Source organism: Congzhengia sp. (genome assembly GCF_037235575.1).
Lineage (GTDB): Bacteria > Bacillota > Clostridia > UBA1381 > UBA9506 > Congzhengia > Congzhengia minquanensis.
Genome location: NZ_JAXUNN010000019.1, coordinates 1 through 53,428 on the forward strand (window position 1 = coordinate 1; position 53,428 = coordinate 53,428).

57 protein-coding genes and 1 pseudogene are annotated in these 53,428 nt (G+C 45.5%); 15 read left to right on the forward strand and 43 right to left on the reverse strand.

The features are described from left to right. From WIG73_RS03385 to WIG73_RS03405, 5 genes are all read left to right on the forward strand, one after another. Positions 1–1,320: hypothetical protein (locus tag WIG73_RS03385; RefSeq protein WP_337399311.1), on the forward strand; the 1,320-nt coding region annotated here is incomplete at its 5' end. A 160-nt stretch (positions 1,321–1,480) separates the two neighbouring features. Continuing rightward, a complete protein-coding gene (locus WIG73_RS03390; protein WP_337399312.1) occupies positions 1,481–2,815 on the forward strand; it encodes a Na+/H+ antiporter NhaC family protein in 1,335 nt (444 codons plus the stop codon). Then, on the forward strand, positions 2,815–3,411 hold the full coding sequence (locus WIG73_RS03395) for a GNAT family N-acetyltransferase (RefSeq protein WP_249312888.1): 597 nt from the start codon (positions 2,815–2,817) through the stop codon (positions 3,409–3,411). The genes WIG73_RS03390 and WIG73_RS03395 overlap by 1 nt, the downstream gene beginning before the upstream one ends. Positions 3,412–3,544: 133 nt before the next feature. Further along, positions 3,545–3,910 (forward strand): BlaI/MecI/CopY family transcriptional regulator, encoded by a 366-nt coding sequence (locus WIG73_RS03400; RefSeq protein ID WP_337399313.1) that lies wholly within the window; start codon positions 3,545–3,547, stop codon positions 3,908–3,910. A gap of 17 nt (positions 3,911–3,927) precedes the next feature. Continuing rightward, a complete protein-coding gene (locus WIG73_RS03405) occupies positions 3,928–5,787 on the forward strand; it encodes a M56 family metallopeptidase (protein ID WP_337399314.1) in 1,860 nt (619 codons plus the stop codon). 39 nt (positions 5,788–5,826) lie between these two features. Here the strand turns inward: WIG73_RS03405 and WIG73_RS03410 are convergent, their stop codons facing one another. The 6 genes from WIG73_RS03410 to WIG73_RS03435 form a co-directional block, all read right to left on the reverse strand. Beyond that, positions 5,827–8,466: a cation-translocating P-type ATPase gene (locus tag WIG73_RS03410; protein ID WP_337399315.1), complete on the reverse strand. Its 2,640-nt coding sequence runs from the start codon at positions 8,464–8,466 to the stop codon at positions 5,827–5,829. A gap of 187 nt (positions 8,467–8,653) precedes the next feature. Continuing rightward, entirely contained in the window at positions 8,654–9,172 is a 519-nt protein-coding gene (locus WIG73_RS03415; RefSeq protein ID WP_337399333.1) for a manganese efflux pump MntP family protein, read from the reverse strand. Positions 9,173–9,306: 134 nt separating this feature from the next. Further along, positions 9,307–9,534 (reverse strand): helix-turn-helix transcriptional regulator, encoded by a 228-nt coding sequence (locus WIG73_RS03420; RefSeq protein WP_249312877.1) that lies wholly within the window; start codon positions 9,532–9,534, stop codon positions 9,307–9,309. A gap of 18 nt (positions 9,535–9,552) precedes the next feature. After that, positions 9,553–9,768: a helix-turn-helix transcriptional regulator gene (locus WIG73_RS03425; protein ID WP_249312874.1), complete on the reverse strand. Its 216-nt coding sequence runs from the start codon at positions 9,766–9,768 to the stop codon at positions 9,553–9,555. Between the two features lie 14 nt (positions 9,769–9,782). After that, complete coding sequence (locus tag WIG73_RS03430; protein ID WP_177678731.1) at positions 9,783–10,013, reverse strand: helix-turn-helix domain-containing protein; 231 nt, start codon at positions 10,011–10,013, stop codon at positions 9,783–9,785. An 11-nt stretch (positions 10,014–10,024) separates the two neighbouring features. Beyond that, positions 10,025–10,255 (reverse strand): helix-turn-helix domain-containing protein, encoded by a 231-nt coding sequence (locus WIG73_RS03435; protein ID WP_177678733.1) that lies wholly within the window; start codon positions 10,253–10,255, stop codon positions 10,025–10,027. Positions 10,256–10,518: 263 nt separating this feature from the next. Between WIG73_RS03435 and WIG73_RS03440 the strand changes: the two genes are divergently transcribed. Continuing rightward, the gene (locus tag WIG73_RS03440) at positions 10,519–10,758 is read left to right on the forward strand and encodes a hypothetical protein (RefSeq protein WP_177678735.1); all 240 of its coding nucleotides are present in this window, start codon (positions 10,519–10,521) and stop codon (positions 10,756–10,758) included. Positions 10,759–10,786: 28 nt separating this feature from the next. On the opposite strand, the gene WIG73_RS03445 is transcribed toward WIG73_RS03440, so the two are convergent. From WIG73_RS03445 to WIG73_RS03465, 5 genes are all read right to left on the reverse strand, one after another. Then, positions 10,787–12,994, reverse strand: a complete 2,208-nt coding sequence (locus WIG73_RS03445; RefSeq protein WP_337399316.1) for a carbohydrate binding domain-containing protein — start codon at positions 12,992–12,994, stop codon at positions 10,787–10,789. A 206-nt stretch (positions 12,995–13,200) separates the two neighbouring features. Further along, on the reverse strand, positions 13,201–15,198 hold the full coding sequence (locus tag WIG73_RS03450; RefSeq protein ID WP_249312867.1) for a hypothetical protein: 1,998 nt from the start codon (positions 15,196–15,198) through the stop codon (positions 13,201–13,203). After that, entirely contained in the window at positions 15,199–16,260 is a 1,062-nt protein-coding gene (locus WIG73_RS03455; protein WP_249312864.1) for a glycoside hydrolase family 88 protein, read from the reverse strand. Positions 16,261–16,275: 15 nt separating this feature from the next. After that, positions 16,276–16,974 carry an SDR family oxidoreductase gene (locus tag WIG73_RS03460; RefSeq protein ID WP_249312861.1) on the reverse strand — a complete coding sequence of 233 codons (699 nt, stop codon included), beginning with the start codon at positions 16,972–16,974 and terminating at the stop codon, positions 16,276–16,278. A gap of 24 nt (positions 16,975–16,998) precedes the next feature. Beyond that, positions 16,999–17,676 (reverse strand): RraA family protein, encoded by a 678-nt coding sequence (locus WIG73_RS03465; RefSeq protein ID WP_249312859.1) that lies wholly within the window; start codon positions 17,674–17,676, stop codon positions 16,999–17,001. A gap of 153 nt (positions 17,677–17,829) precedes the next feature. On the opposite strand from WIG73_RS03465, the gene WIG73_RS03470 reads away from it, so the two are divergent. The 7 genes from WIG73_RS03470 to WIG73_RS03500 all read left to right on the forward strand — a co-directional run bounded on the left by WIG73_RS03470 (position 17,830) and on the right by WIG73_RS03500 (position 25,492). Next, positions 17,830–18,633, forward strand: a complete 804-nt coding sequence (locus WIG73_RS03470; RefSeq protein WP_249312857.1) for an AraC family transcriptional regulator — start codon at positions 17,830–17,832, stop codon at positions 18,631–18,633. An 80-nt stretch (positions 18,634–18,713) separates the two neighbouring features. Beyond that, positions 18,714–20,492, forward strand: coding sequence for a DNA primase (gene dnaG / locus WIG73_RS03475; RefSeq protein ID WP_249312856.1), 1,779 nt, complete (start codon positions 18,714–18,716; stop codon positions 20,490–20,492). Beyond that, positions 20,485–21,603 carry an RNA polymerase sigma factor RpoD gene (rpoD, locus tag WIG73_RS03480; protein ID WP_249312854.1) on the forward strand — a complete coding sequence of 373 codons (1,119 nt, stop codon included), beginning with the start codon at positions 20,485–20,487 and terminating at the stop codon, positions 21,601–21,603. The genes dnaG and rpoD overlap by 8 nt, the downstream gene beginning before the upstream one ends. A gap of 255 nt (positions 21,604–21,858) precedes the next feature. Beyond that, positions 21,859–22,665: a sporulation transcription factor Spo0A gene (gene spo0A / locus WIG73_RS03485; RefSeq protein WP_249312853.1), complete on the forward strand. Its 807-nt coding sequence runs from the start codon at positions 21,859–21,861 to the stop codon at positions 22,663–22,665. Positions 22,666–22,854: 189 nt separating this feature from the next. Continuing rightward, positions 22,855–23,691 carry a YitT family protein gene (locus WIG73_RS03490; RefSeq protein ID WP_249312851.1) on the forward strand — a complete coding sequence of 279 codons (837 nt, stop codon included), beginning with the start codon at positions 22,855–22,857 and terminating at the stop codon, positions 23,689–23,691. Between the two features lie 32 nt (positions 23,692–23,723). Further along, positions 23,724–24,998, forward strand: a complete 1,275-nt coding sequence (locus WIG73_RS03495) for a family 43 glycosylhydrolase (RefSeq protein ID WP_249312849.1) — start codon at positions 23,724–23,726, stop codon at positions 24,996–24,998. 26 nt (positions 24,999–25,024) lie between these two features. Continuing rightward, positions 25,025–25,492, forward strand: coding sequence for a hypothetical protein (locus tag WIG73_RS03500; RefSeq protein WP_249312847.1), 468 nt, complete (start codon positions 25,025–25,027; stop codon positions 25,490–25,492). 30 nt (positions 25,493–25,522) lie between these two features. Here WIG73_RS03500 and WIG73_RS03505 read toward each other — a convergent pair whose 3' ends face one another. The 12 genes from WIG73_RS03505 to WIG73_RS03560 form a co-directional block, all read right to left on the reverse strand. Next, positions 25,523–26,461, reverse strand: coding sequence for a transketolase family protein (locus WIG73_RS03505; protein WP_337399334.1), 939 nt, complete (start codon positions 26,459–26,461; stop codon positions 25,523–25,525). Further along, a complete protein-coding gene (locus WIG73_RS03510; RefSeq protein ID WP_249312843.1) occupies positions 26,461–27,309 on the reverse strand; it encodes a transketolase in 849 nt (282 codons plus the stop codon). Before WIG73_RS03510 ends, WIG73_RS03505 begins: the two co-directional genes overlap by 1 nt. An 18-nt stretch (positions 27,310–27,327) precedes the next feature. Beyond that, positions 27,328–28,188, reverse strand: coding sequence for a YitT family protein (locus WIG73_RS03515; protein WP_249312841.1), 861 nt, complete (start codon positions 28,186–28,188; stop codon positions 27,328–27,330). A gap of 19 nt (positions 28,189–28,207) precedes the next feature. Beyond that, positions 28,208–28,624, reverse strand: a complete 417-nt coding sequence (locus tag WIG73_RS03520) for a ribonuclease III domain-containing protein (RefSeq protein ID WP_249312840.1) — start codon at positions 28,622–28,624, stop codon at positions 28,208–28,210. An 8-nt stretch (positions 28,625–28,632) separates the two neighbouring features. Beyond that, the gene (cysS, locus tag WIG73_RS03525; protein ID WP_249312839.1) at positions 28,633–30,036 is read right to left on the reverse strand and encodes a cysteine--tRNA ligase; all 1,404 of its coding nucleotides are present in this window, start codon (positions 30,034–30,036) and stop codon (positions 28,633–28,635) included. Then, positions 30,037–30,690: a serine O-acetyltransferase EpsC gene (gene epsC / locus WIG73_RS03530; protein ID WP_249312838.1), complete on the reverse strand. Its 654-nt coding sequence runs from the start codon at positions 30,688–30,690 to the stop codon at positions 30,037–30,039. An 18-nt stretch (positions 30,691–30,708) separates the two neighbouring features. After that, positions 30,709–31,833 carry a tRNA guanosine(34) transglycosylase Tgt gene (gene tgt, locus WIG73_RS03535; RefSeq protein ID WP_249312837.1) on the reverse strand — a complete coding sequence of 375 codons (1,125 nt, stop codon included), beginning with the start codon at positions 31,831–31,833 and terminating at the stop codon, positions 30,709–30,711. A gap of 160 nt (positions 31,834–31,993) precedes the next feature. Next, positions 31,994–32,218 carry a helix-turn-helix transcriptional regulator gene (locus WIG73_RS03540; protein WP_177680109.1) on the reverse strand — a complete coding sequence of 75 codons (225 nt, stop codon included), beginning with the start codon at positions 32,216–32,218 and terminating at the stop codon, positions 31,994–31,996. Between the two features lie 11 nt (positions 32,219–32,229). After that, positions 32,230–32,451 (reverse strand): helix-turn-helix transcriptional regulator, encoded by a 222-nt coding sequence (locus WIG73_RS03545; protein WP_177680110.1) that lies wholly within the window; start codon positions 32,449–32,451, stop codon positions 32,230–32,232. Positions 32,452–32,464: 13 nt separating this feature from the next. After that, positions 32,465–32,686, reverse strand: coding sequence for a helix-turn-helix transcriptional regulator (locus WIG73_RS03550; RefSeq protein ID WP_177680111.1), 222 nt, complete (start codon positions 32,684–32,686; stop codon positions 32,465–32,467). 8 nt (positions 32,687–32,694) lie between these two features. Next, on the reverse strand, positions 32,695–33,015 hold the full coding sequence (locus WIG73_RS03555; RefSeq protein ID WP_177680112.1) for a helix-turn-helix transcriptional regulator: 321 nt from the start codon (positions 33,013–33,015) through the stop codon (positions 32,695–32,697). A 364-nt stretch (positions 33,016–33,379) separates the two neighbouring features. Beyond that, the gene (locus tag WIG73_RS03560; RefSeq protein WP_249312836.1) at positions 33,380–34,012 is read right to left on the reverse strand and encodes a hypothetical protein; all 633 of its coding nucleotides are present in this window, start codon (positions 34,010–34,012) and stop codon (positions 33,380–33,382) included. A 157-nt stretch (positions 34,013–34,169) separates the two neighbouring features. Between WIG73_RS03560 and WIG73_RS03565 the strand changes: the two genes are divergently transcribed. Further along, the gene (locus WIG73_RS03565; RefSeq protein WP_177680114.1) at positions 34,170–34,403 is read left to right on the forward strand and encodes an HPr family phosphocarrier protein; all 234 of its coding nucleotides are present in this window, start codon (positions 34,170–34,172) and stop codon (positions 34,401–34,403) included. A 91-nt stretch (positions 34,404–34,494) separates the two neighbouring features. On the opposite strand, the gene WIG73_RS03570 is transcribed toward WIG73_RS03565, so the two are convergent. Beyond that, positions 34,495–35,262 carry a M23 family metallopeptidase gene (locus tag WIG73_RS03570; RefSeq protein ID WP_249312835.1) on the reverse strand — a complete coding sequence of 256 codons (768 nt, stop codon included), beginning with the start codon at positions 35,260–35,262 and terminating at the stop codon, positions 34,495–34,497. A gap of 77 nt (positions 35,263–35,339) precedes the next feature. Between WIG73_RS03570 and WIG73_RS03575 the strand changes: the two genes are divergently transcribed. Further along, positions 35,340–36,248, forward strand: coding sequence for a M14 family metallocarboxypeptidase (locus WIG73_RS03575; RefSeq protein ID WP_249312834.1), 909 nt, complete (start codon positions 35,340–35,342; stop codon positions 36,246–36,248). Positions 36,249–36,323: 75 nt separating this feature from the next. Here the strand turns inward: WIG73_RS03575 and WIG73_RS03580 are convergent, their stop codons facing one another. The 19 genes and pseudogenes from WIG73_RS03580 to WIG73_RS03670 all read right to left on the reverse strand — a co-directional run bounded on the left by WIG73_RS03580 (position 36,324) and on the right by WIG73_RS03670 (position 53,286). Further along, positions 36,324–37,292 carry a glycoside hydrolase family protein gene (locus WIG73_RS03580; protein WP_249312833.1) on the reverse strand — a complete coding sequence of 323 codons (969 nt, stop codon included), beginning with the start codon at positions 37,290–37,292 and terminating at the stop codon, positions 36,324–36,326. A 73-nt stretch (positions 37,293–37,365) separates the two neighbouring features. After that, entirely contained in the window at positions 37,366–37,788 is a 423-nt protein-coding gene (locus WIG73_RS03585; protein ID WP_249312832.1) for a helix-turn-helix transcriptional regulator, read from the reverse strand. Between the two features lie 686 nt (positions 37,789–38,474). Continuing rightward, the gene (locus WIG73_RS03590; protein WP_249312831.1) at positions 38,475–40,274 is read right to left on the reverse strand and encodes a flavodoxin; all 1,800 of its coding nucleotides are present in this window, start codon (positions 40,272–40,274) and stop codon (positions 38,475–38,477) included. Positions 40,275–40,288: 14 nt separating this feature from the next. Then, entirely contained in the window at positions 40,289–40,993 is a 705-nt protein-coding gene (locus tag WIG73_RS03595) for a DUF4405 domain-containing protein (RefSeq protein WP_249312830.1), read from the reverse strand. Positions 40,994–41,009: 16 nt separating this feature from the next. Further along, on the reverse strand, positions 41,010–41,417 hold the full coding sequence (locus tag WIG73_RS03600) for a cupin domain-containing protein (protein ID WP_337399319.1): 408 nt from the start codon (positions 41,415–41,417) through the stop codon (positions 41,010–41,012). Then, complete coding sequence (locus tag WIG73_RS03605; protein WP_337399320.1) at positions 41,417–42,118, reverse strand: carboxymuconolactone decarboxylase family protein; 702 nt, start codon at positions 42,116–42,118, stop codon at positions 41,417–41,419. Before WIG73_RS03605 ends, WIG73_RS03600 begins: the two co-directional genes overlap by 1 nt. Before the next feature lie 184 nt (positions 42,119–42,302). Then, complete coding sequence (locus WIG73_RS03610) at positions 42,303–43,343, reverse strand: aldo/keto reductase (RefSeq protein WP_337399321.1); 1,041 nt, start codon at positions 43,341–43,343, stop codon at positions 42,303–42,305. A 94-nt stretch (positions 43,344–43,437) separates the two neighbouring features. After that, positions 43,438–44,820, reverse strand: a complete 1,383-nt coding sequence (locus WIG73_RS03615; RefSeq protein ID WP_337399322.1) for a flavodoxin — start codon at positions 44,818–44,820, stop codon at positions 43,438–43,440. Positions 44,821–44,845: 25 nt separating this feature from the next. Next, positions 44,846–46,009, reverse strand: coding sequence for an iron-containing alcohol dehydrogenase (locus tag WIG73_RS03620; protein ID WP_337399323.1), 1,164 nt, complete (start codon positions 46,007–46,009; stop codon positions 44,846–44,848). A 30-nt stretch (positions 46,010–46,039) separates the two neighbouring features. Further along, positions 46,040–46,252 carry a tautomerase family protein gene (locus tag WIG73_RS03625; protein WP_337399324.1) on the reverse strand — a complete coding sequence of 71 codons (213 nt, stop codon included), beginning with the start codon at positions 46,250–46,252 and terminating at the stop codon, positions 46,040–46,042. A gap of 17 nt (positions 46,253–46,269) precedes the next feature. After that, positions 46,270–46,584: a hypothetical protein gene (locus tag WIG73_RS03630; protein ID WP_337399325.1), complete on the reverse strand. Its 315-nt coding sequence runs from the start codon at positions 46,582–46,584 to the stop codon at positions 46,270–46,272. A gap of 11 nt (positions 46,585–46,595) precedes the next feature. After that, positions 46,596–47,255, reverse strand: a complete 660-nt coding sequence (locus tag WIG73_RS03635) for a flavodoxin (RefSeq protein ID WP_337399326.1) — start codon at positions 47,253–47,255, stop codon at positions 46,596–46,598. 23 nt (positions 47,256–47,278) lie between these two features. Further along, entirely contained in the window at positions 47,279–47,416 is a 138-nt protein-coding gene (locus WIG73_RS03640) for a hypothetical protein (RefSeq protein WP_337399327.1), read from the reverse strand. Between the two features lie 26 nt (positions 47,417–47,442). Continuing rightward, positions 47,443–47,796, reverse strand: a complete 354-nt coding sequence (locus WIG73_RS03645) for a MerR family transcriptional regulator (protein WP_337399328.1) — start codon at positions 47,794–47,796, stop codon at positions 47,443–47,445. 95 nt (positions 47,797–47,891) lie between these two features. Next, positions 47,892–48,782, reverse strand: a complete 891-nt coding sequence (locus tag WIG73_RS03650; RefSeq protein WP_337399329.1) for a LysR family transcriptional regulator — start codon at positions 48,780–48,782, stop codon at positions 47,892–47,894. Positions 48,783–48,949: 167 nt separating this feature from the next. Next, positions 48,950–49,300, reverse strand: a pseudogene (locus WIG73_RS03655) (replication initiator protein A); the annotation flags it as partial. A gap of 230 nt (positions 49,301–49,530) precedes the next feature. Then, the gene (locus WIG73_RS03660) at positions 49,531–50,670 is read right to left on the reverse strand and encodes a DUF2264 domain-containing protein (RefSeq protein ID WP_337399330.1); all 1,140 of its coding nucleotides are present in this window, start codon (positions 50,668–50,670) and stop codon (positions 49,531–49,533) included. 43 nt (positions 50,671–50,713) lie between these two features. Further along, a complete protein-coding gene (locus WIG73_RS03665; protein WP_337399331.1) occupies positions 50,714–52,225 on the reverse strand; it encodes a tannase/feruloyl esterase family alpha/beta hydrolase in 1,512 nt (503 codons plus the stop codon). A 44-nt stretch (positions 52,226–52,269) separates the two neighbouring features. Continuing rightward, positions 52,270–53,286 (reverse strand): alpha-L-fucosidase, encoded by a 1,017-nt coding sequence (locus WIG73_RS03670; protein ID WP_337399332.1) that lies wholly within the window; start codon positions 53,284–53,286, stop codon positions 52,270–52,272. Between the last annotated feature and the right edge of the window lie 142 nt (positions 53,287–53,428).

A 53,428-nucleotide genomic window follows, 5' to 3' on the forward strand; every position in this document is an offset into this window, starting at 1 on the left:
TTAACAGAATGCGAGGAAAACTACAAAAGCTTTTTTGCGCTTGGTTATGTTGAAACTCCCGATAAAAAATTAAACGAAATTTACAAAACCTCGCTTTATGACTTAAAGTGCTATACAACAAAACACTCTATCCCCATAGGTCTTAACAACGGGTATTGGCACGGAAGATACTTTGCATTTGATGAGTATTATAGCTTTTATGCACTGCTTGGAGCAAATCGGTTAGAGCTTGCAAAGCGAGTGCCCACATTTCGTGCTGATGTTTGTCTTGAAACTGCTATCCAATACGGAAGCGACTGCCACAAAAGAGAAGAAACGCAAGAAATGGCAAAGTTCTTGTGGGAAACAGGAGAAAAAGCTGACATTGAGCTTTCCCCCATAGGCACATGGCTTGACCATGTATTTCATATGCCTGTAATTGGCCTGGGCGCCTTTGAATTCTACGAGTATACAAGGGATAAGGACTTTTTGAAAAAATGTTACAGAATGATTCGTGCATGTGCAAAGTATTTTACGAATTATATGGTTTACCGCGACGGCGAAAGATTTTACATTGGTAAATGTACCGACCTTGAACGCCTTGGTGCAGCAGTTGAAAATCCATTTATGACATCTTGCGGAGCAATTAAATTGCTCGAATGCTGCGCAGAAGCATCTGAAATTTTAGAGATTGATATAGATTATCGCAAAGAGTGTAGGTTTATTGCGTCTGAGCTGCGTAAAAGCTTGCCTGTTGAAAAAGATATGTATGTTCCTCACACGGGCTGTACCCAAAAAAGCATTGCTGTTTTTGCAGGCAAGTTTCCGTTTCATGTAATTGATGATTATGACAAAAAACTTTTAAACGCGTGGGAAGATTTTGAAGAAAATGGTGAAAAATACGGTAATATGTATCCTATGGGAAGAAGAATTTCGCCTTGGTATGCGTGTTGGAAAGCAATTAGCTACGCGAGAGCCAATATGCCGGAAAAAGCATATCATGCTTTGACTGAAAGCTATGAATCGGCAGGTGTGTTTCATGAAATGTTTGAAATAAACGAACCTGCGGTAAGAATAAAACCTTGGTTTACCACAGCTTGCGGAATGTTTATTTCATCTGTAAATGAAATGCTGCTGCAAAGCGATGGAAAAACAGTGAATATTTTGCCGGCATTTCCGCTTGAAAAGGGAGATATCTCTTTCAAGCTTGCAATTAAGGGCGGTGCAGTTGCAGAGGTGAAGATAAAAGACAAAAACCTTGTGCATTTATGCATCACTTCAAATGGTGAAGATGTAACAAAGAACTTTGATATACTTTTTAAAGGGAAAAAATATCGGTAATATATTGGCAACCGTCATAAAAAAATATCCCTTTTACGCTCCTGAAGCCAGATGATATTCTTTATTAGCCGTCAGTGTTAGCCTGCGCTTTTTGCTTGACAGGAAATTCAAATTTTGCTATACTCGGGTTATACAACTGTGGTAAAAAGGAGCGTAAAAAATGAAAAAAGAGTTAAATAACGCGTCAAACCCCATCGCGCTGCTTCCGATTTTAGTTTTTTTAATTTTATATCTGGGACTTGGAATTTTGTTTGAATATGTCATGAAAATCAATATGGGATTTTACAGCATTCCCATTGTCGTTGCATTCATGGCAGCAATTTTGGTGGCCTGCCTGCAAAACAGAGGGCTAAAGTTTGACGAAAAGCTAAGTGTCATGGCAAAGGGCGTGGGCGACAAAAACATTATGACAATGATTTTAATCTTTTTAACCACAGGCATTTTTGTTGGCGTTTTGGGCCGCAGCAGCGCAGCAAGCGCCGCATATTTTTTGCTCAGCATTGTTCCTGCGCAGTTTTCCGTGGCTATTTTATTTCTTGTGTCGTGCTTCATATCCACCGCCATGGGAACGTCTACCGGCACCATCAGCATAATTGTGCCCATTGCTGTGAATGTTTCCGCAGCTTCGGGCTTTTCCATGCCGCTGTGCATTGCCTCGGTGGTGGGGGGTGCCATGTTCGGCGACAACCTGTCTTTCATTTCCGACACTACCATTGCCGCTTGCAGCACCCAGGGCTGCCCCATGCGGGACAAGTTCCGGGCCAACTTTAAAATTGCCCTGCCCGCAGCAGTTTTGACGCTCATTGTCATCATTGCCCTGTCCTTCGGCACTGAAATTAACAGTGTCGTGAACGAATCTTATAATTTGGTGGAATTGATACCTTATGTTCTGGTGCTGATTGGCGGCATTGCGGGGCTTAACGTTTTTGTGGTTTTGCTTGCAGGAATTGTGTCGGGAGCCGCCATTGTTTTCATCAGCGGCTCAGCCGCCCCAATTGAACTTTTGGCAAATGCCGGCGCAGGGGCGCAGGGCATGTTTGAAACCATTATTGTAACGGTTCTGGTTTCTGCCATGTGTGCGCTCATCAGAGAACACGGCGGTTTTAACGCTCTGCTGGCGTTTATAAAAAAACTGTTCCGGGGCAATAAAGGCGGCCAGCTCGGCATGGGACTGTTGGTAGGCGCTATGGACATTGCCACCGCAAACAACACCGTTGCCATTGTGGTAGCCGGCCCCATTGCAAAGGAAATGGCCGCAGAATATGAAATTGAACCGAAGCGCGCCGCGTCTATTTTAGACACGTTTAGCTGTATTGTGCAGGGCCTCATTCCTTACGGCGCACAGATGCTCATTGCCGTTTCCTGTGCAGCAGAGCTGGGCTTTTCGGTATCTGCCCTGTCCATTATTCCGTGGATGTTTTATCCGTTTTTATTGCTGTTAACTTCATTGGTTTATATTTTTCTTAGCAAAAGAACAAGAAAGGAATTCGCATAATGTTACACGAAAACACGCCGACTCTTGAAACGCAGCGGCTCATTTTACGTAAATTTACAAAAGATGATTTACCAGCCTTTTGGGAAATTATGAAAGATAAAGAGGTTAACACCTTTCTGCCCTGGTTCCCGTTGGAAACAGAGCAGGAAGCAACAGATTTTCTTACAAACAGATTTTTAACCTACTACGAAAAACCGTTTGCCTGCCGCTATGCGGTTTGTTTGAAAGAAAACAACATTCCCATCGGCTATGTCTGGCTCAGTGATTCAGAAAATCACGATTTTGGATATGGTTTAAAAAAAGAATTTTGGCACAAGGGCATTATCACCGAAGCTGCCGAAACGGTTGTGGAGTGGTTAAAAAATTCCGGACTTCCTTACATCACCGCTACCCACGACGTGAATAATCCCAGAAGCGGGGCCGTGATGAAAAAGCTGAGCATGACCTACAAATATTCCTATCTTGAGCAGTGGCAGCCAAAAAATATACCCGTCACATTCCGGATGTATCAGCGAAACTTTGACGAAAACGCTCAAACCTATATGGAATATTGGAACAAATACCAGGAGCATTTTGTCGAAGCAAATGTCATGTAATAAATTGGATTGCTATGACGGCACAGTAAAAACTGTGCCGTCTTTTTTGTAAAAAAAGCTTGACAAATATATCTTACAGGTGTAAGATATATTTGTATTACAGCTGTAAGAATATGCAAGGAGGTTATTGGAAATGGCACAAAATCAAGAAATCAGCGGTGCGGAGCTTACTGTAATGAAAGCACTGTGGCAAGGGAACTGCCCTATGAAAGTGCAGGACGTGTGCGATGCGCTGTCTGGCAGCAAATGGAAATATAAAACCGTGGCTACCCTGCTTCTTAGATTAGAGGAAAAAGGTGCGGTAATTTGCCAAAAGGACGGCAGAACGAATTGTTATACGCCGGTTTTAGATAAAGAGGAATATACAAAAGCGCAGACAAAAAACTTTGTGCAAAAGCTCTACAATGGTTCTGCGAAAGCCCTTGCAGTTTCTCTCTTTCAAAGCGACGACATGACAAAAGACGATATTGAAGAAATTAGAAAACTGTTTGACCTTTAAAAAAGGGGGAATCTTTTATGTTGACGCAAATTGCAAAAAGCGTGCTCCTGCTCTCTGTTTGCGGTGGTGTTTTGGGGTTGGTTTTGCTTTTGATAAAGCCAATTACAAAGCGTTTTTTTTCTCCAAGCTGGCAGTTTTACATCTGGCTTGTGGTTTTGGTGATTCTCGTTTTTCCCGTGTCGTTTTCTCTGCCTGCCAAAACGCCGGATGCGCAAGCCGTCACACAGACAGCGCAAAACACGGTGATTGATGACGCACTGAAAAGAAACACAGAAAATACTGTGCCTGTTTCTGAAGCGCAGGAGACACCCGTTCGCAGGCAAACTAATCCAGCAAAAGCTGCATGGCTTGTGTTTGCCGCTTTATGGCTGCTGGGCGCGATAGGCACCTTTTTGTATAAGATTATCCATTACGCTCTGTTTCTGAGGGTGGTAAATCAAAATTCATTTCCGGACTGCGGCAAAACCGTGCCGGACGTGATTGAAAACTTGCCTCCTGCCTTGTCGGTCCGCTGGACGGAGCTGTTAGACGCGCCGCTTGTTATCGGCGTGTTCTGCCCGGTTTTGTTTCTGCCGAAAAACGTCTGCGGCAAGGAAGACCTGCGCTATATTCTGCTGCATGAGCTGACGCACGTGCGGCGGCGCGACCTGTTATATAAATGGTTTGCAGCGCTCGTTTGCAGCGTTCACTGGTTTAACCCGGTGGTTTATGCCGTATCGAAGCAAATTGAGGAGGAATGCGAGGTCTCCTGCGACTACTGTGTTGCGCAGAATTTATCTGCACAGGAACAGATTGACTATATGCGCATGATTTTAAACATGCTGACAAACGCACAGCTTAAGGCAAGGCCCCTGACTACACAGATGGCAGGGAGCAAAAAAAACTTAAAAAGGAGATTTGAAATGATGAAAAATAGAAAGAAGAAAAGCAGGCTCACCGCAGCTGTTTCGGTTTTTGTTGCGGCGGTAATGCTGTCGGCAACAGCATTTGCAAGCGGCCTTTTGCAGAACACGGTTAACACCGATTATCGGATTGATTTTTTGATGAACGGCGCGAAAATGAACTTAACCAACGAGCCATTTATGAAAAACGGCGAGGTCTACCTGCCCCTGCGGGAAACCTTTGAAAAAGCAGGAGTTTTTCAGCAGGAAGAAAGCTACCTCAGTTGGAACGAAGGAAAAATTGCTCTGTGTGTAGCCATTGATGTGCCGGCGACGATAACAGGCGCAGACGGCGGCCACGAGGAACTGACAACATTTTTATACCGTTACGGGCTGGAAATTGGATTGCCACAACTTTTGTTAAATCCCGAAACAGAAAGTGCCAAGACGGAAAAGAAAATGGAAAATGCGCCGGTTTTAAAAGATTCCGTAGCCTACGTTCCGTTTTCCTATATTGACTATATGTTCAGCCACCAAATGGGAGATTTGGGCTATATCGCATACAATAAAAACGGGGCTGTTGTTGAAAGTATATCTGTTCCTTCAAAAGCGGACGGAGAAACGGTTGTATATAACGGCACTAATTTTAAAAATCCCTCCTCGGTTATGAACAGCTTTTTTGAAGCCTTTGCGGTTTCCGATTTTGAGGCTATGAAGCTCTTTTGCACGCAGAACTGCATTGACAAATATTTTCGTTATTTAGACGGCGGACCATATTTAGCAAACGTCTATGATATGACGAAAGCGTCTGTCATTTCAATGAACATTCCCTTTTCAACTGGTGCGGCAAGCGCCGAAAAACGCATTCAGGTAACGGTGGAATGTGAGCGCCCGGCCCATTCTTCCGTATGGGGCGGAAGACGGTCGTTTCAGGTGGTTTTAGAAAAACAGCAGGATGGAACCTACCGCATTCATGAATTTGAAACTGTAAACTAAAACAAGAAAGCCGCGAAGCTTAATTCGCGGCTTTTTGCTTTATTCTTTTCCTGCTTTTCTCTGAACTAATTTCACAAGCTCAATAATCGGAATAATTACCACAGCCAGCCCCATTGCAATGGCATATTCTAAAAGCGAGATATGCTCAAAGCCGAATGCGTCTGACAAAAACGGCACATAAATGACCGCGGTGGTTAAAATGAAGGACAGTATCATTGCGCCCCACAAAAATTTATTTTGATTTTTTAAGGAAAACACCGATTTGCGCCGTGACCGCATGTTGAACGAATGAAAAATTTCAACCATGGAAAGGGTTAAAAACGCCATTGTCATGCCGTCTGCACTGTTTACAATTTCCCATCTGCCGGCTTCAATGAAATGGCCGATAAAATATGCCGAAAGGGTTAAAATTGTTACAATCACGCCCTGTAAAACTACGTCTATTCCCATTCCGCCGGCGAAAATGCCGTCTTTTGCATTTCTGGGCGAACGGCGCATAATGTCGCCCTCGCTTTTCTCCATGCCCAATGCTAAGGCTGGGAAGCAGTCTGTAATCAGGTTAATCCACAATAGGTGCACCGGCTTTAACACCACAAACCCCAAAATGGTTGCAAAGAATATTGACAGCACCTCGGCAAGGTTTGACGCCAGCAAAAACTGAATGGCTTTGCGGATATTGTCGTAAATCCGGCGGCCTTCCTCCACTGCGGAAACAATGGTGGCAAAGTTGTCGTCTGCTAAGACCATGTCGGCCACGTTTTTCGTCACGTCGGTTCCGGTAATGCCCATGCCCACGCCAATGTCTGCGTTTTTAATCGACGGCGCGTCGTTTACGCCGTCGCCTGTCATGGCTGTCACTTTTCCCTCGGCTTTCCATGCTTTCACAATGCGAACCTTGTGCTCGGGCTGAACCCGGGCATAAACCAAAAAGGTTTCTATGTTTTGTTTTAGTTCCTCATCAGACATATCATTAAGCTGTGCGCCGGTAATGGCTTCGCCCTCCGGCGATAAAATTCCCAGTTCCTTTGCAATTGCGGCGGCGGTGTCTTTGTGGTCACCCGTTATCATCACCGGACGGATTCCCGCCTGCTTGCACTCGTCAATAGCGGCTTTCACCTCGGGGCGGATGGGGTCAATCATACCGGAAAGTCCTAAAAAGCAAAGGTTCTGCTCCAAATTGTCTGCTTCAAAGCTTTCGGGCGGCGCGTCATAGCTTCTCATTGCGCCGCAAAGAACGCGCAGCGCCCTGTCTGCCATATTTTTGTTTTTTTCTAAAATTGCTTTGCGTGTTTCGTCGTCCAGCTCCACCGCTTCTCCGTTTGCCCATACATGGGTACAGCGTTTTAACACCTCGTCCGGCGCGCCCTTGGTGAACTGCACAATGGCCCCGTTTTCTGTTTTATGCACCGTGCTCATCATCTTCCGTCCGGAGTCGAACGGCGCTTCCCCAATTCTGGGGCACTTTTGCTTTAATTCTGTTTTATGAAAGCCAAGCTTAAATGCGTCGTTTACCAAAGCACATTCTGTCGGCTCCCCCACTGCGTCATTATTTTCGTCCAACTCCGCATCGCTTGCTAACGCCATTGCCGTGGCAAGATAGTCTATGTCCGGCCCGGCGTGTTCCACAACCGTCATTTTATTCTGGGTCAGCGTTCCGGTTTTGTCGGAACAAATTACCTGGGTGCAGCCTAACGTTTCAACCGCCGTGAGCTTTCTTATCACCGCATTGCGTTTCGACATGTTGGTAACGCCAATAGACAGCACAATGGTAACCACAGCTGCCAGTCCCTCGGGGATGGCCGCAACCGCCAGACTCACAGCAACCATAAAGGTGTCGAGCATGCCCTGCCCCGTTATGTTGGGATAGGAGCGGAACACGTCCAGCGCAAAGATAAACACGCAAATTCCAATTACTAAAAAGCTTAACACTTTGCTCAGCTGGTTGAGCTTTTTTTGCAGGGGCGTTTCATCATCTTTGGCGGCAGACAGCGCGTCTGCAATCTTGCCCATTTCGGTGTTCATGCCCGTTCCCGTAACAACTGCCTGGCCTCTGCCATAAACAACCGTGCTGCCCATGTAGGCCATATTTTTGCGGTCGCCTAAGGGCACGTCTTTTTCATCGCCCAGCGACAATGCCGAAACAGCTTTGTTCACCGGAACAGACTCGCCTGTAAGGGCCGCTTCCTCAATTTTCATGCTGGCGCTTTCAATAATTCGTGCGTCGGCAGGAACAGCGTCTCCCGCTTCTAACACAATGATGTCGCCCGGCACTAACTCCTCGCTTTTCACTGTGATTTGATGTCCGTCGCGTATCACCTTAGAGGTGGCGGCTGTTATTTCCTGCAAAGCCGCAATGGCCTTTTCCGCCTTGCTCTCCTGCACAACGCCAAGCACTGCGTTAATTAAAACAACTATCATAATGATAATGACGTCGGCAAAAGATTCCCCTGCATAAACTGCTGTAACGCCCGAAATAACGGCGGCGGCAATTAAAATTAAAATCATGGGGTCTGCCAGTTCTTTTAAAAACCGCGCAGCAAGCGACACCTTTTTGCCCTCTTTGAGCTTGTTTGGCCCAAACTTTGCAAACCGTTCGGCAGCGCTGGCAGAGGTTAAACCATTTTGTGACGTCTGATTTTGCTTCAGCACTTCGCTGACTTCTGTTAAATACTCTTTCAAGCCGTTTCCCTCCTAAGTGTACTTCCTTTAGTTTATGAAAAAGAAAGACTCATATACGCCTCCGGCAGGATTTGTATATGAGTCTCATTCTTTATGGATAGACCAGGCGGCTTTGCCGCCATGATGTTGGTGCTATCCCGCGTCAATTTTACGCGGAATTACTCCCTCATAATGATGTCGTCTTGTCTTATGCAAACACGCCCAGGTGTTCCAGCAGAATTTTAACCGCCATTAAAATTAAAACAATTCCACCGGCAAGTTCTGCCCTGGACTTATATTTTAACCCAAACACATTCCCAATTTTCACGCCGGCGGCAGACAAAATGAATGTGATTGAGCCGATAAAGCAAACTGCAGGAACAATGTTCACATTTAAAAATGCAAACGTTACGCCAACTGCCAGCGCGTCGATGCTGGTTGCCAATGCCAGCGGCAGCATAGAGCGGAATGAAAACGAGCTGTTTAGTTCGTCGCCCGAGCCCCTCGACTCCCGAATCATGTTAATGCCAATAATGGTGAGCAGCGCAAACGCAATCCAATGGTCACATTTTTCAATCATAAAACGAAACTGCGTTCCCAAAAAAAAGCCAATCAGCGGCATGAGCGCCTGAAACCCGCCGAAATAAAGGCCTGCTGTAAGCGCGTGCTTTAAGTTTACTTTGCTGACAGACAGCCCCTTACAGACGGAAACCGCGAATGCGTCCATTGATAAGCTGACCGCAATCAGAAAAAGTTCGATTAATCCCAAATTGTTCCACCAACTTAAAATTATTTTTAAAAATACTCGCCGAATATAGACGATTATTATACCATATGATAGAAAAAATGTCAATAGAATAACTACTCATTGATTCTTGGATTGTCTGTTCTGCCCAGCAGGTAATCTACGGAACAATTGAAATAGTCCGCAATTATTTCTAACAATTCGGCTGAGGGTGTATAATGTCGTTTTTCCAAATCATATATTAAACTTTTTCTTATACCGCATGAATCTAACAATTTGGTAATGGAAACATTTTTTTTATAACATAATTCTTTAATAATTTTTGCTGTCTTTTCATGTTTCATAAAATTCCAATCCTTTTATCACTTATTTATGTTTGGATTGTCTGTTCTTCCTAACAAATAGTCTACGGAACAGCCCAAATAATCGGCCAATGGAACAAGGTACTCAGAAAAAGGTTCCCGCTCACCCGAAGACCATTCATACAGTGTGGATTTTGGAATATTTGTTTCTTTTGCAATCTGATATACGGATAAATCGTTTGCTTCTAGTTTTTTATTTAAAATATCTTTAAACATTCGCCGAACCTTCCTTAATGATTTATTTTCGGATTGTCCGTTCTTCCTAACAAATAGTCTACTGAGCAACCTAAATAATCAGCAATCTTTGCAAGATTTATAGACGAAATTTCTTGCCCATGAGCCAATTGAGAAATCAAGTTAATGCCAAATCCCAAATCGGATAGCATTTTTTGTAAAGTTACACTACGTTCCCTAGCACATTTTTTTATTCTGTTTGCAATTTTCTCAGTATAATAACACATTATATCTTCACCTACTTATTTAAAATTCTCGAATTATCCGTTCTACATAAGAGATAATCTACAGAACAATCAAGATAATCTGCAATTTGAGCAAGTTTTATTGATGATATAACCTGACCTTTTGCTAATTGTGAAACTGTGTTTATTCCTAAACCAATTTCTGAAAGCATCGTTTGCATTGTAACACCACGTAATTTTGCTTGTAATTTAATTCTTTCAGCAATTTTTTGTGTATTATACATAAATTTTGCACCTCTTTTTCAGTATTTTGCACAAATTTCATTTTATACAGTGATTCATCTTGACATTCACTGGATAACGTGATATAATCTGTTTGTAATCAAAAAAGGCACGAGTCCCCCATAGGAAAGATATACATAGTTCGTAGCAGATTTATTATATCATTTTGTGGCGGACCTTGTCAACGTATGATTACCACTAATAATCCCCCGGCGCGGAATGGCATGCCGTTCCGCGCCCCCATTTCGGGAGAGGTGAGTCACTTTTGGAAAACACAAAATTCCTTGAACTGGAAGAAGTTTTAAGGAAAAAGTTAGTCCTGTGCAAAAATTCCTTTTCAACTTCTGAATATGAACGCTTTGAAGACGAGGTTTTTGACATCTGCGGCGAGATGGAGATGGTTGTCTCCAAAAACGCGTTTGCGCAGGGTTATCTCGACGGTTTTCGCACAGCGGCAAACTCTCTGGCAAGAGTTTTAAGCCGCGAAAAAAGCGCCGCAGACTAATGTCTGCGGCGTTTTGCTTTTTGTTATTTTATTCCGCAGGGCGCGCTGTGTCAGAAACACAGTAGGGCGCAATGGAAACAAAGTTGTTCCACAAATACGCTTTCGCATATGCCGCTTCGGTTGTGTCACCGCAGGGAATAGAATAAGTTCCTGAGGTGTTGTTCATCAGTTCGTTTACGTTATAGGTTTCAACGCCAATCATTTCGTCGTCGCTGTTATACAGCGCAACAATGGCTACAAATTCTTCTGTGTCAAACGTGTCTGTAACAATGTTCACTTCTGCGGTTAAATCTGTTCCCCATGTGCCCGTGAACGCAATTTTACGGACTGCCGTGCGCAAAGACGGGGTGTAAATATAGTCTGCTCCAGCTGTTAAACCGGGCGTATATAGAAACCGGATATATTTACCTGCATCCTTTTCCGTAATGGTGTAGGAAGACGAAGCTCCTGCTCCGGTATCCCCTTCTGCCAGTTGTCCCCATGTTTTGCCGTCTTTTGAAATAAACACCCTTTGGAAACCAAAGTCCGCACTGCCGTCGAACTCTGCACTGCCCGAAATCACGCCGCCTACCTCTTTGCTGGTCGCGGAAATGGCAGATTCAAATTCCGGCAGAACTTCAAAGCTTACGTTGTCAATATCAAAATCTCCTGCCAGCGGAGTGGTGCCGTCTGTCATGGTAAAGGTAAGCTTCGGCGATGTAATCAGCGTGTCGGTGTTTTTTACAATTACTTCATAAGACGCCCATTCGCTGGTTAACTCTGCCTGGGTTGATGACGCAGTGTCGCCTTCTGCCTTGTAAATGGAAGCACCAAGTTTTGCCCCGGCAACGTCGCTCTTTGCGTCGAACTTAATTTTGTAAGTTACTGACGGGTCCATTGCAACGTAGGCGGAAAATCCGTCGGTTGCTGCGCCTGTTTGGGTTACGCGGGCAAAATTCCTGTCTGCTTCTGAAGCATTTACCGCGGTGGTTCCCGTTTCAGTGATCCACGGTTTATAACCCGCCTGTCTTTCGTGGCCGTAAACCAACGTGTCAAGCGAGTCTTCAAAATCGCCGTTGTAAACGCTTTCCAACTGTTCTAATTTTATTTCATCAATATAATATTCCATGCCAGATTTTCCGGCAAATTCAGCCAAAGCGCCTGTCATCTGCGAACCAGCCACGTTGTGTAATCTCGGATAAAACGAAACTACCCGCTCGTAACATTCCTCCGGAACTGTTTGGTTCGGCGTTTTAAAAATACATTCATAATACTGCCAGTCACCTGTCAGTGCGTCGTCATTTTTCATAATAATGTTATAAGTTACGGTTGGTGCACCGTCTTTTAACGTAAAATAAGAGTTTACATATCCATACAAATATAGTCCAATTGTAGAAAGCGAAGCATCTGTTTCATTAGCGGTGCCCTTAGCCCACCACGAGAACTTATAGGCCTGACCGGGTTTTAATTTTAAATTGCCAAAACTGACTCCGTCTGCCGTTTGACCTGTAGGTTTCACCAGTCTGCAGCCTGCGGTTCCATTTGCTCCGCCAATGTCGGTGTTGCTGGTTTCATTGGTATCGTTTACCAGATAAACCGGCCCCTGAGTCTCATCATTGCCGGTTACAAGCTCGTTTCCCGGAACAGGCTCAACCCGTAAATCGTCAATTAAATAGGTTCCCGTTTTTCTTCCGGCACGGAACTCTATCCTGGAATAACCGGAATAGGTTCCTGTAGGTGTCTGCGCATTTCCGGCATCCCCAGAGCTCATAGTATGTCCGTCATACGAAAGCTTCAGCCAACCGTCTGTCAGCTGTTCTACCTTGCTGAAATACACAATGTCGTGGAACGATTTTTCTGAACCACCGTCCTGTTTATAATAGTGATAGAACACAAACATTGCCCTGTTCCCAGCAAAATTTGTGTCTTCCATGTCCAATGGTTTAATGCACATAGAAATATTATACTTCTTGTCATTAGGAACATTTACAATTTTTTCCCAGGTTACGCCGCCATATTGCGGTTCAGAAACTTCTGATGCACCGTTTTGAATTTTTAGTGCGCCGTGGCTCCCACCAATGCCTTCTTCCACCCATTCTGATTTGGCGCCGCGGTCATCTCTGTAGTCCTTCACGTTTGTTTCAAACCCACGCCAAAACGTGTTTGAAACATCCGCCGCGCTAGCCGAAATGCCAAAAGTCGCCGCCAGGCTGAACACCATGGTAAGTGACAGCAGCAAGGAACATAATTTCTTCATTTTATCTCTCCCCTTCATTATTTAGTGAAAACTATTTGTTGTATGTATTTTATACATACAACAAAGGGGTATACCCCTTTGTCTATATTAATACAGTTGTATTTTATCATACTTTTCATAAAAATCAAAGGGGTTGTTTAAAATTCAGCAAAATGCATAATTTCGCCGCCATTTTTTGCATATAATGCACAATTTCTGCATGAGTGTCATAGTGTAAATTTGTCAGTTTGACCATTTGGCTGTGTCAGAATCATATCAGTGCCGTTGATTTCAAGGTCAAAATAGTCGGTTTTGTCCGGCGACTCCAAATGAATTTCGGTTTCATTTTTTGTTACGTGCCAGCCGCGGATTTGTTCCTCTTTATCAAAGCAAATTGTGTGCAGCAGAAGATTGGTTTTTCCCTCTTTCTGCGGCTTCCAGCGGTAGCAAAGGCCGCTCCCCTCTTTGCCCTGCCCATGAAAATTCGGTTCCGGGTGATAGTAGTCGTGGGCATAGCCCCAGCCAAATGAAAAGTCTGTGCCGCATACTTCCCCGTCAGCCGCCGCATACATAGAAAACAGCTTTACGGCGCTTTGCCCTTTGCGGAACACAATTCGTTCTTCATTATATATGTGCACCTTTAAATCGTTTTCCCGGTTATCCAGCGTGAAATTTGCACAAAGTGAAACAGGCTCGTCTGCTTCCACAAAATCTATAACTGCCATCATGTGGGGCAGCTTTACAAAAAAGGCGCGAACATATTTTTTCACCTCGCCGCCGTAGAGCTTTGTGCCGTCGGAAATCACCACATACATATCCCCCGCTGCTCTCGCGCAAACCAGGCTGTTAAGCGGCTCTGTGTAGTGGCGGACATCACCGGAAACCTCCTTTTGCACAAGTTCCCGCCCATTTTTAAAGATGAGCGCACAGTTGTGGCTTTCCGCATTACGGGAGCGCTGGTGGGCGTTTAAGCGGTAGCAGCAGTGGCCGGGGTCGTGGAAAAAACGCTCACCAAACACCTGAAGCTGAAAGCTGTTTTGGTCAAAATGCCGGTGGGCGGTAGCTGCAAGCGGTTTGTAACCCGCAGAAATTGCCAGCTCCGAGCCAGGGTTTTCCCACGCATCGCGCATGAAAATGTGCCCGTTTTCAAACACGTTAAATTCCGGAAGCAACGCCTGCTTGGGCGAAACGGCCGCTGTTTCGTAGGGATATTGAAAAACGCAGTAGCTGCCCGTATAGTGAAAGCCAAATGCAGAAAGTTCGTCTGACAAAAGGCTTTCCCCCTGATAAAGTTCCTCTAAAAGCCACTTTGCAAGGCCCCGGCTGCGTTCGTTTTTACTCTTTCGCGCAATTCGCGCCAAAAGGTCGCCAGAGGGCCTGTAAATATGCGCGCTGTCTCCAAAATTAAAAAACTGCGGCACGCTGCCGCCTATGCGGTTAACAACATGCTTTCCAATATAGCTGGAGGCATACCAGCCTGCAAGGTTTGCAAAAACTTCGGTGTTCAGTTTTTCTTCGTCTATGCCGAACCGTTCGGCCACCTCGTGAAAATGGGCCAGATTGTGGGCCGCATAGCTGGAATATTGCAGGCTTTCCCCATAGCTGTCTGAATTAAACGCCTCTTCCGCCATTTTGCAATATGTCAGTGCTCGCTCCATGGCCGCGCCGTCTGACAGCACCGCCGCGCAGGTTCCAAAGCCGTTTAACAGCACCATGAACCAGTTTATAATGCGCCCCTGAAAGGCGTTTCCTGCCAGTACTTCGGTAATATACCGCTCACAAAGGTGCAGGCCATAATTTCTTAATGCCGCCTCTATTTTATTTTTTTCTTCTTGATGGAACAGCGCATATCCGTTCACATAGGCGTCGCACAGCGTCACAGCAATGTGCGCCGTTTCCAGCGACCCAATGCAGGGCTTTTGCTTCGGCCTGTAAAAAGGCCCCAGCCATTCTTCCTCAGAGAGGGCCGCAATGTCAAGCGCGCGGTTTTTTATCCACTTGGCCGCCTCCTCGTCTTTTTCTGCAAGATAGAACACGCACACGTCCGACATGCGGCTTGAGCACACGTGATACCACGCGCAGGCGTCGCCAGAATGGGAGAAGCTGTCTGCTAAAATATGCTGTTTTGCCCGATTCTTCACTTCTTTATAAAGGGTTTTCACATGGCTGTCTTCCGGCTGGCTTAAAAACGTATTAATTTCCTCAGACTGAATAAACTGAATCACTTAAATCTCCTCCATTCCGTTCCTGTGGGCTTCTGTCAACGCTAAAATAAACGCGCCGTAGGAGTGCACTTCGTCTTTCGGCGGCACCAGGGCCAAATACTCTGCAATTTCACCCGTCCGCTTCGGGCAAAGGCACCCCGGGCAGGAGTTGTAGGTAGCAAAGTCGTTGTCAATAAAGCCTAAAAGAGCATTTATGCCTTTTTGAAATGCTTTTTTATAGCGTTCGTCCTTTAAAATGCCCCGCCGAATTCCAGCGCCTAAGCCGTAAAGAATTAATGCTGTGCCGGAGGTTTCATGCCAGGCGTCTTTGTCGGTCAGCTCCTGGTTCCACATGCCGCCGTCTGTCTGAACTTTTAACAGCGCATCTGTAAATTTCACATACTCGTTTCTTGCTTTTTCAAAATGGCGGGAGGTTTTTGGCAAATATGAAATTAAATCTGCAAAACCAACATATCCCCAGCCGTTTCCTCTGGACCAGTGATCTTTTGAAATTGCCTCCGGTTTTCCCGTAACAAAGCCCCGGCACTGGTGCAAAAGGCCGTTTTCTTTGTCTAAAAACAGCTCATACATCAAGAAGCACTGTTCTGCGCCAAAGTCAACATACGCTTCGTTGTCAAGCGCCAGGCCGGCAAACAGCATGAAGGGGGTAACACAGGTGACAACATCAATCCACACCTTGTCCGGCCCCACTTTTGCCGAAGTCAAAATGCCGTCCGCACTTTTGGGAGCCGCCAAGGTTTTGTCTGCATATTCCCTGGTTGCGGCATAAAACCGCTCTTTTACGTCCTTTGCTAAGGTAATCTTCCCAATTTTGTCAAGATAGGTGAAATATGCTTTCCCGTTTCCTCCTGCGGTGTAGCTGTCGAAATTGCCTACCATTTGGCCCGTTTTGTCGGGATAGGCGTCTAAAAAACCAATTACCTTCTTCAAAAACCGGGGACTTTCTAATTCCGCCGCGGCCTGCGCCGCGCCGTAGAACATCAACAGACCGTAATATTGAGACGGAACGTGCATTTTTTGATTTCTCAAAACTAGGTTTTGCGCCATGTCAAGAGGTTTCATTTTCCGTTCCTCACTTTACTTTTTAAATTTTGCCGTACATTCAAAGTCGATAGAGTGGATTTGCACATGGGACGGTGTCGTCATTAAAAAATAAATTATGTCCGACACGTTCTCCGCTGTCATCAACGCGGTTCTGTCTACCGGGCGGTCGCCCCAGAAAGGTGTGTCCACGCCGCCGGGATTTACTGTGGTCACGCGGATGCCCCTTTTGGCATACTGCAAAAACAGTCCCTCAGACAGCTTGTTCACCGCACCTTTTGCCATGCAGTAAACCGGCGCGTTGGCATTGGTGTTGCGGGCCGCCATGCTGCCGGTGTTAATAATCATGGCCGGGTCGTTTGCATATCCTGCAAAATGCTTGCTCATCAAAAACGAGCCTTTCACGTTCACATCCATCACCGTGTCATAAAGGCTTTCCTCCGCCTCGTCGTATTTGCAAGGCATGGACAGACCGGCCAGGTTTACCAGATAATCAAACTTTTTCTGCTTTTCCACCGCGGCTTTATAAAATTTTATAACTTCCGCTTCTTTGGTTACGTCTACGCTCATGGAAAAGCAATTTTCCCCAAGCTCCGATGCAATTGCCTTTGCCCCGTCTTCTGTGTGGCTGGCCGCAGCAATAAAAGCGCCGTTTTCTGAAAGCTTTTTACACAGCGCACAGCCAATTCCGCCGCTTGCTCCCGTTACAATTACGTTTTTACCTTTAAAATCCATGTTTATTTCCATCCTTTCTTCCTTTTAAAAATATCCGCCGTTTTGAACCACTTCAGAGGGCTTCATGCCCCCATCTACCATTTTTTTAATTTCCACTTCATTGTCCCTTATCTTTTCTGCTTCCACCAGAACCTCATAGGCAATATCTCTGGGAATACAGATACAGCCGTCAATGTCCCCCAGCATCACGTCTCCCGGGCAGATGGTAACTTTGCCAATGGTAACCGGCTTTTGATAGCCCGTTAAACGGAACCTGCCCAGCATGCCGCTTGAACTTCTGTAACGGCAAAACACTGGGAAGCCTTGTTCCAGCACGCGGTTTGTGTCACGCACGCCGCCGTCAACCATTGCGCCGCGGCAGCCCCGGGATTTTGCCGCCATGGTCATGATTTCGCCCCACTGGGCCGCGCTGTTGTCACCGCCGGTTGCCCAAACGCAAACCGTGTCTTTTCCGATTGCCTCCAGCATTTTGGCGCGCTCCTCCATTTCGCCCTCCTGCTCGGTGCTTTTCTCACCGCTGATGCAAAACGCAATACCCGCCACTTTCATTTCGTCTTTAAGCGGCATAATCGTTTCAGGAAGCGTTTGACTAAGCTTTCCCATAGCTCGGAGCACGTCGTTCACCATGGGCGTTGTCACGCCCATGTATCTTGCGCAAAGCTCCGCCTCCAAAATGGGAAACTGTTTTATCACTCGTTCCATTTTCTCACCCTTTTTATTTGGTATTTGATTTTATTTTATCACGTTTTTTTAAGCATTTCCATTAAAGAAACGATTTTTTCATATAGAAAACGCTTTACTTTTTTTACCGCCAATGGTATGATAAAATCAACACAAACAAGGGAGATTTTGAAAATGGGCTATGAAAATATGGATTTTGTGGTAACAGATGTAAACTATGTGGTGGAACGGCCCCACACAGCAAGCTGGGCGGTAAAAAATATATGTTTTGAGCAAAACTATGTTATGGCGTTTTCCGCCGACGGTTTTGTGACCTATGAAACAGACGGCAGAAAAATTTCTGCCGGGCCAAACGACGTTTGCATTTTCCCGCCGGGCAATGTCCGGTCAGGAAAAGCCGACAGACTGCATCCCTGGCATTTTGTTTCGGTGAATTTTGACCTTACGTTATATAAAAGAAGCAAAGCCGGTTATAACCGCAGCATGATTTATGTGCCTAAGGTTTCCGGCGAGGCGGGCCGTTTGTTTTTCACTCTTTCAAAGGTGTGGGCAGGAAAAGAACCGCTCTACCGCTTGAAAAGCCGCACAATTGTGCAGGAAATTTTAATATCTTTACTCTCTGCAAAAATGGAAAGCGCCGCGCCCGGCCATGGGCAGCTGGATTTTGCAAAAAAATATATTCAGGAAAACTTTACCGGAGATATTTCCCTTGAATTTTTAGCCGGCGAGGCCGGATTTTCACTTTCTCACTTTCGCAAGCTATTTACTGCATATTATGGGAAGTCTCCGAAACAATATATATTATATCTGCGTTTAAACAAGGCAAAAGACCTTTTGGCGGCCAATGAGTTTAACGTCAGCGAAACCGCGCGCCTATGCGGGTTTAAAAACGTATTTTATTTCAGCGACCTTTTTAAAAAAACGTTTGGCTTGGCTCCGAACGCGTTCCGCACCCAGCGGCAGGAAAAATCTTTTTGAAAGAAAAAAGGAAAAAAGCGTTTATTGTCGAATATAATAGGTAGAAGGAAGTTTACGTGTTTTTTAAAGGAGGTTTTCAATTGGCGCGGTTTTTGCAAAGTTCCATTGATGAAGTTCTTCGGCGCTGTGACATTGTTGAGGTTGTTTCGTCTTATGTTTCTTTGCGCAGAAATGGTTCCGATTATGTAGGCTTGTGCCCCTTTCACCGCGAAAAAACCCCCTCGTTCCACATCAGCGCTGACAAGCAACTTTTCTATTGTTTTGGCTGTGGAACGGGCGGCAATTTAATTGACTTTATCATGAAAATTGAAAACCTGGACTTTGTGGATTGCATAAAGTTTCTGGCCGACCGCGCCGGCGTTGTGCTGGAGGAGGAGGTTTACAGTCCTGCGGTGCAGAAAAGGCATGACATGCGGGAACGGATTTTAAAAATGAACAAGCTCGCCGCAAAGCATTTTGTGGCAAACCTTTCCACCGAGGCTGCCAAAGCGGCCCGGGGCTACGCTTCGAAACGGGGGCTAACCCGCGAAATTATTGCCACCTATGGAATTGGGTTTGCGCCGGAATCCTGGTCGGACCTGACTTCATTTTTAAACGGACACGGTTATAAAAATGACGAAATCGTTATGGCCGGCCTGGCGGTGAAAAACGACAAGGGCCACGTTTACGACAAGTTCCGCAACCGTCTGATGTTTCCCATCATTGACGTGCGGGGAAATGTGATTGCATTTGGCGGCCGCGCTTTAGGGGACGACGCCGCAAAATATATGAACTCGCCGGAAACGCCTGTTTTTCACAAGGGGGACAATGTGTTCGGCTTAAATGTGGCCAAGCAGTTCGGCGCAAAAGACGGGCTGATTTTGGTGGAGGGCTATATGGACGCTGTGTCGCTGCACGTTTACGGTTTCCCAAACGCCGTGGCAGGCCTAGGCACCGCTTTAACCGACGGACAGGCCTCTTTGCTCAAGCGATATTCTAACGTAGTTTACGTCTGCTATGACAGCGACGAGGCCGGGCAAAAAGCAGCAGACAAGGCAATTGATATTTTAAGTGCCGGCGGGGTGAAGTTAAAGGTTTTGTCCTATACTGGCGCAAAAGACCCGGACGAGTTTTTAAAAACCAAAGGGGTGGAAAGCTTTAAACAGGTAATTGCAAAAGCGCTTTCCGCCACGGAGTATAGAATTTTAAAGGCCAGGAAAAACTATAATCTTGTCGAATCAGACCAAACGGTTGAGTTTTTAGAAAAGGCCGCCGAAATTTTGGCGCAAAATCCCAACGCGGTGGAGCGCGAAATTTACATGAAACGAATTTCTCACGAAACCGATATTTCCGTAGAATCAATTTCGGCCCAGGTGAATAAACTGATTTATAACAAAAACCGCAAGCAATTAAAAATGCAGGAGCGGAAGGTGCAAAGCGTTAACAAACCTGACATGCTTCCGCGGGGGCAGACGGCCCAGCCCACCTCCGTTTATAAAGCGGAGCGAATGCTGCTGAATTTAATGTTTTTTAACAACTCCGCGTTTCGCACCGCAAAATCAGAAGTTTCTCCTGACGAGCTGACCGATTTAAAAAACAGGGATTTGTTTCAGGCCATCATAAAATTTAAAGAAAGTAACGACAGCTGCAACGCACCTGTGTTTTTGTCCTCCCTGCCGGAGGAAATGAAAGCCTTGGCGGCGGATATTTTATATAAAGAATATATGGGGGACTCTGTTGCGGCTGTGAAAGATAATATCAATAAAATTAAAAAGCAGAATTTGAATAACCGGATTAACAAGCTTGCCGCCGAGGGCAAAATTGATGAGATAAACGCTCTTATCAAAAAGGAAAACGAGAGGAGAAGCGAAATTGACTGAAGTTGAACAAAAGAAATCAGACGCCATTGCCAAACTGACTGCCAAAGGCCGCACCAACGGCATTTTAACCTACAAGGAGATTATGGATTCATTGTCGGAAATTGAAATGGAGCCGGAGCAAATTGAACATATATACGAGGTTTTAGAACACGAGGGCATCGAAGTAGTTTCTGACCTTGACAAGGAAATGGAAAAAATTGAGGAGGAATTTGAAGAAATTAAACCCTCCGAGGATATGGACATTAACGCCGAGGTAATGGAAATTTCGTCGGCAGAAGGCGTTTCCATTGATGACCATGTCAAGATGTATTTAAAAGAAATCGGCAAGGTTCCGCTTTTAGACGCAGAAGAGGAAATGGATTTGGCAAAGCGCATGTCGGAAGGCGACGTTACTGCAAGAAAGCGTTTGGCCGAGGCAAACCTTCGTTTAGTTGTCTCCATTGCAAAGCGTTATGTTGGCCGAGGCATGCTGTTTTTGGATTTAATTCAGGAGGGTAATTTAGGTCTGATTAAGGCCGTTGAAAAGTTTGACTATGCAAAGGGCTATAAATTCAGCACCTACGCCACCTGGTGGATTCGCCAGTCCATTACCCGCGCCATTGCCGACCAGGCAAGAACCATTCGAATTCCGGTGCATATGGTGGAAACCATTAACAAGTTAATTCGTGTTTCCCGCCAGCTGGTGCAGGAATTGGGCCGCGACCCGCACCCCAATGAAATTGCAAAAGAACTGAACATGTCGATTGACAAAGTGCGCGAAATTATGAAAATTGCCCAGGAGCCTGTGTCATTGGAAACCCCCATCGGCGAGGAGGAAGACAGCCACCTGGGAGACTTTATCCCGGACGACGACGCGCCGGCGCCTTCTGAAGCCGCATCGTTTATGCTGCTGAAAGAACAGCTGGGCAACGTGTTAGACACGCTTTCTCCCAGAGAATCAATGGTTTTAAAGCTGCGGTTTGGTTTGGAAGACGGCCGCGCCAGAACACTGGAAGAAGTCGGCAAGGAGTTCGACGTAACACGCGAACGGATCCGCCAAATTGAGGCAAAAGCTTTAAGAAAGCTGCGGCATCCTAGCAGAAGCAAAAAATTAAAAGACTATTTAGAATAAAAAATAAAACGCGGGATGTGCCCCGCGTTTTATTTTTTGCCTGTACGTCACTCTTCGTGTCATATTGTCACGTCGATTTTTGACAGAAAGCGTAATATACTGTAGAAACCCGAAACATCTACCATTTAATTCCAAATTATTTACAAAAATTGGTAAAAAGTACTTGAATTATAAAAATTAACGTGTTATAATAGTCTCATAACGGAGATGTAAATAATTACCAATTAATTCAAAAGACATCAGGAGGAATATGACATGATAAGAATTGTATTAGTAGATGACAACTTAGAGGTGCGAAATAGTTTGACAGAATATTTTCAAAATGTGCCGGACATAGAACTGGTTGGAACTGCAGAAAACGGAGAAGAAGGATATAAACAAATTTGCAATTTAAAACCCGATGTGGCAATTTTAGATATTGTAATGCCAAGGCTGGACGGTTTAGGGTTATTGGAGCGGCTGGCGCAAAACCAGTCCTGTGCAAATACCTGCTATATTATGTACAGCGCCATTGGCAACGATAAAGTAACACAAAAGGCAATTTCATTGGGCGCACACTATTATATCATGAAGCCTTGCAACGACTATGCCGTGATTGCAGACCGAATCCGTCAATTGTATTCTTTTATGAATATTCCGGCATCCATTCAGAGTATTTCAAAATCTAATGGAATTGCAAAAAATATGAACATGCCCATTGATGAGAACAATTTAGAAAGCGTTATCACAGACATCATTCACGACATTGGCGTTCCCGCCCACATCAAAGGCTACAACTATTTAAGAAACGCAATTGACTTGTGTATCCATGATGATGAGTTTATTAACTCCATAACAAAACTGTTATATCCCACCGTGGCAAAAAACTTCAGCACCACCTCCTCCAGAGTGGAACGCGCTATCCGCCACGCTATTGAAGTGGCATGGAACCGCGGCCGCGAGGAAGTATTGACAGACATTTTCGGCTATACCATCGACACCAACAAGGGAAAACCCACAAACGGCGAGTTCATAGCCATGATTTCCGATTCCATTAAGCTGAAAATGAAAAAAGCAATGTAACGGTGCCTTGAGAAACGCCCCCACCCTTCGGCCTGCGCACCATAGGATTTATGATACAAACCTCCCCCTAAGGCGCGCAGGCCGCTACTATAAAAATTATTTATATGCAAAAGGATAAAAACACAGCCTCTTTGGTTGTGTTTTTATTCGCTTTATGGTATAATTGACTGGCAAACGGAGGTTGTTGATATGAAAAAAGCAACAAGCGCGCTGACTGCGTTAGCAGGTGTTGTTATGGTTGCGTTTGCCGTCAGCGTTTTTTATGTGCCGAATAAAATCGTGAGCGGAGGTGTTTCCGGCCTTTCCACCATCATGTTTTATACGGCAGGGATTCCCACATCTGTTACATATGCGGCTGTGAACATTTTGCTGGCACTCATTGGAATTTGGGTTTTGGGAAAAGGGTTTATTTTAAAATCCTTTGTATGTTCCATGATTTTATCGGGCTTTATTGAACTATTCTCTTGGCTCCCTCCTATAACAGACAATATTCTTCTTGCGGCGGTTTTTGGAGGCGTGGTGTATGGGTTTGGCATTGGCCTTGCATTTTCGCAAAATGCCTCCACCGGCGGAACCGACATATTGGGCAGGCTGTTCCAGCACTTTTTTCCGCATATGCCAATTGGAAAGCTGCTTTTAATCATTGACGGAACAGTTATTTTAACGTCACTTTTTGTGTTCCGTGACATGGAGCTGATTTTGTTTGGTATTGTGGCGCTGATGGTATCATCTTTCGCGATTGACTATTTAATCCGCAAGCTGAACATTTCAAAACTTGCCTTTGTTATCACGAATAAAGGAAATGATGTGGCACGCTATTTAATTTCCACCTCTACCCGCGGGGTAACGGTGTTCGACGTGACCGGCGCCTATTCAAACGAGAAAAAAACCATGCTGATGTGTGCCATTAAAGAGCGGGAAATGCCAGCGTTTCAGAAAAAAATTGAAGAATTAGATGCGCACGCCTTTACTATTTTCTCAGAGTCCCAGCAAATTGTGGGAAACGGTTTTCACGTTTACAGATAGGGCTGTGGCACAAACATGAACGGAGGTTTTATATGAATCCAATTTTGCCATTAAGCGAATTTATTCCTGACGTAGAGGCGCACCAATTTTTGGACGGCCGACTGTATTTATACGGCTCTATGGATATCTGCGGCGAAGACAGATGGTGCAGCAAGCAATACAAGGTGTTTTCCACCGATGATATGAAACACTGGACTGACCATGGCATTAGCTTTTCAACAGATCAGCAGGGAATGGGAGTGTTTGCCGGCAGCATTCTCTATGCGCCGGACTGCATAGAAAAGAACGGCAAGTATTATCTTTATTTTTGTACGGCGGTTTTAAACGGAAAGGGATTGGCAAACGGCGAGGGCATGGCTGTCAGTGATAATCCTTGGGGTCGCTTTAAGGAGGTTCGGCCAATTCCCCTTGCCAACGAAGACGCAATTGACCCGGCAATTTTTATTGATGATGACGGTGCGGCATATCTGTATTGGGGGCAGTTTCGGTTACGGGGCGCGCGGTTAAAAGAAAATATGCGCGAAATTGATGAAGCCACATTAAACACCAATATCATCAACGAGGACAGTCATGGGTTCCACGAAGGTTCCTCCATGCGCAAACGCGGCGATACTTATTATTTGGTTTATGCCGACGACAGCAGCGGCGCGCCAACCCGGCTTTCTTATGCCATGGGCAAATCTCCTTTAGGGCCTTTTGAGCAGAAAGGGATCATCATAGACAACATCGGCTGCGACCCTTCTGTATGGAACAACCACGGCAGCATTGCGGAATTTAACGGCCAGTGGTATGTGTTTTACCATCGCCAAACCCATAACAGCAAGTTCAGCCGCAGAGTATGCGTTGAACCAATCACCTTTCAGGAAGACGGCTCCATCAATAGGGTGGAAATGACAACCCAGGGTATTGACGGCCCCTTACAGCCGGAAATGAAAATGGATGCCGGCCGCGCATGCCAGCTCAGTATGAACGCTTTTATTCAGCGGGACGGGAAAGATGAATATATTCAAGCTGTAACAGACGGCGACAGCGCCATATACAAATATTATGCGTTTGACGGAGCCCAAAGCAGCTTTACTGCCATTGTAAGGGGCGCAAAACGAAACAGTCAGATTGAAATTCGGCTGGACCATATTGCCGGCGAACTTTTGGGCGTTTGCCAAATTCCCCCGGCGCAGAATCCAGAACAATGGACAGAGGTTTCCTGTAAAATTAAAAAAGCAAACGGAAAACACGGGCTTTGCTTGGTGTTCAGAGGTTCTGGAAAAGACCTGTTTCAAATTCAGAAATTTTGGTTTTATCAGTGATTTAAAATAATATAGGAGGAATGAAGATGAAAAAAATATACCGCGGTCTTGCCGCCTATCTGTGTGTTATAACAATCATTGGGCTGTCTGGCTGTTTTTATAAAAAAAAGACAGATTCTGAAAGTTTCCGTGCCGCAGCTGAGGCAAAAGGCTATGAAATTCAGGACGTGACAGACCGGTTTGACCCCGAAGTAGGCGTTTCAAAATGTTATTACGTTCGCATTCCGGAGGAAAACTTTGAGCTTGCGTTTTATGCGGTGGAAACACAGAAGCAGGCAAAAGCCATGTGTGACCAGAACAAAAAAAAGTTTGAAAACTTTGCCGGCGGCGCCACGGGTGAAACCACCGGTTCAGGCAATAACGTGAAATATTCCTTAACTGCCGAAGGCCGGTATATGGTTAACTCCTCCATCGGCAACACGTTTATTTATGCCGACGTGCCGGAGGAAAAAGCAGAGGACGTGAAAGCAGTTTTAAATGAATTGGGGTATTAAAAAATGCGGCAGATAATATCTGCCGCATTTTTATTTCATTTTCAAAACATCTTTTACGTTTTTCACTATATTTTCTGCCGTTAGGCCATAAATTTCAAACAGCTCTGCGGGCTTGCCCGACTGCCCGAACACATCTTTCGTTCCCACGCGCTTCATGGGAACGGGGAAGTTTTCACACAAAACTTCGGCAACCGCGCTTCCCAGCCCGCCAATGATGTTGTGTTCCTCTGCCGTGACAATGGCGCCTGTTTCCTTTGCCGCCTTGATGATAATGTTGCTGTCAATGGGTTTGATGGTAGCCATGTTAATCACGCGGGCCGAAATTCCTTCCTTTGTCAGTGCTTCTGCCGCTTCCAGCGCTGTGGGCACCATCAGGCCCGTAGCAATGATAGAAACGTCTGACCCCTTAGCTATCTCCACGCCTTTTCCAATTTCAAAGTTATATGTTTCCCGGTCGAAAATTTCCGGCACTGCCAGGCGCCCGAACCGTAAGTAAACAGGGCCGTTATGCTTGATTGCGGCCTCCACTGCCAAGATAGACTCCGCCTTGTCCGCAGGGTTGATAATTACCATGTTGGGAATGGTGCGCATCAGTCCAATGTCTTCTAAACACTGGTGGGTTGCGCCGTCCTCCCCCACTGAAATGCCTGCGTGGGTCGCGCCGATTTTTACGTTCAGGTTGGGGTAGCAAATGCTGTTTCTTACTTGCTCGAATGCACGTCCTGCCGCAAACATAGCAAAGGAGCTTGCAAAAACGATTTTACCGCATGTGGCTAATCCTGCTGCGGTGGACATCATGTTTGCCTCTGCAATCCCTGTGTTGAAAAAGCGGTCGGGGAACTTCTTTTTAAAGGTATCGGTTTTTGTTGATTTCGACAGATCCGCATCCAATACCACAATATCATATTTTTCACCGAACTCGGCCAAAGCCTGTCCATATGCCTCTCTTGTTGCAACTTTTCCCATGATTACGCCTCCTTTTTCAAACGGTCAAGCTCTTGGTCCAGCTCTTCCATGGCCTGCTGGAACTGTTCGTCATTGGGCGCCGCGCCATGCCATGCGGCGTTGTTCTCCATAAACGAAACTCCCTTGCCCTTAATGCTTTTTAAAATGATTACCGTCGGCTTGCCCTTTGTTGCTTTCGCCTCGTTGATTGCGGAAAGCAAAGCTTCAAAATCGTGAGCGTCGCTTACAATTACATGCCAGCCGAAGGCGGCGAACTTTTCGTCAATCGGCAGAGGAGACATCACTTCTGCTATATCCCCGTCAATTTGCAGTCCGTTAAAATCCACAAAGGCGGTGAGGTTGTCCAGCTTATAGTGCGGCGCATACATGGCCGCTTCCCAAACCTGGCCTTCTTCTAACTCGCCGTCGCCTAAAATCGTATAAACACGGTAGGGCTTGCTGTCAATTTTCCCTGCCAGCGCCATGCCGTTTGCGGCACAAACGCCCTGGCCCAGCGAACCGCTGGACATGTCTATTCCGGGCACGCTTTTCATGTCAGGATGGCCCTGGAGGTAACTTCCGGTTTTACGGAATGTTGCCATGTCCTCCCGCGGGAAGTACCCGCGCTCTGCCAACACACCGTAAAGCGCCGGCGCACAGTGGCCTTTGGAAAGAACAAACCTGTCGCGGTCAGGGTCTTTCGGATTTTCAGGGTTTATGTTCATTACCTCAAAATATAAAATAGTAAGTACATCTGCAATGGAAAGAGACCCGCCCGGGTGCCCCGATGCGGCTGCGTGAACAGCCGTCAGCGCATCTTTCCTAACGTTTGCGGCAATAACCTTTAGTTCTGTAATTCTTTGTTTGTCCAAGAAGTTACAGCTCCTTTCTTAATGTATTGGATATATTTTAAAACCTTCTCCCGTAACCTGGCGCGCTTGGGAATAAACTAAAAAAGCACGCTTGTCATGTCTTTCAACAATCCGTTCAAGCCGAATCAGTTCAAACCGTTTTACAACGCACATCAGCATGGTGCGGTCCTCTTTAATATACATACCGCGGGTATAAATTCCCGTAACGCCCCGCTCCACCTTTTCCATAATCTCTTTGGCAATTTCCTCGCTTTTGTCCGAGATAATATACACAATTTTTGCCACATTGGCGCCGGATATGATGTAGTCTACCAAAAGCGAATTGATAAACAGAGTTAAAATACCTGCCAGCACCAACTCGGTGTTGCGGAACAGATACGCGCCGGAAGAAATGATCACAATGTCGATAATAAAAATCCATTTTCCTACGTCAACTGCAGGAATGGCCTTATGCCCCAAGGAGGCCAAAATGTCTGTTCCGCCGCTGGTGGCGCCTGCTAAAAACACAATGCCAAATCCCATGCCGAGTAATGCGCCGCCAAAAACAGACGCCATAATGAGGTTTTCGGTCAGGCCGGGCAGCAGGGCGGTAACGTCTGTGAACACAGAAAACAGAATTGTGCCGTAAATGGAACGAATTCCAAATCCATGACCCAAAAAAATGGAGCCCAAAATAAACAGCGGAATGTTGATTAACAGCATAAACGTTCCCATGGGAAAGCCGGTTAAGCGGTTTACCAAAATCGCAATACCGGAAGCGCCACCGGAAACAATGGCATGGGGCGCTAAAAATAGATTAATTCCTAAAGACGCTAAAAACACGCCTGCTGTAATTGCGGCATAGATTTTTATGGTGCGAACTGTTTTTTTTAATTTCAAATTCCATTCCTCCGAGCTATTATGCCCGGCTAATTGCGGCAAAAGCAAATTCTAAAACTTCGCTTAACCTTTCCTCCTGTCCTGTAATGAACAGATACCCCACCAGTGCCTCAAGGCCTGTTGCCTGGCGGTAGTCGTTCATGTCGGCATGTTTCGGCACGGTGTGAATATTGGTGTTTCTGCCGCGCTTGTAAATGCCCAGTTCTTCATCAGAAAGGCTACTTTTCAGTTCATGCATTGCTGTGCTTTGTGCTTTTGCCTTTACATAGCCTACGGCAATTTTATGTAGCTCTCCGGCAGGGCGGCTGCCGGCGGACAGGATTTTTGTTCTGATAAATAACTCGTAAACGCTGTCGCCCACAAAGGCTAAGGTGAGGGGCGACAGTTCCCGCACATCTGGCGCGTTCGTTTCTTTTAAAATTGACTCAATATTCATGTTTCCCTCTATTTTTCCAAAATTCTGATTTTCATGCCCTGACGGGTGTCTGCAACTTCAATTCCCAACGAAAGCAGCTCATCACGGATTTCATCAGCCTTTGCCCAGTCTTTTTGAGCGCGGGCTTCTTTGCGCTGCTCAATCAGTTCTTTTGCCCGCTCAGATATAGTATCCTCCTGTTGGCGGTGAAATATTCCCAAAACACCGCCAAGCTCGCGCATAAGGCCAATTGATACGTCATAAAGCTCCTTTGGCCAAGCTTCTTTGTTTGCGCTGTTTAAATATTTTACCAAATCGAATAAGGCGGCAATTGCATCTGCGGTGTTTAAATCGTCGTCCATCGCGGCGCAGAACTTGTCTTTAAACGATAAGATTTCAGTTTTTGCCGTTTCCACTTCAGGCGTTAACGGTCGTTTTTTCGATTTCTCCGTTAAAAATTCCAAATTATAAAGGCAGTTATAAAGACGGTCTAAACCGGATTTCGACTGAGCCAGCAGTTCGTCTGCAAAATTGATGACGCTTCTGTAGTGGGCGCTGAGCATAAAGAACCGGATTACCTCATAGTCATATTTTTTTGCCACGTCGCGGACAGTAAAAAAGTTGCCCTTAGATTTAGACATTTTTTCGTTGTCCACATTGATATAGCCGTTGTGCATCCAATACCGCGCGAAGGGTTTTCCGTTGGCGCACTCGCTTTGGGCGATTTCGTTTTCGTGGTGGGGGAAAATCAGGTCCTGCCCGCCGGAATGAATGTCAATGGTATCGCCTAAGAACTTGTTTACCATGGCAGAGCACTCAATGTGCCAGCCGGGCCTTCCCTCTCCCCAGGGGCTTTCCCACGCTGGCTCCCCTTCTTTTTTTGCTTTCCACAGGGCAAAATCGGTAGGGTTTCGTTTCACGTCGGTTACGTCAATGCGCGCGCCTGCTTCCAAGTCCTCCAACGGCTGTTTGGAGAGTTTGCCGTATTCTGAAAACTTCTTTGTTTCAAAATAAACGTCCCCGTTCGATTCATAGGCATATCCTTTATCTACCAGCGTGTTTACCGTGTTGATTATGGCGTCCATGTTTTCGGTTGCCTTTGGGTGGATTGTTGCTTCTTTAATGCCCAAGCCCTTTGCGTCTTTAAAATATTCTGCGATAAATTTATCCGCCAACTCTTTTACTGTAATCCCCTGCTCGTTGGCATTTTTAATCATTTTGTCGTCAATGTCCGTAAAATTCTGAACAAAGGTAACGTCATATCCGATATACTCCAAATACCGGCGCAGGGTGTCGAAAATGATAAACGGGCGGGCGTTGCCGATATGGAAATAATTATACACCGTTGGCCCGCAGGAATACATTTTCACCTTTCCGGGTGTAATTGGAACGAACTCTTCCTTTTTCCTGGTGAGCGTATTATATATTTTCAATTAAGCTTCCTCCTCATGCGTTGTTTCTTCCTTCAGCTTTTTTTCCAGTTTGTCGAGCCTTGCGCAAAGCTTGCAAAGCTCCATGGAAACGGGGTCCGGAATATGTACCTGATCCAAATCCTCGGGGCAAACCCGCTTGTTTCCAATTTTCACCACCCGGGCCGGAACACCCACGCAGGTGGAGTTTGGCGGAATTTCAGAAAGCACCACGGCGTTTGCCGCAATTTTTGAATTGTCCCCCACGGTGAACGGCCCTAAAACCTTTGCGCCCGAGCCGATTAACACATTGTTTCCAATGGTGGGGTGGCGCTTGCCTACGTCTTTTCCTGTGCCGCCTAGGGTCACGCCCTGATAAATGGTAACGTTATCGCCAATTTCCGTGGTTTCGCCAATGACAACTCCCATGCCGTGGTCAATGAACAGACCCTTGCCGATGGTCGCTCCGGGGTGAATTTCAATTCCCGTCCAGAATCTGCCGCTTTGGGAAAGAAAGCGCGCCAAGCTGAACCGCTTGTGGCGGTAACACCAGTGAGACGCCCTATACCACCAGATGGCATGAAGCCCGGAATACATAAAAAATATTTCAAACGCGTTTCGTGCCGCAGGGTCGCGTTCTTTTATCGTTTGAATGTCTTCCCTCAATCTTTTAAACATAGCTGATACCTCATAAAATTAAATACGCTTGCTAAGAAGCGGAGAATAGATTTTACGGAATTCTTCAAAACGGCCCTCTTCCAGCGCCGTGCGGATATTTTCAGTCAGTTGATTATAAAAATAAAGGTTGTGAATGACAGCCAGCCGCATGCCCAGCATTTCCCCGGCTTTTAAAAGGTGCCGCACATAGGCCCTACTGTGGTTTCTGCAGGTGGGGCAGCTGCAATTGGGGTCAATTGGACTTGTGTCGGTCTGATATTTTAAGTTCATTATATTAATTATGCCGTTTGATGTAAAAAGGTGACCGTGACGGGCGTTTCTGCTGGGCATAACGCAGTCGAAAAAGTCAATGCCCCGTGCCACGCCCTCAATAATATTGGTGGGCGTTCCCACACCCATTAAATAGCGCGGTTTGTTCTCCGGCGCAAAGGGCAGGGTTACGTCTAAAATGTGGTACATCTCCTCCGCCGTTTCTCCCACCGCCAGGCCGCCGATGGCGTAGCCCGGCAAATCGAGCTTGGCAATTTTCTTCATGTTTTCAATCCGAATATCGTCATAAACGCCGCCCTGGTTAATGCCGAACAGCATTTGCTCTTTGTTAATTGCGGTTTTGTTTAAGCGTGCAAGCTCGGTTTTGCAGCGTTCAAGCCACCGTTCTGTCCGCGCAACGCTCTCTTTAAAATATTCTTTCGGAAGCGTTGAGTCCGCACATTCGTCAAAGGCCATGGCAATGGTTGACGCCAGGTTAGACTGAATTCTCATGCTCTCCTCCGGGCCCATAAAAATTTTCTGCCCGTCAATGTGCGACTGGAAAGACACACCCTCTTCTTTAATCTTTCGGATAGAGGCCAGAGAAAACACCTGAAAGCCGCCGCTGTCGGTTAAAATTGGCCGGTCCCAGTTCATAAATTTGTGCAGGCCGCCTAACTCTGCCACTACCCCGTCGCCGGGACGCAGATGCAAATGATAGGTGTTGCACAGTTCCACCTGACATTTCAGATCTTTTAAGTCTACAGACGACACGCCGCCTTTAATTGCCGCCGATGTTCCGACGTTCATAAACACAGGCGTCTGCACAGTGCCATGGGGTGTGTGGAACTCGCCCCTGCGGGCGCGGCCCTCTGTTTTTAATATTTTAAACATAGTATACGCTCCAAAATTAATCCATACTCATAATTATTTATATTATACCACACCCCTCGCCGTGTTTCAATATGTAAAATTCCTAATTTCTGGCTGAAATGGCGCTTTCTTTTGTATTGGGCAGGCATAAAAAAAAGACTGCAAACGCAGTCCTTTCAATTTATTTTTTTCTGTTTACCTCGGGCACGTCTGTTCGGCCCACCAGATAGTCGATGGAACAGTCAAGGTAATCAGCCAATCGTTCAAGGTTTTCCGCTCCCGGTAAACACCGCCCCTTTTTCCAGTCACTTAAGTTCCCCGTCGAAATGCCCGTATCATTGGAAACTATCTTAGCAGTTAATCCTTTTTCAGCAATTCTAATAAATAAATTATTTATATCTGCCATATTATAATCACCTATTTTCTGTTCATTTCAGGCACATCTGTTCTTCCAAGAAGGTAATCTACCGAACAATCAAGGCAATCGGCCAATAATATTAAGCTTTCAGCGCCCGGCTTACTCCTGCCATATTTCCAATCACCGATATTTCCAGTGGATATTCCGGTTGCATCCGAAAGCTTTTTTGAAGTTACATTTAATTCTTCCATTCGTAGAAATAGATTGCTTAGGTTTACCATATTTTATTCACACCTATCCCTTGTTTACGTCGGGTATGTCCGTTCTGCCCACCAGATAATCAATGGAACAGTCTAAGCAGTCGGCAATTTCTTTTAAGTATTTCCAATAAGAATGGTTCCGACCGGCTTTCCATTCTGTAAACAGATTTTTACTCACACCAAGATAATCCGTTAACTCCTTTTGCGTTTTATTCTGCTTTTTCAAAAGCTCCGAAATTCTCTCTATTTCGCACATAACAACCCTTACTTTATGGTTTTAATAAATTTAACAACACGTTCCATTTGTTCATCTGTAAATTTTTCCTTGATAATTTTACCATTCCGACGATACACTACCATATTCTCATCAATTAAAAATTGCTCAACCGTCATTTCTTCTTTCCCGAGAAGATAATCAATGGAAACGTCAAAATATTCTGCCAGCATAGATACAGTTTTCAAATTCGGAATTACACCGTTTTTCCAATGGGTAGATGTAGCAGTTGATAATCCAACGCTTGCACAAACTGCATTTGGAGTCGTATTATTTTTCTTACATAAGTCATAAAACGTATCCCAAAACATATTGCACCTCCTAAATATTTTACAAATTCACATCTGCCCTTTTGTATAATATAACCAATTCTACATATTTGTAGATATAAGTATTGACATCTACATTATTGTAGATTATAATAAAAATACAAACAAAAAAAGACAGCAACTCCCTTGATTCAGTTATGAGTGACATTATAATTATATCATTTCGGGTATTTACTGTCAATTATTTGTTTGTTAATAATCCCCCCGGATAAGGGGACGACCAAACCGTTCCCTTATCCCCCTTTATGCTCCTTGATTGAGTGTATATCGTGTGGTGTGATATTTTAATTAAGGGTGCGGGGCGAAAGCGCGGCGGATTTCTCTACCGCGCTTTTGTTACCCTCGTTTAAAACGTGCCGAAGATTTCCGTCAACAAGTTCTTCAATTCCCGGTTTTCTTCACCATTTAAAATTTTCCATTGGTCCCTCACGCGGACAAGCGTAATGGCAACTTCTGATGAAATTTTATTCTGCGTCTGCAAAAATGTTTTATAAGCGTCTGCCATTACCGTAATGCCAACGTCGCTCTGTTCAATTTCCGTCTTTTGCGAAAGCTCCGGGTGCGCGTCAGCATATTCGTCCATTTTCTGCTGCATAAACTGGTCAACCGCTTCTTTGTTCACATCTGCATGCCGAATTTCGGTGTTGACAACCACCGTGTTCTTGTCCCTTTGTTCCGACTGGCCTATGGAATATTCCACGGTGCCGCTTAACGCTTTAAACATAGACTCCACGGCCTTTTTATATGTATCTGTCTGTTCATGGTCTTTGGCTATCACAGTGGTGTCAATTCCAAAATCTTCGTTTTCCCCCTCGGAAAGACAGGCTTCCATAACGTCTAAATTAAACCCTGAAACTGCGGTTAAATAGGCTTTTGCGGCATTTTCCGCCTCTTTGGTTCCGTCTGAACAGCCGGCAAACAGCAGCGCAACTGCAAGCACCGCGGCCCAAACAAAACCCTTTGACATATTCTTTTTCATTTCGCACAGCGACCCCTTTAATTCGATATTAAATCAATTATAAACAAAATCAAAAAAATTGTCAAATTAATTGTAAAAAAATTACTGAAATTTAACAAAGAATAAATTGACAATTGGAAGCTTTTGTATTATAATTATGGTAAAAGGAGGAATGAAAATGAAAACATTCAACATTTTACTTAGCTCCATCAACGACATCAAGGCGTTTGTTAATATTGTTAACAAATATGAATTCGATGTAGACTTAACATCCGGCAGATATGTTGTTGATGCAAAATCGATTATGGGTATTTTCAGCCTCGATCTTAGCAAACCTATCAAGGTTGACGTTCATTCAGAAGGCGAAGACGCAGACAAATTTATTGAAGAGATCAAGGCTTATATCCAATAAGCGTTACGAAAAGGGGAACCGCAGCCGGTTCCCCCTTAGTTTAATATTGTTTTTTTTGCGTAACTCATCACACAGCCGGAGGGCTGTTTTTTTATTTTAAATATTCTTCCGGGTTGACAAACTCACCGCTTACCGTTACTTCAAAGTGAATGTGGGGGTCGTCCAACAGTTCAGATGCCGCGCTGGTGCCGGCTGTGCCGATCACATCGCCGGCCTTAACCTCCTGCCCCTCGGTCACCTTGTCGGTGCTTTCTAAGTTATACACCGTAGATATTATACCATTTCCGTGGTCAATGGATATGGTGTATCCCGTTAAACCGTCTTTGGCGGCGCTTATCACTTTTCCGTCTGCCGGGGCTTTCACCTCTGTGCCTTTTTCCGCTTTTATGTCAATTCCTGAATGAATTCTCCAGTCGCCAAGTGTTTTCGATTTTACCGGCTTTGTGCCGGAATAAGCCTTAATGATTTCCGCGTCCACCGGTTTTACAAACTTTACGTCCGCCGTCTTACCAAAGAGACCCACAGAAACGCTGGCGTCTTCTTCCGGTACTACGGCAGCCACCTCGTTTGTATCGGGATTTGTAACCTCCTGGCGCGCCGGTGCTGTCACCTCAGCGGGCGCCTGCTTTTGCGGGGTTTCCTTTGGCGGTTCCGGAGCTTTGCTCGCCTCAGCTTCCGGCACGCTAGAAGCGGCAGACAGCGTTGTTCCCTTTTCGGTTTTGTCCGTTTCAGGCGGTTTTACGGCAAAAGAAAGAGCAATTGCACAAATGGCAGCCCCAATAATGGTTGCGGCTATGTATGGCCGCTTTAAAATGGATGTTGCACTTTTACTTTTCACTTTTACATAAGCTTTCTTCATAATTCACCATTCCTTTCACCGCTATTGTTTGTAATTTTTTTCACTTTTATACATAAATTGAACTGAGGTGATGGAATATGCAAATTATCAGCACGGATAAGGAATATACATACGATGTTTTCATGGACGACTTTTTTCGTCTGATGGGGGAATACAACATTTTAGAAAGCGGCACTGCAGGATATTCGGTTTTGGGCAAACGCATTCCGTTTATCCGGTTCGGACGGGGCTGCAGAAAAATTCTCATCACAGGGGCGCACCACGGCAAGGAATGGATCACCGCCATGCTGAACATGGCCCTGATTGAAGCGCTGTGCCGCATGTACGGCGAGGGGAAACGGTTTGGGGAAACGAATATGATTGAGTTTTTTAACACGCGCAGCATTTATTTTATCCCCATGGTAAATCCCGACGGGGTGAACCTATGCATACGCGGCCTGACGGAGGACATTCCAACCTTTACCCAGTCGCGGCTGATTGGAATGAACGCTGGAAGCCGCGAATTTGTTGGGCTTTGGCAGTCGAACATCCGTGGGGTAGATTTAAACCACAACTATGACGCGCTGTTTGAAAAAGGGCGCACCATGGAATTTGCCGCAGGAGTTTACGGCCCGGGAAAAGGGCGCTACTCCGGCGAATATCCGGAAAGCGAGCCGGAAACCCAGGCCGTTGTAGGACTGACGAAAGAAATTAACCCCGACATTGTTATTGCCTATCACTCCCAGGGGGAAGAAATTTATTATAACTTTAACGGCAAATGCGCCCGGGGCGCGGTTAACATTGCCCAAACCCTGGCCCGGGCCACAGGCTATAAGCTCATTGAGGCCGACGGCTTAACCGACTGTTCCGGGTATAAAGACTGGGTGATTGAACACTTCAACATTCCCGCATATACCATTGAGGTAGGTAAGGGGGAAAACCCGCTGCCCCTCTCCCAGTTTGATAAAATTTACAGCGACAACTTAAAGGCGGTTTTATGTCTATAGGAGAAAAAATGCTCTATGGGGAAATTCTCCATAGAGCATAAATAACTGGATTCAAATAGCTGTTTTAGTAACATTTTATTTTAATGGTATTCTGACATGAAATGTATCTGTGCAATTTTCGTCCGCCGCACAGGCGCAAAGAAGTGCCTTTGGTGTTCCGTTCTCAAAATAAAGCTGGGGACGCTCTAACAGCGCAACCTTTTGGATTTGTCCGTCTTCATAGACAAGCTCCCGGGTAAATGCCAGGGGCGTGTCTGACGGCGCCCAATGAATTCCGTCCCGGGACTCAAACAGTGCCACAGAATAGCCGTTGGTTTTTGTAAAATAGCCGTGAAAATCCTTCACCAGGGAATAATAGTTTCCGTCCTCCCGCCAGATAAACGGGTCCTCCACCGACCACGGGTGGTTGGGGTTTTGCATAATAGGCTCTTTTTCTTTGATAAAGGGCCCCTCAGGATGTTCTGCTATGGCTACGCCGCAGATAACCGGGCCGCCCTTGGGAAGCTCCCCCTCCTTAGAAACGCCTTTATAAACTGCCAGAACCCTGCCGTCAGGCATTTGCGTCACGGTTGGGTTTGAAGTCATCAGCGAGTCGAAGCCGTGGCTGCTTACATCAATCACAGGCTCTTCTTTTCGCCGCCACTCCCCCTCCGGGTCAGAGGCTACAGCACAGCCAATCCGCTGGTTGTTGCGGTGGTTCCACCATTCCCCGTTGCCGCGGTTGCCCATATAATATAAATAAATCTTGTCCTCATACTTTAAAACTGTGGGATTGTGTTTGCAGGAGGCGTCCCACCGATCGTCTTCGTCTTTTCCGAATAGTGTTTTTACATGATGAAACTCGCCAAAAATATGATCGGCTTTTGCAAGGCAAATTTCTGAATCTGTTACCCACGCAGCAAATCCCAAATCTTTTTTCCACCGCGAATAAATGAAATAACAATTGCCCCGAAACTGAAACGCCGATCCGCACCAGACATGATATCCTTCTTCTCTGAATTGATAGTTTAATTTTGTAGGCAGCATTCTGTTTTTAAAATTCATTGCACCATCCTCCGCTTTGCTCGTACTCTTTCCTTATTATACGTTCAACGGAAGAAAAAGTCAATGCAATCAGTTATTGATCGCTCCCGGTTTTTGCTTTCTCCGGCGGATTCATCTCGTTTTTTTCGTGCTGGGACCTATCCATCAAATAGTTATAAAATTCAATCAAAGCAATTTTGGCCGTGGGCGAAACCCCAGAAATGTCCAGCTGGCCGTCAGACGACAAGAATTCTGCAATGTCAAGGTCGTGTCCGCGGTTGTCATCAATGGGAAAATAAGTCTTTTTATTTCCTGTTAGGTAAGCTTCACTGACACCGAAATAGTTTGCAATTGTCCGAACCATTTCTTCATCAGGCTTTCTCTTGTGCGATTCATAATTAGCAAGGCAGCTTCTGGAAACATTTAATCTTTTGGCAAGTTTGGCCTGTGTCAAACCTTCCACCGAGCGTAACTCTTTTAACCTTTTTGCAAAAATCTCAAATTCTTTTTCGCTCATAAAGCTTTCCTCGCATTCTGTCATATTTTTAAACCACAGATGTCAAAAAGTTCAAGAAACTTGAACTTTAATTATAGAATAACAGGAATTTCGCATAAAATCAAGACTTTTTTCGCAAATTAGGTAAAATGAAACAAATTTCGCCGCATTGAAACTTTTTGTCACACTTCGATCCGTTAAATGCTGCTTTTCTAAGAATAAATGTGTTTCATTTCCAGTTTTATTTCAATAACAGAGATGTTCTCGCTGTGTGTAACATAATTGCGTAGAAGGGTATTTGTTGCCATATCTAAGGCATTAGCAAGATTTACAAATGTTTCCATTTTCAAATTAACTTTACCAAGTTCGATTTTTAAAATATGTTTTACAAAAATATGCGAAAGTTCTGCCAATTTTTCTTGTGTTAAACCCTTACTCTCGGCAAATTCGTATATTTTCCCCCAATACCCAAAAATCCATTTTTACTGTCATTCCAACTGCAATTACAAATTTTCATAAACATGATTGAAACAATCCACAGAATGATAAAACATAGGCACCTTAGATATTGCTTTCACGAACAAGTAATAAAAACAGCCTCATACCGTAAGTACAAGACTGTTGCGTAAAACATTCAGCATGCAATGTTAAGGATATATAATTTACCGGCACTTACTAATAAAATCTTATATAAAAAGTCAGAGAATTTACTGTGCATTTACCATTTCAATTCGATTTTCTGCAAGCCATGTGGCAATTTCATCTCTGTTATAAGAAGAATAGGTTACAGCCAGTCCTTTTTGAATGGTGCTGTTGGGGGCAAGTTTAGCAACCGCACTGATGGTTTGCCCAAAGCGCCCGCCGCCCATACTGCAAAACGGAATAATTGTTTTGCCACTAAAATCATAGTGCGTTAGAAATGTGCGTATAGGGGCAGGGATGGAAGCCCACCAATTACAATATCCCAATAAAATGGTGTCATACTGATTGATGTCGAGACCGACATCCTCAAGATATGCGTTCAAGTCCGGGACTGCGTTTTCTCTGTATTCTGTCAAAGCCTCTGCATAAAGACTAACGGAATTGCCCGTAGCTGAATATGGTGTCTTCCGTTCCACCCGGAATATATCCGCACCTGTCATTTCGGCAATGATATTGGCAAAACCGTCTGTATTGCCTGTTTGCGAAAAATAGACAATCAGCGTTTTATTCCTGCCGTCGGCATTTGCATGATTTTCGCTCGTTACAGTACCCGTCATATCCACTGCGTTTCGGGCTAAACGAATACCGATACTATAAAGGGGAACATCTGCCGGGTAAGCGCTGCGGTATGCACTGCGAATATGTTTCGGAAAATCATTCCAACCGCCGCCGCGGGCAATTTTATAATTGCCGGCCTGCATACCTGTTGGATTTAGCGATGCTTCCTCACTGTAACTGCCATACCAATCCCACACCCATTCAGCTACATTGCCGTGCATGTTATATAAACCGTTGCCATTGGCCAGATAACTGTCGGTGCTTACGGTATGTTCTAAGTAACCGTTTACCCATTGTCCGCTTGCATTGTTGTTATAACCATAAGCATTATAACAGTTTGCGTCCTCGTCATTTACATAGCTGCCAAAAGAAAACGGCGTATCCGTGTTTGCCCTTGCCGCATATTCCCATTCGGCTTCTGTAGGCAAACGGTAGCCGTTGGCGCTTTTGTCCCATGTAACAGTCGTACCAGAAATGGTGTAACACGGGGAAAGCCCCTCGACTTCGCTTTTTGTATTACAGAATCGAATTGCATCATACCAAGTTACGTTTTCAACAGGATTTCCCGCACCTTGAAACTCACTGGGATTGCTCCCTGTGACTGCCTGATAATCCTGCTGCGTCAGTTCTGTTTTTGCAAGATAGAAACTGTCAACCGACACCTCGTGCAGTCGTTCGTCAGCATCACGCTCCGGCTCGTTTTCAGGGCTTCCCATTTGAAAAGTACCGCCGTTTATTAAAACAAAATCATCCGTTGCTTCTATATTGACATCTGTATTGCCTGTTTTGGTAATCGTAATCATTTGCTCTGTTTCATTCCAATCTACCGAAAATTTAAAACTCTCTGCAATAAAGCGAATCGGGAGCATCGTGCGGTCATTTAACACTGTCGGCGCAACGTCAAGCGTTTGTGCTGTGTCATTCAAATATGCAGTGGTACTGTCTATTACAAGACGGATTTCATTTGCGCCAAGGGACAAGGTAACTTCTTGGCTTGCGCCGTCCCAAAGGACAGTACCGCCCATTTCTTCCACAATCGCACGGACAGGGAGCAACGTTCTATTGTTTTGCAAAATAGGCGCTGTGCCCCTTCCGAAATCAATTTCTTTTTCCACTCCGTTTACCAACATCTGCGGATTGTCAATTTGCAATAAAATGGATAAGTCCTGCGTTTCATCTGCTGCAAAAACAGCAAAGCATGAAAAACACAGAATAAGGCTTAACGTCATACATAATATTCTTTTCATAAACGATACTCCTTTCATTTTTTCCTTATCGCGATTGTGTTCTGCTGCGATATTTTATATAGGCGTATGCAAAGTTTTGACAGAACGTGCGCAATGAAACTGCACAGTCCCATGAGTGCCAAATAGTCTATGTAAAATAGCAGCTTTGATTCAGCATAATCCATAAATACAAATTCACTTTTTAATAAAAGATAGGACAGGAGGTTCCGCTTTACAAAAACAAACGCACCATATCCTGCTGTAATCAGCCCTGCAGCAAAGCATACAACATTTGCTTTTTTCGAGGTAAGGTGCAGCGCTTTTCGGAAAAGACCAAAAAGCATACCCCAATGAAATCCAATGTGCAGACTCATCAGTAAAAATCCCCAGTAAGAGCCTATAATGTGTAACCGTCTTGCCATAGCAAGCCCACCGCCTACTGGTAAAAAAGCAAATACGGTTTTTGATATGACAAGCCCGCTATACATCAATATCAGCATATCGGCAAACAACAAAACATCTATGATGAATCCAACGATACGCAATGGCGTATTGTTGCCTTTCCCTATATTTTTGTACCAATTGCAGTTCAGCATATGATGGAGGATAAACAGAAAAAACAGTCCGGCACCCATCCATTCATGCACTGTGCCGCCCCAAAACTGATAACCCATTAACAAAAGCAGCAAAACAGTCATGCTCACATCTAACCCTATTTTTACAGCCGCTTTCTTCTTCACAACACAAACCGCCTTTCTATTTTAGTGCGGCATAGCTGCTTTCCGCTATCGGCTCCAACCATTCATTTGCAGTTTCCCGTCCTGGAATTTCAACTGATAAATGAGAAAACCAGCTATCCTTTGCCGCGCCGTGCCAATGCTTGACGCCGGCAGGAATGACCACCACATCACCGGGATGCAGCTTTCGCGGCTTTTCGCCCCATGCCTGATACCAGCCGGTTCCGTCCGTGCAGAGCAAAATTTGCCCGCCGCCCTCGGCGGCTTTATGGATATGCCAATGGTTGCGGCAGCCCGGCTCAAATGTCACATTAGCAATCTTCACGCCATCATCGGTCAGCATATTTAAGTAGCTTTGCCCGTCAAAATACTGTGCAAACGCCTTATTCGGCGCGCCGGTGTGAAAAAGGGATTCTTTTAAATTCATTATTTTACCTCCTGCATTTCTTTCTCTGCCCGATTGATACAGGCAATCGCATTTAAGCTGCGCGGATACCCGATATACGGCAAACATTGCGATATTACGCGCATCAAAAAGTCTTTGTCGTTGCCAATATCCATGTTCCCCTTTGCGTGGGCGGTCAACTGAGGCTCACATCCGCCCTGTGCCATCAGAAAACAAAAGGTAATCAGTTCCCTTTGTGCAAGGGATAGCCCTGTCCGGGTGTAGTAATCGCCAAAACAATTTGCCGCCAGCCAGCGGTTGATGGGTCCGGCTTTCCACGCTTCTTTCATCTGCTCACCGAAAATAACAGCTTGTATCTGCACACCTTTTTCCAGTCGGTCATCCAATGTCGTGGTTGCCTGTCCTTTCAGCGGCAGAGGGACGCCGCGTTCTGATAAAAGTTCATTGGTTCTATGCAAAAACGGCAGCATCTTGCCATATCCCAAATAGTCTGTCGCCTGATAGACAGTCTCTTTTACTGCGATGGGGGAAAGACCGCTGTCCAGCGCCTCCGCTAACACTTCCCTGTAGGCGCCCTCCGCCTGACAGCCCATCAGCGCTGCAAAAATTGCCATATATCTAGTCTTGGAATCCAACTGTTGCCCCGGTTCCTGTAGTACCTCGTTTTGCAAAAAATACGCAAACCGTTCTGCAAATTCCGGGTCGGTCTCATAAATATCCATAAAAAATCTCCATTCCGCCGCCCTGCATCGGCACAAATAGTTTTTAAATTTCTCTTATCAGCAGGGCAAAGGAATGATAAGAGATCTTTTTGCCCATGTGCGTTTGCCGAAAGGAAAAAATCACACGGGCAATTCAATCCGCCGGAGGCTTAACGGGAAAGGAACTTTCCCGTTAAAACACGCCTTACAGTTCTTGATTCCCCGCTGACCAAACATGCGGCTGGTTTGCGGCGGTTTCTGTGTTCTGTGCCATTACGCCGACCAACTCGTGGGGCGTATATAATTCTTCCAAATACTTAATTTCCTCATTGCTCAACCGCAATTCTGTTGCTTTCACCGCCCCTTGCACATGGCTTGCTTTTGTCGCGCCGACAACCGGCGCTGTGACTTTTGTTAAAAGCCATGCAAGAGAAATTTCCGTCATGGAAACACCATGGTGAAATGCCAGTTCCTCCACACGTTGGACAATCCCCATGTCGCGCTCCGCAGCGGCGTCATATTTGCCTTTCGCATACTCGTCCTCCATGAGCCGCTTGGAGGTCTCGCCGGGGAATTTAGAAAGCCGCCCGCCCGCAAGGGGGCTGTATGGCGTCAGGGCGATTTGTTCTTTTTGACAATAGGGATTCATTTCTTTTTCTTCCTCGCGGAAAATCAGGTTATAATGCCCCTGCATGGATATCAATTTCGCAAATCCCTCTTTTTCTGCAACCGCGTTTGCTGCTGCAAGCTGGGAAGGAAAGCAATTTGAAATGCCGATATACCGCGCTTTTCCAGCCCTTACAACTCGGTTCAGTCCTTCCATAATGTCATAAACAGGCGTGTTATAATCCCACATATGATAAATATACAAATCCACATAATCGAAGCCGAGATTGGCAAGACTGCGGTTTAAGCTGCGCTCAATATGCTGCTGTCCGGTAATCCCTTTTTGTATTTCCTCGGCTGTGCGGGGCAAGAATTTGGTTGCAATCACCACTTCGTCCCGTTTCGGCGCAAAATCCCAAAGAGCGCGGCCCAGATACTGCTCGCTTGTCCCGCTTTGATACGCAGGGGCTGTGTCAAAAAAGTTAACACCTAAAGAAAGCCCTTGTTTGATAATCATGCGTGACTGCGCTTCGTCAACCGTCCAGGTATGCTGTCCGTTTGCTGCGTCGCCAAACCCCATACATCCCATGCAGATGCGGGATACGGTCAGGTTTGATTTTCCTAATTTCGTATATTGCATATCGTTCACCTCACAATTCTTCCATCCGGCGTTTTCCCCAGCAGGGATTTCCGCATGCCACGGTGTTATCCGGAATATCCTGTGCCGCCTGCTTCTAATATGCCTCTGCCCGTATCGTACCGTCCAATGCCGGAATCCGTTCCGCACCCGATTCAATCCTGCCCAGCGGGATCAGCGACGACGAATAGCTCCAATCTTTGTAAAACAGCGCAAGATTTCCCCAGGGTGCATAAATGGTTAAATCACCGGTCTTCGGAGCCGTTCCAGGCGTAGTATTGGATATATCAATCTCCTCCGGCGGATAGGCAATCTTTTCTGTGTTGTTGTAATCGCTGAAGTTCAAATCCAGCGGCAGCATAGCTGCAAGATTTTTTGCCGCATTGTTCTGTTCCAGTTTAACGATGATATCGCCGTTTGCGGCAGCCAGCTTCATACGCATAAAAACCGCTTCCGTAAAATGATTGTCACGCAGCCACTCGTCAATCTGAGCCGTCCCCGTGGAGGACGTTCCGCGAAAACCGTCTGTCACCGTACTGTCCGGCGCTAATTCCCGAATTTTAGACAAGCTGCCGCTGATTCCTGTGGACCCGCTGGTGCAAAATGGCAGAATCGTTTTACCGGACAAATCGTAACTGTCTAAAAATGTACGCACAACCGGCGGACACTGCCCCCACCAAATGGGATAGCCCAGCAAAATTACATCATATTGCGAAACGTCTACTTCCAGCGGCTCGATGGCAGGGCGCGCATCGGAATTAAGTTCCTGATTTGCACGGCAGGAATTGTCATTGTAATTCAAGTCTGCACTTGTGTATGGCTCTGCCGGGATAATTCTTGCCAAGTCTGCTCCGGCTGCCTGCGCAACCGTTTCTGCCAATGTTTCAGTGTTCCCGGTTGCAGAAAAGTAGATGGTCAGTGCGTGAGCGTTTGCCGGTGCAGGTGGTTCTTCCGGCTCCGGTGTAATTACAGGCTCCTTTGTGGGTTCGCTGTTTGAAATCTCTCCCGTAACCGTAATGCGCTGTTCCTCACCGTTCCAATCCACATGAAAGGAAAATCGTTCTGCAATAAACCGAATGGGGAGCATCGTGCGGTCATTCATTGTGGCAGGCGCGACATCAAGGATATATGCTTCATTGTTGAAATAGGCAACGGGTTGATCCATGGTAAGCCTGATTTCGTTATTGTTATATCCAAGCACTGCTGTTTGCGCCGCTTCATCCCAAGAAACGGTTCCACCCATTGCTTCGATAATTGCACGAATGGGAACGAGCGTCCTGTCATTTACCACAACCGGCACGGTGCCTCTGCCGGGATCAATTTCCAAAGTGTTGCCATTTACCGTCATCATGGAATTTCCAATCTGCAAAACAACAGAGATATTTTCTTCTGCTGTTACATTTTCCGCTGCGCCGCTCGTCATGGAAAACAAACTGAGAACACAGCATAATGCCAATAAAACTGATAGAAATTTTTTCATCCTCGTAACCTCCTGAAAATAACATTTAATAACAAGCCTTTAAGACGTTTAGAATATCTTCGGCGGTCATATGCTTATATCCGCCGCCCTGTACGGTAGAGTTTGCAATCAAGGGAAGCATTGCCTCTGTTGCGCCAAGTTCCCGCAAAGTCTGCGGCAGACCCAGCTCCTCAATAAATGCGGTAAGTTTCTCAATCCCTGCGTTTGCTGCATCTTCTTTTGTCATGGTGTCAGTCGGAATCTCCCACACATTGTTCGCAAAACGGACAAATTTGTCCAATCCATATGGGGATATGTACTTATAATACGGTATGGAAATCGCCGCAAGCCCTGCGCCATGGGCGCAATCGGTATATGCGCCAAGCTGGTGCTCAATCATATGTACTTCCCAATCCTGCTCTTTGGCAAGGCCGGTGATAGTATTGAGCCCAATCGCAGCGCACCACATAATGTTGCTGCGTGCCTCATAGTCCTCCGGGTTTTTCAGGGCAATCCTTGCGCTGTGTATCAGGGAGCGCATCACCCCTTCGATGAGATAATCGGTGGTGTTGTCATCTGTGCCGGAAAAATACTGTTCCATCAGATGAGACATGGTATCAAAAATACCGCTTACCATTTGATATTTCGGAACGGTATAGGTGTATTCGGGATTCAAAATGGAAAACTTCGGATATACTTCCGGTGGATATACCCTGCCGTTTTTGAGCATTTTTTCCTCGTTTGTAATCACCGAGCCGCCGTTCATTTCCGAGCCGGTTCCCGCCATGGTTAAAACAGCGCCCACCGGCACAATCTCGTTATCCACGTCCTCAAAGTTGACCCAGTAGCGTTCCCACGGGTCGCCTTTGCAATAGGCGGACAGAGAAATCCCTTTGGCACAGTCAATGACCGAGCCGCCGCCAACCGCCAAAATCAAATGAACTTGGTGTTCGCGGACGAGCCTTGCGCCCTCAAGCATTTGTGTATAGGTCGGGTTTGATTTGATGCCGGAAAGCTCGACAACGGTTTTTCCTGCTTTTTGTAAAACAGCGGTTATCTCATCATAAAGACCGCTTTTCTTCACAGAACCCTTTCCATAAACCAGCAATACCGTATCGCCGTAGTTTGCAAGTTCTGCCGGCAAGTGTTCCAGCGCCGTCTTTCCAAAATAAATTTTGGTTGGGTTGTGGTAATAAAAGTCCAGTTTCATTGCTTATTTCCTCCTTAAACCGTTTCCATCCTACGCTTTGATAGGATGAAGAAACATTTTTTTGTCACACATGTTTTGTATATGTTCATTCCAATTTTCTTTTGCAATATCTTCAATAGACACAGAAACAAATTTTTTATCAATGCCCAATTCATCGGCTACAAACCTTTGTATTTTTACTGCCAGTTCTTTTTTCGCGGTATCATCCCGTCCGGGAATCATTGTAATATCAATATGTGGCATATCTCACCACCTCCTTTTTACTCGTTTCCTGCAATATGATTTTCTTTGAGCCAGTTGCTGATATCTTGGGCGAGGGAGGAACCGCCTGAATAATGAACGGACAAGGCGTCCCCCATAGCAGCGCTTGGCACCAGTTTCGAAATTGCGGTTAGGCTTTGCCCAAATCTGCCGCCTTCAATCAAAACAAAATTTTCCGGAAATTGCACATTCACTGCCTCCTGCATCCCATTCGTTACAGACGTATCTGCATTAGACGCTTTTTCTGCCTGATTACATGCCGCAAAAGAAAAAACGAGCAGGCAAGAGAGAAGTAACGAAAGATATTTTTTCATAAAGCAGCCCCCTATTTTGCAAGCCCAATCTCGTCCAGCCATGCTTTGACCGCATGTTCAGGATCAGACGAAGAACTGCTGCCGATGTGAAGCCCCTTTGTTACAGCCGCACCCGATTCAAGGCTTTTTATCTCATTTACCGTATTGGAAAGCCCGCTGCCCCCGCTGGTACAGAATGGCGCGATCGTTTTCCCCGATAGGTCATAGCTGTCAAAAAAGGTGTAAAGAATCATCGGCATGTCGCCCCACCAATTCGGGAAACCCACATAAACCACATCATACTGCGCGATGTTTTCAATGCTGCCGGAAATGGCCGGTCGGGCGTCTGCTCTTTGTTCCTCCTGCGCAAAATCCACAACCGTGTCATAATCATCGCTATATGGCGTTTGCGGGATGATTTCAAATATATCTGCATCCGTTTGGTTTTGAATGGATTTCGCGACATTTTCGGTATTGCCCGACCATGAGAAATAAACAACCAGTGATTTGGAAATGCCCTCCGTCGTTTCAGCAGAAACCTCTTGATTTTCCGGGTTCTCCGTAGGCACAGGGCTTGGCGTATTTTCTTGCGGTTCCGTCGAAGGAACCTCTTTGTTGGTTGTGTTGCTGCTGCAAGCCGCACCGGAGAGCAGCATTGTAAAAATCATCAGAAAAGAACATAGTTTTCTCATTTTCAAAACTCCTTTCAAAAATTTTATTTCATAATCCGCAAATGGATTTGTGTACTTGCTTGGGTAAATGGGCCGCTGTTTTCCAAAATATCAATCATGTTTTCAATTTTTTCAAAAAGCGCGGTGGTTCCCATTTCCTTTAAGGCTTTGTTTCGTTCCATATCATACGTGTTTCTTTCCCCTCTTTCTATTTTTGCTGGTTTCTTTGAATTTCAAACCGCAGATAATCCAAACGGTCTAATTGCCTTTCTCGAAAATGAATTTCATCCAGCGTTCCAGTTCTCTTGGTATTCAGCATATCTAATCTTTCTTTTTCTGTAGACGGGCCTGCATACAGCAGCTCCATATATTTTCTGACCTCGTCCTTGGTAAAGCCTATGTCATGGAGCGTCATAATGGTGCTTAAGCGCTCTATATCGCTGTCATCATAATTCCACATTCCCATAACCTTTTCCACCTCGCCGCACAGCCCCCAGCTTTCGTATTCCTTTAGAATGTTGATGGGAATATGGTAACGGTTGCTTGCTTCATCCATCGTCATTTCAATCACCTTTCCTTTGGTTATGCATAAAAAATATAGGCGCTCCTTTTCGGAACACCTATATTATATATCCATCTTTATGAAATGTCTAATACTTATAAACTATTATTAGAAATGCTTTTTAAGCATGCCTTTGCAAACTCAATAAACTCTGCTGTTGCGCGTGAGAATACCTGATCCTTTTTTCTGATGATAAACGAACTCGATTCAATTTTCGGCAATAGAGGAATAAACTTACAGTTATCATATGTACAGTTAAGCTTTACACAGATTGCAGCTCCCATTCCAGCTGATACAAGTGCCGACATATTATATAAAAGATTTCCTCCAGCAGCAATGTTTAAATCATTGGCATTGGTTCCGAGCCATTTGCCATACATTTCTTTTACCGGATCTCTTGAGGATATAATAATCGGAAAGTCTTTCAAATCCTCCGGTGTTAAAAATTCTTTTGCCGCAAAATCTGAATCGCTGCGCACGAGCGCGCCCCATACTTCCTTTTGATTTATTGAAATAAAATCGTACTTACCGATATTGATTGGTTCTGACACGAGTGCAATATCCAAAAGACCGCGCTCAATATAATCATGGATGTTGGAGGCGTTACCGCTGTAAATGGAATACTTTACAAGCGGATGCCTTTTATGAAATGCGCTGATAAGCTCGGATAAAAACGCCGTTGCCTGAAATTCGCCGCTGCCTATTGCAATTTCTCCAGTCAACATCTGCTCGCCGTGGTTTAAGTCCACTTTTGTTTTCTCGGCAAGCGCTATAATTTCCTGCGCCCTGCGTTTTAATATCATGCCGTCCTCGGTTAAAATGATGTGATGGTTGCTCCTTTGGAACAGCTTGACGCCAAGTTCTTCCTCAAGCTGCGCAATCTGCCGCGATAACGTCGGCTGCGTCACATGCAGGTTTTGTGCCGCCTTTGTGATATTTTCTTCTCTTGCAACCGCTAAAAAATAATTTAATACCCGAAACTCCATCCGCTTCACCACACAAAAAATAAAATTTTTTGTCGTCTTTAGAAAAACGCTGTTATGATATAATCATAACACAAAAATGCAATTGCTTCAATGCATTTCATTCAGATATATTTTCTGTATTTACGTTTTTTCTATTCTTAATTATCCGCTGTTTTATCGGCTGTGTCTTGTTCGCTAACAAAGCTTTTAACCAGTATAATATTCGGTTTTCCAAGACCTTGCCGCTTTTGCTCGATTAACCCAATTTCATTATCCAATTCATCCAGTAACTTCGCCGCTTTTTATCTTGCACACCTCAAACCATCAATAATTTCATCGAGTGTATAAATAATATATATGTTGATATCATCAAACCATCCGTTTTTAACAGACAGGCTCATACGATCCAGCATCAGACCATATAACACCTTTGCTACTGTGGATATGCTCTTGAAACGCTTGTCCTTAAACAAAATTTTTGGGATGCGATAAAAAGTAAATTGTTCGCTTTCATTGCCGTAAAAATATTCAAAAGTCATCAATCAAGGCTCCTTTCAAAAAGTCTTATATATAACAAAAGACAGCCTTTTTTCAAAGACTGTCTAATTGTTTTCGTATTTGGTTTTTTGTGTGTTTATCACAGAAATTTGGCAGTCATATCAAGACTCTTTCCTGCAAATGAAGTAAATAAGTAATAAATCTAATGTAAAAATCTGTGATGAATCCCACAGTATCATGTTTTTAGCTCATTGACTGTTTTTTTGCGAATCTATATTGAATGCACCGAAACACAATTTTCACCGCTCCAAATTTTCTTAGCTGTCCACGGGCTGTCTGCCTCTGTCCAAAATGGGTGCGATGCAGGAAGCCCCAGCGGCAAAAACACTGTTGTGCATAAATACAGGCTTCCGGTTGAAATATAGGGTTCACCAATCGCCGGCTGGCTGCCGCAAACGCCGATTTTAAGCCATCCTTCATGGTCAAAATTTTCAAACTGCATCACTTTTTGAATCACAGCGGTAAGGGCGCAGCGCACCTGTCCATAAGATAAATCCGGCTCTAACAGGTTCTGCAAAGCCGCCTGTGACAGCGCCTGAAACGCCCCGAACCGGTAGGCGGAAGACCGGCCGATTACGGGGTAAGAACCGTCTGGGCCGATTAGTCCCTCCAAAACCGAAGCATAATGGGAAAACCGTTTTTTTACGATTTCTGTAACCTCCGCCCAATCTTCATACTCATGCCCCACGGTGTTTAAAATATCCACCAGCATGGGCTGAATGACAAAACTGTTATAATAATCAAAATGAAACTCGTTTCCGTCGCCATAAATCCCGTCGCCCTTATACCACTGCATGTGCTGTTTCACGGCAAAGTCAATACGCATAGAATCCCAGTCTGCTTCTCCTGCATAATAGAAAAATGCTTCAATCATTGCCGAAAACAACAGCCAGTTATTGTGGTACGGTTTTCTGGTTCTTGTTTTTTTTAGCTGTAAAATCAAATTTTTCTTTGTCTCTTTCTCTAACGGTTCAAATAATTCCTCTGGAGCCCGCAGAAGACCGTGGCACAAAAAAGCCGCGTCCACAATGGGCTGTGCGCCTGTTTCAAAGTTCATAAAATCAGAACAGCCCGGCGTAACGGCATTTTTAATCGCCGACCTTGCGGCGGCTGCAAGCCCCTGCCGTTTTTGCTCCTCACCGCCCGTCAGCCCTTTGCACGCAAGCCACGACGCAATGCCGCAAAGCGTGCGTCCCAACGCTTCAAGATATGTATATTGCCCGCGCCCGTCATCTTCCTGCCTGCATTCTACAGGCATCTGTTTCTGCAAAGAATCCTTCTCCAGCGCGAAAATCACCGGGCCTGCAATTTTCAGCATGGTATCTACCCAATACGACCTGACTGTTTCCATAAATTCCGCCTGCTTTCATAAATAATCTGATATGAGCTAGCTTTTACTCTTCCAGATAGCGCCGTGCAATTTTTTCCACGCCGTCCCGCTCCCCTGGTGCTGCAAAATAGTTATCAGAATCCTCTTTGCTGATTTCTGTTTTTTGCGGATAAGGATAAACTGGGCGGCAAAAATCGTTATCGTCGCCGTTATGCCGAACGGCATACAGCACCTCAGGCGCAGCGCCTTGCTCCCGCCACGCTACCACAGCGTCCAAGGGGGCTTTTAACACGCCGTCTTCCTTATGCTTTACAAATTGCGCCCCCGGCCCCTCTGTGCCGTGGCCCATGCCGGGAATTAAAAAATACCGGGCAAAATCCATTGTCTGCATCAAGCCATTTTGATTTTCAATCACCCGTTCATAATAGCTGACTGCATCCTGAAACGGCACAAGCGGGTCTGACGAGCCCGAATACATAATCAGCTTGCCGCCGCGATTTTGAAAGGCGCGCAAATTCGCACTGTTGGCATTCACATGCCTTGCCAGCGCCTTTTGATAGACGTCCATATCACGGTCAAAGTCAAACTTCATGTAATCATAGTCTTTTCCGAACACCCACCGAAACACATAAAACAGCCCCTCTGCACCCTCTAACCTTTGCTGGCTTAAAATTCCCGGAGCGGTAAATTCGCTTCCAAAGGGCATGGGCGTATAAATGCGCTCACCGGTTCTTGGATTTTTCGGGCCTTGATAAATCCTTCGCAGGGCCATGATCTGTTCTTCCGTCAGCGACGCATCGTTTTTTCTTGCAAGGCAAATGATCTCTTCCGCGGCTGCTTCATCTGCACGGGGGTCTGGTATAAACGCGCCCGGCTTCACGCCGTCCTTTTTCTGTTGAAACCAATCTACTGCTGTTTTCGTTAAATTTTGAACCTGCTCTTTCGTAAACATATCGCTGCCGTCGGCTGTGTGCATTGCCTGATAGTTCCAAAGAAAATAGGCATGCAGCAACGTGCGGTTGTTGGCCGGCACCCCGGCGACAATTCCGTCATAGTCGTTCGGATACCGCTGCGCTAACGATAACGCCTGCTGGCCGCCTGTGGAGCAGCCTACAAAATAAGAAAAATCCGCAGGTCTGCCATAAAACTGCTCAAGAAGTTCCTTTGACACGGTCGTCATCAAATGGGTGGCGCGGTGTCCAAAATCCGCCCAGCGTTCCGGTTCACCGATTAAATCATCAACATCCGGCGAAGTGCCCATGTCGGTGTTTGCCACCGCATAGCCTTCCCGTACCCCGTCTGCCAGCGCTTCATAAGAAATACGCCCGGCGCTTCCGCCGTTTCCCGTGCCTAAAAATCTGCCGTTCCAGTTTTCTGCCGGCAGCCAGAGTTCCGCCCTGATAAACGATACGGGAGACGGCCGCATTACAAAGCGGACAGCACACAACTTTGGCAGCCGCTCAAACGTTCTGCCGTCCGGCAGCACTACCGTGCCTTGATCAGCCTCCACCGCTTCAGTAATTTCGCAGTTTTCAATCTTTATGTTTAAAAGTTCATTTATTTTTAACTTTTCCATCTTCGTCCTCTCTCTTTATCGATTATGGCGGAACAGCAACGGTCTTATTGCATCAATTCAGCTGCTTTTCTTAAATTTTCCACAGCCATTGAAGGCATTCTTCCCAAACCGTCCGGCCCCATGTTTAAAAGGTAATTCACGCCCAAACTGTTCAGCTTTTTCCGGTTTTCCGCTATGGCCTCAGGCGTTTTCCAGTTTTGGTCGTAATACCGAAATCCCCAGCTGTCGTTCATGGTTCCGGCTGTTTCATACAGGCCGTAGGGCGAAAATTTATAGCCGGCAAGGTCGTTCATGTTCTGGCTTTCCAGAGCCTCTTCCGGCGGCTCCTGAGGAATCTCGTTGTCCCCTAAAGACACATAGTCATAAGCCCCGTTGCCAATGCGGGAATTAATCAGGCAATTCGGCTGATAATGCTTTACCAGGTTGTTTAATTCCAGGCTCTGCGCCGGTGAAATGGTGTGAGGCACGTCGAACCAGATTAAACATAAATCTCCGTAACCCGTTAAAATCTCTTCCACCTGTGGCTTAATTTTCTCTGCAAAGCAACGGTCAAAATTCTTTTTTTCCGCGTCTTTAAAATCCCAGGAATTGTCCCACGACACGCCTGCGCAAGGCTCGTGGTTGGTGTAGCCGCCTCCGTTTGGCTCATGCCAGTCAAGCTCCTGGGAATAGTAAAGGCCGAATTTCAGCCCGTACTTATAACAGGCCTCCGCCAGCTCCGCCGTAATGTCCCGGCCAAAAGGCGTGGCGTCAACCACGTTGAACTTGTCCGCTTTTGAGTGATACATCGCAAACCCCTCGTGGTGCTTCGAAGTCATAACAAAATATTGCATTCCGCAGTCCTTTGCCAGACGAATCCATTCCTCTGCGTCAAAATAAATTGGATTGAATACACGTGTCAGTTCGTCATACGCGCGGTTGGGGATCGCGCAGTAGGACTGAATCCACTCCGCATACGTTTTGACCCGCGTTCCGCGGTATTCGCCGCCCAATACAGAATACAGCCCAAAATGAACCATCATTCCAAACTCCGCCTTGCGAAACCATTCTTTATTATCCATTTCACACAACTCCTTCATTTTGTTCTATTCAAAAATGACCTTTTGACAAATTTGTCAAAAGGTCATAATCAATTTGGCGGAGAGGGAGGGAACAAAAGTATGTGCAAATTCATAATTTTCAAATGTATAATAAAACTGATTA

Bases quoted from the DNA above. Each gene is read 5' to 3' on its own strand.
- spo0A (WP_249312853.1), top strand. From the start codon at position 21,859: ATGATAAGAATTGTATTAGTAGATGACAACTTAGAGGTGCGAAATAGT.
- WIG73_RS03470 (WP_249312857.1), top strand. From the start codon at position 17,830: ATGGGCTATGAAAATATGGATTTTGTGGTAACAGATGTAAACTATGTG.
- WIG73_RS03615 (WP_337399322.1), bottom strand. From the start codon at position 44,820: ATGAAAAAATTTCTATCAGTTTTATTGGCATTATGCTGTGTTCTCAGT.
- WIG73_RS03435 (WP_177678733.1), bottom strand. From the start codon at position 10,255: ATGTATAATACACAAAAAATTGCTGAAAGAATTAAATTACAAGCAAAA.
- WIG73_RS03650 (WP_337399329.1), bottom strand. From the start codon at position 48,782: ATGGAGTTTCGGGTATTAAATTATTTTTTAGCGGTTGCAAGAGAAGAA.
- WIG73_RS03390 (WP_337399312.1), top strand. From the start codon at position 1,481: ATGAAAAAAGAGTTAAATAACGCGTCAAACCCCATCGCGCTGCTTCCG.
- WIG73_RS03555 (WP_177680112.1), bottom strand. From the start codon at position 33,015: ATGTTTTGGGATACGTTTTATGACTTATGTAAGAAAAATAATACGACT.
- WIG73_RS03640 (WP_337399327.1), bottom strand. From the start codon at position 47,416: ATGGAACGAAACAAAGCCTTAAAGGAAATGGGAACCACCGCGCTTTTT.
- WIG73_RS03420 (WP_249312877.1), bottom strand. From the start codon at position 9,534: ATGAAACATGAAAAGACAGCAAAAATTATTAAAGAATTATGTTATAAA.
- WIG73_RS03575 (WP_249312834.1), top strand. From the start codon at position 35,340: ATGCAAATTATCAGCACGGATAAGGAATATACATACGATGTTTTCATG.
- tgt (WP_249312837.1), bottom strand. From the start codon at position 31,833: ATGTTTAAAATATTAAAAACAGAGGGCCGCGCCCGCAGGGGCGAGTTC.
- WIG73_RS03500 (WP_249312847.1), top strand. From the start codon at position 25,025: ATGAAAAAAATATACCGCGGTCTTGCCGCCTATCTGTGTGTTATAACA.
- WIG73_RS03665 (WP_337399331.1), bottom strand. From the start codon at position 52,225: ATGGAAAAGTTAAAAATAAATGAACTTTTAAACATAAAGATTGAAAAC.
- WIG73_RS03670 (WP_337399332.1), bottom strand. From the start codon at position 53,286: ATGGATAATAAAGAATGGTTTCGCAAGGCGGAGTTTGGAATGATGGTT.
- WIG73_RS03585 (WP_249312832.1), bottom strand. From the start codon at position 37,788: ATGAGCGAAAAAGAATTTGAGATTTTTGCAAAAAGGTTAAAAGAGTTA.
- WIG73_RS03400 (WP_337399313.1), top strand. From the start codon at position 3,545: ATGGCACAAAATCAAGAAATCAGCGGTGCGGAGCTTACTGTAATGAAA.
- WIG73_RS03600 (WP_337399319.1), bottom strand. From the start codon at position 41,417: ATGAATTTAAAAGAATCCCTTTTTCACACCGGCGCGCCGAATAAGGCG.
- epsC (WP_249312838.1), bottom strand. From the start codon at position 30,690: ATGTTTAAAAGATTGAGGGAAGACATTCAAACGATAAAAGAACGCGAC.
- WIG73_RS03645 (WP_337399328.1), bottom strand. From the start codon at position 47,796: ATGACGATGGATGAAGCAAGCAACCGTTACCATATTCCCATCAACATT.
- WIG73_RS03625 (WP_337399324.1), bottom strand. From the start codon at position 46,252: ATGCCACATATTGATATTACAATGATTCCCGGACGGGATGATACCGCG.
- WIG73_RS03465 (WP_249312859.1), bottom strand. From the start codon at position 17,676: ATGGAACGAGTGATAAAACAGTTTCCCATTTTGGAGGCGGAGCTTTGC.
- WIG73_RS03630 (WP_337399325.1), bottom strand. From the start codon at position 46,584: ATGAAAAAATATCTTTCGTTACTTCTCTCTTGCCTGCTCGTTTTTTCT.
- WIG73_RS03590 (WP_249312831.1), bottom strand. From the start codon at position 40,274: ATGAAAAGAATATTATGTATGACGTTAAGCCTTATTCTGTGTTTTTCA.
- WIG73_RS03415 (WP_337399333.1), bottom strand. From the start codon at position 9,172: ATGGACGCATTCGCGGTTTCCGTCTGTAAGGGGCTGTCTGTCAGCAAA.
- WIG73_RS03635 (WP_337399326.1), bottom strand. From the start codon at position 47,255: ATGAGAAAACTATGTTCTTTTCTGATGATTTTTACAATGCTGCTCTCC.
- WIG73_RS03495 (WP_249312849.1), top strand. From the start codon at position 23,724: ATGAATCCAATTTTGCCATTAAGCGAATTTATTCCTGACGTAGAGGCG.
- WIG73_RS03425 (WP_249312874.1), bottom strand. From the start codon at position 9,768: ATGTTTAAAGATATTTTAAATAAAAAACTAGAAGCAAACGATTTATCC.
- WIG73_RS03660 (WP_337399330.1), bottom strand. From the start codon at position 50,670: ATGGAAACAGTCAGGTCGTATTGGGTAGATACCATGCTGAAAATTGCA.
- WIG73_RS03520 (WP_249312840.1), bottom strand. From the start codon at position 28,624: ATGAATATTGAGTCAATTTTAAAAGAAACGAACGCGCCAGATGTGCGG.
- WIG73_RS03565 (WP_177680114.1), top strand. From the start codon at position 34,170: ATGAAAACATTCAACATTTTACTTAGCTCCATCAACGACATCAAGGCG.
- WIG73_RS03550 (WP_177680111.1), bottom strand. From the start codon at position 32,686: ATGTGCGAAATAGAGAGAATTTCGGAGCTTTTGAAAAAGCAGAATAAA.
- WIG73_RS03460 (WP_249312861.1), bottom strand. From the start codon at position 16,974: ATGGATTTTAAAGGTAAAAACGTAATTGTAACGGGAGCAAGCGGCGGA.
- WIG73_RS03560 (WP_249312836.1), bottom strand. From the start codon at position 34,012: ATGAAAAAGAATATGTCAAAGGGTTTTGTTTGGGCCGCGGTGCTTGCA.
- WIG73_RS03490 (WP_249312851.1), top strand. From the start codon at position 22,855: ATGAAAAAAGCAACAAGCGCGCTGACTGCGTTAGCAGGTGTTGTTATG.
- WIG73_RS03580 (WP_249312833.1), bottom strand. From the start codon at position 37,292: ATGAATTTTAAAAACAGAATGCTGCCTACAAAATTAAACTATCAATTC.
- WIG73_RS03545 (WP_177680110.1), bottom strand. From the start codon at position 32,451: ATGGTAAACCTAAGCAATCTATTTCTACGAATGGAAGAATTAAATGTA.
- WIG73_RS03605 (WP_337399320.1), bottom strand. From the start codon at position 42,118: ATGGATATTTATGAGACCGACCCGGAATTTGCAGAACGGTTTGCGTAT.
- WIG73_RS03445 (WP_337399316.1), bottom strand. From the start codon at position 12,994: ATGAAGAAATTATGTTCCTTGCTGCTGTCACTTACCATGGTGTTCAGC.
- WIG73_RS03430 (WP_177678731.1), bottom strand. From the start codon at position 10,013: ATGTGTTATTATACTGAGAAAATTGCAAACAGAATAAAAAAATGTGCT.
- WIG73_RS03540 (WP_177680109.1), bottom strand. From the start codon at position 32,218: ATGGCAGATATAAATAATTTATTTATTAGAATTGCTGAAAAAGGATTA.
- WIG73_RS03620 (WP_337399323.1), bottom strand. From the start codon at position 46,009: ATGAAACTGGACTTTTATTACCACAACCCAACCAAAATTTATTTTGGA.
- WIG73_RS03610 (WP_337399321.1), bottom strand. From the start codon at position 43,343: ATGCAATATACGAAATTAGGAAAATCAAACCTGACCGTATCCCGCATC.
- WIG73_RS03570 (WP_249312835.1), bottom strand. From the start codon at position 35,262: ATGAAGAAAGCTTATGTAAAAGTGAAAAGTAAAAGTGCAACATCCATT.
- WIG73_RS03455 (WP_249312864.1), bottom strand. From the start codon at position 16,260: ATGAAACCTCTTGACATGGCGCAAAACCTAGTTTTGAGAAATCAAAAA.
- WIG73_RS03395 (WP_249312888.1), top strand. From the start codon at position 2,815: ATGTTACACGAAAACACGCCGACTCTTGAAACGCAGCGGCTCATTTTA.
- WIG73_RS03405 (WP_337399314.1), top strand. From the start codon at position 3,928: ATGTTGACGCAAATTGCAAAAAGCGTGCTCCTGCTCTCTGTTTGCGGT.